The sequence below is a fragment of the Pseudomonas sp. BGI-2 genome (genome assembly GCF_004310295.1).
GTDB lineage: Bacteria > Pseudomonadota > Gammaproteobacteria > Pseudomonadales > Pseudomonadaceae > Aquipseudomonas.
The window spans coordinates 57,672-115,342 of record NZ_SISB01000017.1 but is presented as its reverse complement, the minus strand read 5'-3'; the positions used below and the strand labels follow the sequence as shown (position 1 = coordinate 115,342).

Here is a 57,671-nt window from a genome sequence, read left to right as displayed (position 1 = left end):
ACATACCAACAACTGGTACAAACCGTTGGCAAAGGCGTGCTGACCTCGCTACGATCCGGCCACCTGATTCCTTGAAGATCATCAGTCGGCGAACAGCATCTCCCGGCTTTCACCCATCAACAAACCCTGATTCTGCTCAGTGACGGCGCGGATGTAATCCCACAACAGGGTAATCCGCTTGAGCTTGCGCAGGTCCTCCCGGCAGTACATCCAGAATTGCCGGGTGATGTTGATCTCATCCGGCAACACCGGCAGCAAGCGCGGGTCTTGAGCCGCCAGGAAGCACGGTAGAATCGCCAATGACCGTCCTTGCTGCGCCGCCACGAATTGCGCGATCACACTGGTGCTGCGCAGGTTGGCGCTGGCGCCGGGCAATACGTTCGCCAGGTACAACAGCTCCGAGCTGAACGCCAGATCGTCTACATAACTGATGAACGAATGCTTGCCCAAGTCGGCCGGGCGGCGGATCGGTGGGTGCTTGTCGAGATAATCCTGAGTCGCGTACAGCTGGAGTTTGTAGTCGCAGAGTTTGCAGCAGACGTACGGGCCATGCTCCGGGCGCTCCAGGGCGATGACGATGTCCGCCTCGCGCTTGGACAGGCTGATGAAGTGCGGCAGCGGCAGGATGTCCACCGAGATCGCCGGGTAGGCGTCGACGAAATGGCTCAGCTGCGGGGTGATGAAAAAGCTACCGAAGCCTTCGGTGCAACCCATGCGCACATGCCCGGACAGCGCCACGCCAGAACCTGAAACCTGCTCGCAAGCCATGTGCAGCGTGCTTTCAATCGATTCGGCGTAACCGAGCAACCGCTGGCCTTCGGCGGTCAGGACAAAACCGCTGGTCCGGGATTTCTCGAACAGCAGAGTGCCCAATGCCGCTTCCAGCGAGCTGATGCGCCGCGACACGGTGGTGTAGTCCACCGCCAGGCGCTTGGCCGCAGTGCTGGCCTTGCGGGTGCGGGCGACTTCGAGGAAAAACTTGAGGTCATCCCAGTTCAACGAGCCTAACGACGTGATGTTTTTTTGCATGATGGACCGGCTTTTATGTGCGTTCTTATTAGAAGTTTGCACATCTATACTCCAAAAACAGTCCGACAACCAATTCGCGACACACGCCTCATCTCAAGGCGACTTATCCGCCTTGGCTCCCTGCATAACAACAAGTCCAGGAGACCAGCATGAACGCATCTCTCACGCCCAACGAAACCACCGTCCAGAAGGTCAAGCTGTTGATCGACGGCGAGTGGGTCGAGTCCCAGACCACCGAGTGGCACGACATCGTCAACCCGGCGACCCAGCAAGTGCTGGCCAAGGTCCCGTTCGCAACCGCGCAGGAAGTCGATGCCGCAATCAGCGCCGCCCATCGCGCCTTCCAGACCTGGAAGCTGACGCCGATCGGCGCGCGGATGCGCATCATGCTCAAGCTCCAGGCGTTGATTCGCGAACACTCCAAGCGCATCGCCGTGGTGCTCAGCAACGAGCAAGGCAAAACTATCGCCGACGCTGAAGGCGATATTTTCCGCGGCCTGGAAGTGGTCGAACACGCCTGTTCCATCGGCAGCCTGCAAATGGGCGAGTTCGCCGAGAACGTCGCTGGCGGAGTCGATACCTACACCCTGCGTCAACCCATCGGCGTCTGCGCCGGCATCACCCCGTTCAACTTCCCGGCGATGATTCCGCTGTGGATGTTCCCGATGGCCATCGCCTGCGGCAACACCTTCGTGCTCAAGCCGTCCGAACAGGACCCGATGTCGACCATGCTGCTGGTGGAACTGGCGATCGAGGCCGGCGTTCCGGCGGGCGTGCTCAACGTCGTTCACGGTGGTAAAGACGTGGTGGATGCACTCTGCACCCACAAGGACATCAAGGCTGTTTCCTTCGTCGGCTCGACCGCGGTCGGCACTCACGTCTACGACCTGGCCGGCAAGCACGGCAAGCGCGTGCAATCGATGATGGGCGCGAAGAACCACGCTGTGGTGCTGCCGGATGCCAATCGCGTACAAGCACTCAATGCGCTGGTCGGTGCCGGTTTCGGTGCCGCCGGGCAACGCTGCATGGCCACTTCCGTGGTGGTGCTGGTGGGCGCGGCCAAACAATGGCTGCCAGACCTGAAAGCACTGGCGCAGAAACTCAAAGTGAACGCCGGCAGCGAGCCGGGCACTGATGTGGGGCCGGTGATTTCCAAACGCGCCAAGGCTCGGATTCTCGATCTGATCGAGAGCGGCATCAAGGAAGGCGCCAAGCTTGAGCTGGATGGTCGCGACGTGACCGTTCCAGGTTTCGAGAAAGGCAACTTTGTCGGCCCGACCCTGTTCTCCGGCGTGACGCCCGAGATGCAGATCTACACCCAGGAAATCTTCGGTCCAGTGCTGGTCGTGCTGGAAGTCGACACCCTCGACGAGGCCATCGCACTGGTCAACGCCAACCCGTTTGGCAACGGCACGGGCCTGTTCACCCAAAGTGGTGCGGCGGCGCGTAAGTTCCAGACGGAAATCGACGTTGGCCAGGTCGGCATCAACATTCCGATTCCAGTGCCGGTCCCGTTCTTCAGCTTCACCGGTTCGCGCGGCTCCAAACTCGGCGACCTCGGTCCGTATGGCAAGCAAGTGGTGCAGTTCTACACTCAGACCAAGACGGTCACCAGTCGCTGGTTCGATGACGACAGCATCAACGACGGTGTGAACACCACCATCAACTTGCGTTAAGGAGCCAGGCATGAAAATCGCTTTTATCGGTCTCGGCAACATGGGCGCGCCGATGGCGCGCAACCTGATCAAGGCTGGCCACTCACTGCGGCTGGTTGACCTGAACAAAACCGTTCTGGCAGAGCTGGAACAACTCGGCGGCAGCATCAGTGCTTCGGCCCGTGAAGCCGCGCAAGGTGCAGAGCTGGTGATCACCATGCTGCCAGCCGCTGTGCATGTGCGCAGCGTATGGTTGGGTGAAGACGGCGTGCTGGCGGGTATCGCCAAGGGTGTACCGGCAGTGGATTGCAGCACCATCGATCCGCAGACGGCGCGTGACGTTGCGGCGGCGGCAGCCAAGCAAGGCGTGGCCATGGCGGATGCGCCGGTCTCTGGCGGTACTGGTGGTGCAACTGCCGGGACCCTGACCTTTATGGTCGGCGCCACCCCTGAACTGTTCGCCACCCTGCAACCGGTGCTGGCGCAGATGGGCCGCAACATCGTGCATTGCGGCGAAGTCGGTACCGGGCAAATCGCCAAGATCTGCAACAACCTGCTGCTGGCGATCTCCATGGTCGGTGTCAGTGAAGCCATGGCGCTGGGTGATGCGCTCGGCATCGACACAACGGTGCTGGCGGAAATCATCAACAGTTCGACCGGCCGTTGCTGGAGTTCGGAGATGTACAACCCGTGGCCGGGCATCGTCGAAACGGCGCCGGCCTCGCGCGGTTATACCGGTGGTTTCGGTGCCGAACTGATGCTCAAGGATCTGGGACTCGCCACTGAAGCGGCGCGTCAGGCGCACCAACCGGTGGTACTCGGCGCGGTGGCCCAGCAGTTGTATCAGGCAATGAGCCAGCGTGGGGAAGGTGGCAAGGACTTCTCGGCGATCATCAACAGCTATCGCAAACCCCAGTAAACCCTGTGGGAGCGAGCCTGCTCGCGATAGCGTTTGATCAGTCACCGCCAATGGTGACTGTGCTGACCCAATCGCGAGCAGGCTCGCTCCCACAGGTACTGCGTTTGCGCATCGACATTTACCGGGAAATCATGTCGGGTGATCTCCCGGTTTTTTTGCATCAGGCAAACACGAAGTACTTGCGCACGGTTTCAACCACTTCCCACGTGCCTTTCATCCCCGGCTCAATCACGAAAATATCACCGGCACGCAGATGGATCGGTTCTTTGCCTTCCGGGGTGATGATGCAGTACCCCTCGCGGAAATCGCAGTATTCCCACTTCACGTATTCCACATACCACTTGCCCGGCGTGCAGATCCAGGTGCCCATGATCTTGCTGCCGTCTTCGCTGGTGTAGGCGTTGAGGTTGACGGTGTGCGGGTCGCCTTCGAGTTTTTCCCATTTGCAGGCGTCGAGCACCGGCAGCGGGTGGGTGTCGCGAAGGACGGTAATGGGTGCGGTCATGTGGACTCCGGGGCAGTGGATAAGAGAACTGAAGCCGCACCCTATAGCGCCCCGCATCCGGTCAGTTGTCTGTGCTCGACATTGAGCTGTCCATAAACGCGCATTGCCCTCATAGACTGTTCAGTGGGCAATCGACCCTGGCCTGTTCGAGGCTGGCTTCGAACTCGACCAATTGCGAGTGTTGCAGCGATAGAGCCGCGATTCGCTCGCCGATTTCCTGTTTCTTGACAGCGATGACCTGACGGGCCAAATCCCACGGCATTTGCGGCCCTTTATGTCCGGCGAAGATCGCCTGCAACTCCTTGAGTCTGAAACCCAGTTGCTGAGCGCACTTGATGAAGATCAGCAGCTCGACGCTATGCTGGTCATAGACACGGTATTTGCCTAACCGCTGAGCGGCAGGAAGCAGACCGATCGACTCGTAATGGCGGATGCTTTTGATCGTCGTTCCGGAGCGCTGCGCGGCTTGGCCGATGTACATGAAAAGTCCTTTTTTGCCGTGGTGAAGCCCGGGCACATTATCGGCAGACTCAGCGGCTGGCGATAGCCTGGGCTTGCAGCAACCAAGCCTCACGCTGCCCGGCGCTGGCGCCGAGAATCGGGCCAAAGGTGAGCGTTCGATGAGGTTCTATTCCGCAAAAAGCCAGGGTTGTTTTGCGGACCTGATGCAGTCCGGGCATGCGATAGATCCAGCGGTAATACCAGGGCGGCGTGTCCATGGTCACCAACAAGTGCGCACTGCGACCGTGCAGGAGTTTGTCGGGAAAGGCTTTGCCTTCGCGGTACTTGAAAGCGAAACCGGGCAGGAACACCCGATCGAAAAAGCCCTTGAGCAACGCCGGAACTCCACCCCACCAGATCGGATACACCAGTGTCAGATGCTCGGCCCACAGGATATCGGCCTGCGCCTGACGCAAGTCGGCCTCCAGCGGCTGAACCTGCTGATAACCTTCGCGCAGCACTGGATCAAAATCCATGTTGCCGAGAAATAACTGGCGCACCTCATGCCCGGCGCGCAACGCTGACTGTGCGTAACGCTCCGCGAGTGCGGCGCAGAAACTGCTGCTGGAAGGATGACCGAGGATGATCAGAATTCGTTTGCCCATCGTTTCAGTCCTTGAAGATCAAACCCCAAGGATAAAGTCTGCCCCTCAGGGGAGAGTCAAGGCATGCAGCAACGCTTTCGCATAACCGGGAAGCGTCGCAAAGTCCCGCGCACAGAGCAGGAGTTTGCGTTGGGCTCAGGGTTCTTGCAGTGCGAGGCTTCTGAAGGGCAGCGCACCTGGCCAGCGGTCGACGGCGGCCAAGGGCACGATCGCCAGACCGGCACCGCGAGCGACCATGCGCATCACGCCCTCGAAACCGTCGGCGCGGATGCGGATTTGCAGGCGTGAACCGATGTGTAGTGCTTGTTCTTCGAGGTATACGGCCAGGGCGCTGTTAGCGTTAAGTCCTACGTAGTCGTGGTGCAAGGTATCGCTGAAACTCAGCGATTCGGTATCGGCCAGCGGGTGATTGTGGGGCAGGATCAACACCAGCGGGTCATCGCGAAACGGCCGGGTTTGCAAGTCATCGGTGTCCACCGCGTCGGACACGATCCCGAGGTCTGCCGCCCCCTGACGCAACGCATGGGTGATGCGGGCGCTGGGCAGCTCTTGAAGGTCGATGTCGAGGTTCGGATGTTCGCGCAGAAAGTCGGCGAGCAACTCCGGCAGGTATTCGGTGATCGCGGTGGTGTTGCACAGCAACCGCACCTGACCTTTGACGCCCTTGGCGTATTCGGCCAAGTCCTGTTGCATGCGTTCGGCTTGTTGCAGCAGGGCTCGGGCGTGTTTCGCCAGGGCTTTGCCTGCCGGTGTCGGCGTGACACCGCGACGACCGCGGTCCAGGAAGTCGATGCCTAGCGAGGCTTCCATGGCGCGGATTCGTGCGCTCGCGGCTGCCAGGGATAAATGGCTGCGGGCGGCGCCGGCGGTGATGTTGCCCGTGTCGAGGATGTTGAGGTAGAGGCGCAGGTCGGTCAGGTCGAAGTGCATCGGTACAGCCTCAGGAGGTGTGTTGTCTGGACGGACGCCTTCGCGGGCAAGCCTCGCTCCTACAAGGATTGTGGCGTCCGGATCAGCACCGCAAACCCTGTAGGAGCGAGGCTTGCCCGCGAAGGCGTCAGTTGCATCGATACATTCTTAAGCCTCTGCCAAAACAAGAGGCAGTCTCCAGTATATGGCAGATTTTCAATCGGCCAATCCAGGCTCACGATAGCCCCATGAATACTCTCGCCGCGTTCTATCAAAACCTCGGTCTGGCCCTTTCCTTGCTGGTGATCGCCACTTTTCTACTGGCCGGCATGATCAAAGGCGTGATCGGCCTCGGATTACCCAGCATCGCCATGGGCCTGCTCGGTCTGGCTATGGCGCCGTCGCAGGCTGCGGCGCTGTTGATCATTCCCGCAACCCTCACCAATGTCTGGCAACTGGCATTCGGTGGGCATTTGCTCGGCTTGATCAAACGGTTGTGGCCAATGCTCCTGGCGATCTTCATCGGCACCGGGGCGGGCACGGTATGGATCGGCATGGCTGGAGGTCATTGGGGGGTGCGGGCGTTGGGAGGGGCGCTGTTGCTTTACGCGCTGAGCGGTTTATTCCTGCCGACCTTGCGCGTCGAAGGTCGAACCGAGTGCTGGCTCGGTCCGCTGTGCGGCGTGCTGACGGGCGTCATCACTTCCGCCACCGGTGTCTTCGTGATTCCGGCTGTGCCTTATCTGCAAGCCTTGGGTTTGAGCAAGGATGAACTGGTGCAGGCGCAGGGCCTGTCGTTCACCGTCTCGACCCTCGCCCTGGCCGCCGGCCTGTTGTGGCGCGGCGCCCTCGGCGGTGGCGAGTTAAGTGCGTCGTTACTGGTGTTGATCCCGGCAGTGCTCGGGATGTTGCTTGGCCAATGGTTGCGCCAGCGGATCAGCGCTGTGCTGTTCAAGCGGGTGTTCTTCATCGGCCTCGGCGTGCTCGGCGGTCACTTGCTGATCAGCGGGTAGAGGAAGACGGACTCAGCTTCTCGATGGCGCGGATATCAAAGTCCTGCTCCAGGTATTCCATGCTCATGTCACGGAACTGCTGCATGTGCGGCAGGTTCGAGTGCACGTCGAGGTGGGCCTGGGACTGCCAGATCTCGTGGAAGATAAACAATGTCGGGTCCTGTTTGTCGCGCAGCATGTGGTACTCGATGCAGTCGGGCTCGGCGCGACTGGCTTCTACATAGCCGCTGAAAAACGCTTCGAAGGCGTCGGATTTTTCCGGGCGGGTCTTGGCGTGCAAGATGAAGCCTTGCATTTCACTCATCAGAAATCTCCTCAAGTTCAGAATCGGCGCAAGTGTATGGCAACAATCGCCTATCGATTCGTGCGTATTGGTCAAATGAATTGTGCGAATTCAACGCTTATTCCGCGCGAGGCAGGTCGTTACTCTGCCGCCATCGAATTCGAACCTTCCGAGATTTCTCATGAAAAAAGTCCTGTTGCTCAATGGCGGCAAAAAGTTCGCCCACTCCGATGGCCGCTATAACACCACCCTGCATGAGGCCGCGTTGAGCGTGCTGGACCGTGGCGGTGTCGACGTGAAAGCCACTTTCATCGACGAGGGGTACGATGTCGCCGAAGAAGTCGCCAAATTCCTCTGGGCCGACGTGATCATTTATCAAATGCCCGGCTGGTGGATGGGCGCGCCGTGGACCGTGAAGAAGTACATCGACGAAGTCTTCACCGAAGGCCACGGCAGCCTCTATGCCAGTGATGGTCGCACCCGTTCCGACGCCTCGCAAAAGTACGGCAGCGGTGGATTGGTGCACGGCAAGCAATACATGTTGTCGTTGACCTGGAACGCGCCGCAGCAAGCCTTCGACGACCCGACCGACTTCTTCGAAGGCAAGGGCGTGGACGCGGTGTACTTCCCGTTTCACAAGGCCAACGAATTCCTCGGCATGACCGGCTTGCCGACCTTCCTGGCCGTCGATGTGATGAAGCGTCCGAATATCGAGGGTGATGTGGCGCGTTATGAACAGCACCTGACCGAGGTGTTCGGCCTCAAGGCGTGAGCTCGGTTACTATCGATACCTGAAGCCAGAACCTGTAGGAGCCAGGCTTGCCGGCGAAGGCTTTTTAGCGGACGCCTTCGCCGGCAAGCCTGGCTCCTACAAGGCCGGCGCTGAATTGATCGATGAGGGGCATCCGTGAAAGCCAGATCCGATGAGTTGCAGATTTTCGTCTGCGTGATTGAGTGCGGGTCGATCTCCGCAGCGGCCGAACAGGTCGGGCAGACGCCTTCGGCGGTCAGCCGTACGTTGTCGCGGCTGGAGGCGAAACTCGATACCACGCTAATCAACCGCACCACGCGGCGCATGGACCTGACGGAGGAGGGCAAGTATTTCTTCGAACACGCCAAGTTGATTCTCGATCAGTTGGACGAACTCGAAGAACGCCTGACCTCACGCCAGCAAACCCCGTCCGGGCGTCTGCGGATCAACGCCGCTTCGCCGTTCATGCTGCACGCCATCGTGCCGTACATCGATGAGTTCCGCGGCCTCTACCCGGACATCCAGCTCGAACTCAACAGCAACGACCTGATCATCGACCTGCTCGAACAAAGCACCGACATCGCCATCCGCATCGGCACACTGGCGGACTCGACGTTGCACGCGCGCTCGCTGGGTTGCAGCCCGCTGCACATCGTCGCCAGCCCGGCGTACCTTGAGCAACACGGCACGCCGGCGGCTGTTGCGGACCTGACCGGGCATGCGTTGTTGGGCTTTACCCAGAACGAAGGCCTCAACCAGTGGCCGCTGCGGCATGTGCACGGTGATCGTTGGCCGATTCAGGCGTCGATCAGCGCTTCCAGCGGCGAGACGATCCGGCACCTGGCGCTGGAAGGCCAAGGCATCGCCTGTCTGTCGCACTTCATGACGATCGACGACATTCGTGCGGGGCGATTGCAGGTGCTGCTGGCGGATTTCAACAGCGGCTATCGCCAGCCGATCAACGCGGTGTACTACCGAAACTCGCAACTTGCCCTACGGATTCAGTGCTTCCTGGACTTCATCCAGGGCAAATTGGCGGCTTATGCGAATGCGGACTTCAAAGGCTGATTCGTGATCCTTGCGCAAGAGTGATTTGGGTAAGTGGGTCTGTTTCGTCACGGGACGGTCCTCGATACTCAATGCATCACTTATTCACGCAGGGAGTTTCTCCATGAACGTATTCGTTACTGGCGCCGCTGGTTTCATCGGCGGCTCCATCGCCACCGGTCTCGTCCGGGCGGGCCACAAGGTCACCGGTCTGGTGCGCAACGCCGACCAAGCCACTTAACTGAGCGCCCTGGGCATCACCCCGGTAATCGGCACTCTTGACGACAGCGCACTATTGGCCGAACAGGCCCGCGCTGCCGATGCCGTGATCAACGCCGCCAGCAGCGACCATCGTGGCGCGGTGGAAGCCTTGCTCAATGCCTTGCGCGGCGCCAACAAAGTCTTCCTGCACACCAGCGGTTCGAGCATCGTCGGCGATGCGTCGGGCGGCAAATCCAGCGACGTCATCTATTTCGAAGATAACCTGCCGGAGCCGACCGTCGACAAGGCTGCTCGCGTGGCCATCGACAACCTGATCCTCGCAGCGGCGAAAGACGGCGTGAATTCGGGCGTCATCTGCAACACCCTGATTTACGGCCACAGCCTGGGCGTCAATCGCGACAGCGTGCAGCTGCCGCGTTTGCTGAAACAGGCGCGTAAAAGCGGCGTGGTGCGGCATGTTGGTACGGGTCAGAACATCTGGTCCAACGTCCACATCGAAGACGTGGTTTCCCTCTATTTGTTGGCGCTGAGCAAAAACGTACCGGGCACGTTCTACTTCGTCGAAAGCGGTGAAGCGTCGTTCATCGACATGACCACTGCCATGGCTGAAGCCCTGAAACTCGGTAATGCGCAAGACTGGCCGTTGAAAGAGGCCGAAGCCGAATGGGGTTATGAAATGGCCAACTATGGTTTGGGGTCCAACAGCCGGGTGCGCGGCAAGCATGCGCGTGAGTTGCTGGGCTGGGTGCCGAAGCGGACGTCGGTGGTCGAATGGATTCGTGACGAGATGGTTTGAGTCCACCTTAAACCGCGTCATCGTTCTTCGCGGGCAAGCCTCGCTCCTACGGGGTTTTGTGTCGTTCACGGAATTAGCGAGCGACGCAAAACCTGTAGGAGCGAGGCTTGCCCGCGAATGCGTTTCCTAAGTGCCAACAACTGGCCGGGCTGCCCTCAATTCCGTAACATCCGCTCCCTCTTTCCCTGCTGTGTCCGGTCCCCCATGAAACCAAAACGTCTGCGCGCCGATGTCCTGGCCGGACTCACCACGTCTTTCGCCCTGCTACCCGAATGCATTGCCTTCGCGCTGGTGGCTCACCTCAATCCGCTGATGGGGCTTTACGGCGCTTTCATCATTTGCACCCTGACCGCGCTGTACGGCGGCCGGCCGGGGATGGTGTCAGGTGCGGCCGGTTCGATGGCGGTGGTGATCGTCGCGCTGGTGGTGCAGCACGGTGTTCAGTATCTGCTCGCGACCGTGTTGCTCGGTGGCCTGATCATGCTGGCGTTTGGGCTGCTGAAGCTGGGCAAACTGGTGCGCATGGTGCCGCATCCGGTGATGCTCGGCTTCGTCAACGGCCTGGCGATCATCATTGCGCTGGCGCAACTTGAACACTTCAAGAATGGTGAAACCTGGCTCAGCGGCATGCCGTTGTACCTGATGACCGGGTTGGTGGTGCTGACGATGGCGATCGTTTACCTGCTGCCGCGCCTGACGCGTGCCGTGCCGCCGGCGCTAGTGGCGATCCTGAGTGTCGGGCTGGCGGTTTACCTGCTCGGTCTGCCAACGCGCACCTTGGGCGACATGGCTCACATCGCTGGCGGCTTGCCGACGTTTGCGCTGCCAGACATTCCGTGGAGTCTGGACACCCTGCGCATCATCGCGCCCTACGCGATATTGATGGCGCTGGTCGGGCTGCTGGAAACTTTGCTGACCCTGAACCTCACCGACGAGATCACCGAGAGTCGTGGCTTCCCGGATCGGGAGTGCGTAGCGTTGGGCGCGGCCAACATGGTCTCGGGTGTGTTTGGCGGGATGGGTGGCTGCGCGATGATCGGCCAGACCGTCATCAACCTCAGTTCCGGTGGTCGTGGACGGTTGTCCGGTGTGGTGGCCGGGGGGCTGATTCTGCTATTCATTCTGTTTTTGTCGCCGCTGATCGAGCGCATTCCGTTGGCCGCACTGGTCGGGGTGATGTTTGTGGTGTCGCAACAGACGTTCGCTTGGGCTTCGTTACGGGTGGTGAACAAGGTGCCGCTGAACGATGTATTGGTGATCGTTGCGGTCACGGTCATCACGGTGTTCACCGATCTGGCCACCGCCGTGCTGTGCGGGATCATCATTGCGGCGCTCAACTTCGCCTGGCAGCAGGCCCGCGAGCTGTACGCCGACGCTCATATCGAAGCCGATGGCAGCAAGCTCTATCACCTGCATGGCACGCTGTTCTTCGCCTCGACTACGCCTTTTCTCAATCAATTTGATCCTGCCAACGATCCGCCTGTCGTGACCATCGACTGCCGCCACCTGAGCTTCGTCGACTATTCGGCCATCGCCGCGCTCAAGACGCTGCGTGAGCGCTACGCCAAGGCCGGCAAGCATTTGCGCGTGCTGCACTTGTCCGAGCGCTGCAAGAAACTGCTCAAGCGTGCACGTGTGAATCACGACTGAGATCAACGCAGGCGCGATGTAAATCCGCCTGCCTGATTTTCATATCTACCGACCTCGCATACCCCTGTGCGACATCCCTTATCCCTCTACGAAAATAACTTTCACCTCGTTTGAGTTTCACCTCTCGAAATGTTTTAAGAGTTTCACAAAACTTTCGACGTGACCCTTTCGAGGAGTACCGCATGACCCTGTCCTTCGGCTATTGGCTGCTGGTGTATGCCGCCATCGCCATTATTGCGCTGATCGTTCTGATCGCCCGCTACCGACTCAATCCCTTCATCGTGATCACCCTGGTGTCCATCGGCCTCGCGCTGCTGGCGGGTATGCCGCCGTCTGGGGTGGTCGGCGCGTATGAGGCCGGGGTCGGCAAAACCCTGGGGCACATTGCGCTGGTCGTGGCGCTGGGCACGATGCTCGGCAAGATGATGGCCGAGTCCGGCGGCGCCGAGCAGGTGGCGCGGACCTTGATCGACCGTTTCGGCGAGAAGAACGCGCACTGGGCCATGGTGTGCATCGCCTTCCTGGTCGGGCTGCCGCTGTTCTTCGAGGTCGGTTTTGTATTGTTGGTGCCGATTGCCTTCACCGTGGCGCGCCGCGTTGGCGTGTCGATTCTGATGGTCGGCTTGCCGATGGTCGCCGGTCTGTCGGTGGTGCACGCGCTGGTGCCGCCGCACCCGGCGGCGATGCTGGCGGTGCAGGTGTATCAGGCGTCGGTGGGGCAGACCTTGCTCTACGCGATTCTGATCGGCATTCCGACCGCGATCATCGCCGGCCCGCTGTACGCCAAATTCATCGTGCCGCGCATTCAACTGCCGGCGGAAAACCCGCTGGAGCGGCAGTTCCTCGACCGCGAACCGCGCGACAGCCTGCCGGGGTTCGGTATCACCATGGCGACCATTTTGTTGCCGGTGGTGCTGATGCTGATCGGCGGCTGGGCCAACCTGATCTCCACGCCGGGCAGCGGTTTCAACCAGTTCCTGCTGTTCATCGGCAACTCGGTGATTGCCTTGCTGCTGGCGACCCTGCTGAGTTTCTGGACCCTCGGCATTGCCCAGGGTTTCAACCGCGAATCGATCCTAAAATTCACCAACGAATGCCTGGCACCGACCGCCAGCATCACCTTGCTGGTCGGCGCCGGCGGCGGGTTGAACCGGATTCTGGTCGATGCGGGCGTGACCAACCAGATCGTCAGCCTGGCCGACGAGTTTCACCTGTCGCCGCTGATCATGGGCTGGCTGTTTGCGGCGTTGATGAGGATCGCCACCGGTTCTGCCACCGTGGCGATGACCACGGCGTCAGGGATTGTGGCGCCGGTGGCCATTGGTCTGGGTTATCCACACCCCGAGTTGCTGGTGCTGGCGACCGGTGCCGGGTCGGTTATCTTTTCCCACGTCAACGACGGCGGCTTCTGGTTGATCAAGGAATACTTCAACATGACCGTTGCCCAGACCTTCAAGACTTGGACCGTGCTCGAGACCATCATTTCGGTGGTCGCTTTCGCGCTGACCGTGGGTCTTTCTTACCTGATCTAACCGGAGCCGCCTGCCATGGACATCCTCTATCAGATCCGCGCCCGCCAGGATTCCTTCAGCGCCGGTGAAGGACGCATCGCGCGGCTGATGCTCGACGACGTAGGTTTTGCTTCCGCCGCCAGCCTCGATGAGCTGACGCAGCGAGCTGAAGTCAGCACCGCCACGCTGTCGCGGTTTGCCCGCACGGTGGGCTGTCGCGACCTGCGCGATCTGCGCCTGCAACTGGCCCAGGCCAGCGGCGTCGGCAGCCGTTTCCTCGACCCGGCGGGCACGCCTGACCAGTCGGCGTTTTACGGACAAATCGTCGGTGATATCGAGTCGACCTTGCGCCAGCACTTGTCGGCGTTCGACGAGTCGCGTTTCGCCGATGCGGTGAAACTGCTGGGCAAGGCGCGGATGATTCATGCGTTCGGCATGGGCGGCTGCTCGACCTTGTGCAGCGATGAATTGCAAGTGCGGCTGGTGCGATTCGGCTACCCGATTGCGGCGTGCCACGACCCGGTGATGATGCGCGTCACCGCCGCCAGCCTCGATGCCGAACGCGCCGTGATTGCCTGCTCGCTGACCGGCATCACCCCCGAACTCATCGAAGCCGTCGAGCTGGCGCGCAACTACGGCGCACGGATTATCGCCATCACCCGCGCCGATTCGCCGCTGGCGCAATTGGCGGATGTGCTGCTGCCGCTGCAAGGCGTCGAGACCTCGTTCATCTACAAACCCACCGCGGCGCGCTACGGCATGCTGCTGGCCATCGACGTGCTTGCCACCGAGCTGGCGCTGGCCAATCCTGAAGACAATCAAGAACGTCTGCGGCGGATCAAACTCACCCTCGACGATTACCGCGGCGGCGACGATCACTTGCCGTTGGGAGACTGACATGATGTACGACACGCTGATTCGCAACGCCCTGATCATCGACGGCAGCAACAGCCCGGGTTATCCCGCCGATGTGGCGATTCTGAATGGCCGCATCGAGCGTATCGGCGACCTGCACGATGCCACTGCCAGCGAAGAAATCGACGCCGCCGGCCGCGTGTTGGCGCCTGGTTTTATCGACGTGCACACCCACGACGACACGGTGGTGATCCGCCAGCCGCAGATGTTGCCCAAGCTCAGCCAGGGCGTGACTACGGTGATTGTCGGCAACTGCGGGATCAGCGCGTCACCGGTGAGTTTGCGCGGCGATCCGCCGGACCCGATGAACCTGCTCGGCACCTCGGCAGCCTTTGTTTATCCGACATTCAGCGATTACCGCGCAGCGGTCGAAGCGGCGAACACCACGCTGAACGTTGCCGCACTGGTGGGCCACACCGCGTTGCGCAGCAATCACCTCGACGACCTGTTTCGCACCGCCACGGCGGATGAAATCAGCGCGATGCGCGAGCAATTGCGCGAAAGTCTCGAGGCCGGCGCCCTGGGCTTATCCACCGGTCTGGCCTACGCCAGCGCGTTCTCGGCGTCCACCGATGAAGTGATGCAACTGACTGAAGAACTGGCGGCATTCGGCGCGGTGTACACCACCCATTTGCGCAGCGAATTCGAACCGGTGCTGGAGGCCATGGACGAGGCCTTCCAGATCGGCCGGCATGCGAAATCGCCGGTGATCATTTCCCACCTCAAATGCGCGGGGGCCGGCAACTGGGGGCGTAGTCCGCAATTGCTGGCCTCGCTTGAGGAGGCTGCGAAAACTCATCCGGTGGGCTGCGATTGTTATCCCTACGCGGCGAGTTCTTCGACTCTGGACCTCAAGCAAGTCACCGACGCCCATCGCATCACCATCACCTGGTCGACACCGCACCCGGAGCTGGGCGGTCGCGACCTGATGGACATCGCTGCCGAATGGAATGTGCCACTGCTCGAAGCGGCCCGTCGACTTCAACCGGCCGGTGCGGTGTATTACGGAATGGACGAGGACGATGTACGAAGAATCCTCGCCCATCCGTTGTCGATGGTGGGGTCTGACGGCTTGCCGGAAGACCCGTTCCCGCATCCGCGCTTGTGGGGTGCTTTCCCACGGGTGCTTGGGCATTTCAGTCGTGACGTCGGGCTGTTTGCGCTGCACACCGCCGTACACAAAATGACCGGGCTGTCGGCGGCGCGTTTCGGCTTGAAGCAACGGGGTGAAATTCGTGAAGGACATTGGGCGGATCTGGTGTTGTTCGATCCGCTGACCATTCGCGACGTGGCGGACTTCAATGACCCGCAACGAGCGGCGGAGGGGATTGAGGGGGTGTGGGTCAACGGGGTGTTGAGTTACAGCGAAGGCCAGGCGAACGGCAAACGGGAAGGGCGGTTTCTGGCGCGGGAAGGGGATCTGCGCGCGGGTTTTCAGAGCCTCCACAATCCCCTGTAGGAGCCAGGCTTGCCGGCGAAAGTGATCAGCCAGTCGACAAATCTTTTTGAACTGCTTCGCGTAGTAGCACATTGCAATTAAAGAAAGCCATCGCCAAGCCGAAGCGCTGACATCCAGCCCAACTACAATGGGTGTCTTTTCAGTCAGGGAGCAACCCAATGAGCTTCGGCAAAACCACCCCGATCCTGCGGATTTTCGACGAGACCAAGGCATTGGAGTTCTACGTCGACTTCCTGGGGTTCACCGTCGACTGGCAGCATCGCTTCGAAGCGAATTTCCCGTTGTACCTGCAAGTCTCCCGTGGCGAATGCGTGCTGCACCTGTCCGAACACCATGGTGACAGCACGCCGGGTTCGGCCTTGCGGATCGAGACCGACGAACTTGAGGCGTTTCAGCAGCAACTGCTGGCGAAGGAATATCCGTTTTTCCACCCACAGATTCAGGCCATGCCCTGGGGAAGCCAGGACATGACCATCAGTGATCCGTTCGGGAACCGGTTGGTGTTTACCAACGCGATCTGCATGTAAAGCAACACTGACTTACGGATTGGCGGCGCGCAGGTATTGGGTTCTGGATGACCGCATCGATTGCACATGCGCGGCGTAGTCGGTGGGCTCCAGTCGGCCGGTGGGGATGTTGATGTCCCTCGGGATCAAGGCATTGCAGTTCATGCAGGTGGGGAAATCGGTGGCTTGCCGGGAATTGGAAACGCCCTTGAGTCGTTGAGTCATCACAAAGATGTTTTCCGGCGGGACGCTTGCACTCAACGAGTGATTGAGCAACGCGTTCCTGCTCCGCACTTCCGCATGACGCCCAGGGGTGCCGGACTGAATAGGGAATAAAAGTCCGGAGTGACCTGAATGGTCGCGGATGTCCCTGGCCAGCGCCGGGTGGAGGGTGATGTCATTCTGATTGGCGTAATCGCGTTCAACTTGAGCCATGTAGGTCTCAGGACGGGTGACTTCAAAGATCCCCAGGTCCCCTGGCCCGTTTGTTGAGGGGAAAGGATTGCGAAAGAGGGCGATCCCTGGATAGGGCCTGTCCCCCAGCAGTTCCGGGAAGTTGAAATGCCCCCAGGACGAAAAGCTTCCGTCCGCCGTCGTGACCGCTGCGTGTGCGGTGTACTCATTCAGTTTCTTTTTCGTATAGGCCTTGAACGCTGGGTGAGTGGCTTCGACCCCGTCGATTTCCTTGGGTGTCAGAGGATTCGTCCGATTGGGAAATTGAGCTTTCAGCGCGGTGAGTTTCTCGTCCTTTGCCTCTGCCAGTTGCCTTGGGGCGTCTGTCATCGAAACGGTTTTTTCTGAAAACCGATCGTAGTAGTCCTGCACGATGGGAACGTTGACCAGATCATCGCGCGCCAGCCCCCGCGAATCCGCAAATCGCACCGGGTTGTTCCCCACCATGCAATACAGGTTCAAGCCGTCAGCCGTGCCCGTGGGGTCCGGGCTGATCCATCGTTGCAACCATGGCGCGTAATACCGCTGGCCGTAGTAATACAGCCCGCTGGCATCACGCTCCTTGCCCGAGTAGCGAAGGGTTCTGTATTTTGCTTCCAGCACGTTACGCGCCGCTCTCCACGCCGTGCCGCCAAAGGGGTAATAACCTTCCTCGCTGATCAGGTGGCCTTCGCCATCCAGTTCCATTGTGTTGGAACCCAAGTGATCGTCGAAACTGAAGCGCAACGCGTCATTGGTGATGGCTGACGGTGTTCCCAGGCTCCAGTGCAGGCACCGAACGTTGCAGGTTCCCGCTTGAACTGTGATGACCTCGAGTTTTTCCGACGTGCTTTCCCGGATTTCCAGGCCAGGCAAATACAGGACGTCGCGGCAGTGGGCGAGGGCGTGGGCCTTTTGGGTTTGCCGTTTACGAACTCGCTGGCCGCTGCCGTCGTAGAGGTAACTTTCTGTATCCGCTTGCTGCTCGGCGCGCTCTACCAAGGTCACGCTTTGCAATTGGTTGCGCGCGTTCCACACCAGCGGTTGCCCGGATTGCAGTTTCTGCAGATTGCCGTTGGCATCGAAGCCGGTTGCAAAGTCGGGGGGCGGATCACCTGTTTTCCATGACAACCCACGATTGCTGTCGGGGGCGATGCGCATTTCGCGGGTGTAATTATTACCTTCGCGCTGATGCTGCAGCGTGGTCAGGTTGGCGCGTTCGTCGTAGGTGTAACGCTGAGTGAAATTGAGCAGTCGGTTGCGGTCTGCCGGGCTGGGTAGCCAGGCAGGAAGCGCCGCGCGGATGTTTGCTGCCTGCTCTTCCCGGCCCGTCGCCTTGACCAGTTGATACAGGCTGTCGTAGGCATAAGTGCTTACCGGCCTTACGCGTTGATTGGCGTTGTGCTGCTCGGGTTTGCTGTGGTCTTCGACATTCAATACGTTGCCGACCGCGTCGTAGGCGTAATGCAGTTTCTGAAGCACGTGGGTGTTTGTGCGCGAAATGCACCGCTGGATCATGCGGCCGTTTTCAGGCGCATACATCGCCGTGCTGGTGATCTTGCCGCCCAGGATCTGTGATTCGATCTGACCTTGCGCGCTATAGCTGACTTGATCGAGCAGCAGCTTCTGTTGCGTCGTGCCGCTGAGTTGCAGGGTGACTTTGTGCAACTGGCCGGCAACATCAAACCAGAAGCGTTGTGTATGCCCTTTGGCGTCTATTTGCTCGAGGACTTCGCCGGTCGGAGCGTAGCGCCAGGTAGTGGTATGGCCGGTACCGCTTTCGAGCAAAACCGTGCGCTCATCAAGATCTTCCGGCCAGTGCGGGGCGTGTTGATCTTTCAGTAGATGGCGCGTTTGGCTGAGCAGTTTTCCCGTCAGGTCATACCCGGAAAAAAGCACGCTGCCAGCCGGATCATCGTGGCGAATCAACCGTCCACACCGGTTGGTTTTCGCATCGTCGGTTGAGTTGGCTGCGTAGGTAAAGCGCTCGATGGCCTGACGGGATTGCTGTGTGGATTCTTTGTGGATGGCCAGTGGACGCAGCTGGTTGTCATAGTCGGTCTGCCAATGGCTACCGCGCGAGTCCCAGTTGTCCAGCGCCTGGCCGGCTTCGCCAAGAAGCGTCAGACGCCAGCCGGCATCGATGCTGTCGATCAGAAACGTGGCCCCCGACAGGCTGCTGACTTGCCTTGAGTCTGCGGTGGTCAAGCCAACCGGGGTTGCGGGCGAGTAGTGCTCAATGATCTGTCCGCTGATGTCATGCCGGTAACGCGTGATACGGGCTTCTGGCGTCTTGATCGATTCGTTGCACAAGTAACGGACTTCGCGTAGCGCAAGACCACGGCCGTCGATGACGTTCAGGGTCGGAGTGTGGCGATGAACATTGACGCTCATTGCGCACCTCCTTGCGCTGGCAGCTCGGGCTGGGTGTCGTTTTCGTCTTCGGTGATGGAGTACCAGGGATGCCAGGTATGACGACGTTCATCACCCTTGGCATTGATGACGCGAATGAGTCGGCCCATGGGGTCATGGAAATATCGATCGCAAAGGCCTGATGTGCGCAGGGACTCATCATTGATGTAGCGGTGTCGGTCACTGAAGTACGGCCGATATTTACGAGTCACCAGGCCCTTGTTGTCGTATTCAATGCGCTCGCTGACACGCCAGCGAACGCTGACTTCGTGTTCTTGCGGGTTACCGTTTTTCCACGTCAATGTGCCGTCATCGTTGACCGCTAACGCTGTTCCTCGGCCGGCGTTGTGTTTGCTTTGCAACGGTCGGCCAAAGCCATCCCAGCACTCGACTCCGATGCGAATTTCTTTGCTTTGGGAATCGTTGAGGTATCGATCTGCCTGCAACGTAGCGCAGTGAACCGGTTCGCGCTGCACGCTTTGGATCTTCGTCTGGAGTGCTTGTTCGTAAGGGGTTTTATTGATGTCCCTGCGGGCCAGACGCGTACGGGCGCCTGCGCGGATGTACCCACCGGGCAGCAGATCGCCTTTGGCAATTGCCCCTTTGCACCATTCTTGGTCCTGCGGTGTTGCGGCCTCAATGCGCCCCATCCAGCTGAACGCATCGTAGAAGTAAGCGCTCGCGACTTGCTGTAACGCCTGTTGCGGGTTTTCGACAGCGAGGTCAGGCCGACCGTGATAGCGACGAATATAGGTGGAAAGTGGCGCGAACCCGATTTTTCCATCGGTGCTGCTTTTGAAATGGGTGATGGCGTGAACATGTCCGAATGCATCGTACGACGATTCCTGGACAACGCTATTGGAGTCGGTGAGCCGAGTGGGTTGGAGTATTCGGTAGTCGATGTTGGACGCTGTGGTCGTGCAGTTGTCCGGCAGCTTGATGTCGGTGGTCAGGCAGAAATAAGGGGTATGGGTGAAGGTGGTTTGCCCCTGTTGCGGGCTCTGTTTAAAACTCGACGGTTTGAAAAAACCATCCAGTTTGTTATACGTGACGAAGTGTCGGCGTACCGACCAAAGTTTGTCCCGCTTATCCCACTCAGCATCGCCCGGTAAGGCGATGGGCATTTTTTTGTAGCCAGCGTGTTCGAGGCGTCGGATCAAATCAAAAGACGGAGCCTGCGATTTGAGTACGTCGTAAACCTTCAACGCCAACTCATTAAGCTCGGCTGTTTCCGTGTGATCGACCAACGCCTCGACACTGGCCTGCCCATCCGCAAAGGGTCCACTGGCATCAGGTTTTCCATAACGCTGTAAAGACAGACCGGTCATGACCTGTCGCGCTCTCCATGCAGCTGAAGCGCCCAGGATCAGCAGCGCCTCATGGTTGATGCCTGAAGGCGCCAGGCCTTCGGCCAGCGGTGCTTTTGGCAGTTTCAGAGCATTCGTACGTCGCAGATAAGGCAGGCCAAGCCGCCTGTTCTGCACGGTGCTGATGTGAATGAATTGGGCTTTATGTTCGGTCACGTAATAGAACTGCTGGGCTTCGTCATGGGCGTCGGCCCACCATTTTTTCTCCCAGGAATCGGTAAAGGGACAGGCATCGTCCGCTGTTGTGCGCCGGGCATAGCTGATCTCCAGATGGTGGATCAGGTAACCGTAGGCGTCCCAGTTCAGATTGATCGTGTGGGTGCAGCGCGGATCTTGCGGGAAGCGTTCGTACTGATAGTGAATTGACTCCGCCAGCACCGGGTGCAGGATCGAATAAGGGCTGTGCTTGCCCATGCCCTTGAGTTCGTTGACCTTGTAGCGATGTTGTTGCACCGAATACGGACGCTTTGACTGGTTGCCCTGATTCTGGCCGTAAACCTCTACCCGCAAGAGACGCCCGTTCAGCGCCCGGGCGATTTCACGCCGGCGCGCTCTGGACCAAGTGTTGGCCGGAACATGCCGGTCGCTGCGCGGCGTCCAGCTTTCACCCAGGTTCTGGATGGTTTGTTTGAGAAGCACGGCTTTTTCGTCGCTGTAATCTCGATCATGGATGATCAGATCAACTTCATCGCCGACATGGAACCAGGTTTTGGTCAATGTCGGTACGGTGTGCAGATTGCTTGCTTTATCACCACCCATGTCGGTTTGCACGAGCAGGCCGAAGCCCCGAAATTCGCGTTCGGTGCCGTCGTAAAAACCGCGCCGATACTTGAATTTTTGGATTAGAACATTCCCGGTAGTTTCGTCGAGTCGAGTTTGCTGCTTGACCAGAAACAGCGGAATCGGCAAGCGCGAAATCGCCGTTTTTTTGTTTTTGCGTACCTGTCTTTTTTCGTCCAGCCACTCTTGTGCCGAACTGCGGTAATTGATGCTGCCGCCGGCGCCCATGTTGTTGTTTGTCGAATGCAACAAATAGGGTTTGGTGCTGACGAAATCGCATCGCCAATGCCGCGGCGTTGCCCCCGGTACGCTGAAAACCAGGTTGGAGCAGCCGAGTCCTTGCAGGTCGGTGGCGCTGACCTGGCAGAACCGGTCATAGCTGACACCTGCGGGCCATGGCATGTCGATCGCCGGGCTCAGGCCATTGCCGCATAGATTCATGAAAATCCGTGCGCAGTGGGGTTCCAGATAAATAAGGTCTGCGCTTCCAGAGCCATCCAGGTCGGCCAGCAAAAGACGCGATGAATCGAACTCTTCCAATGAAAGCTCCGGTGTGGCGATCATCCGACCTCTACCGAAGCGTCCCCGACCGAGGTTGGGCCAGCATTTCACTTCGTTGCGGCGGATACGGACCAGATGCTGTTGTCCACTGCCGAGAATGTCGCTGAAGGCCACCAGTTCGCTGGATGAGTTGCCGGGCAGAGGCAGGTCATCCTCATCAGCCCCGCGATCGACTTCGGTTGCGGCGACGAAGCCTGCGCCTTTCTGGTTGGCATACAGGCGAACACTGCGCGGGCCAAGCATGACCAGATCATTGAGCCCGGCGCCCATCAGATTGGCCAGTTGCCCTTGAGGATGGAAGAACTCTGTCGGAACGGCGTCCATCGGGGTGAAGTTCGACCAGGTGCCGTTGGGTTTCAGCGTGAAGAAACCACTGAGCCCCGGTTGCGCCACGATCCAGTCCGGGCGTCCGTTTGCATTGAGGTTACCGAGAAACTGTCGGGTGGGTTTGCGGCTGTCGGCTGACGGGATATGTGGCAGATCGCTCAACGCTTTGTACGTGACATGATCCCCTCCCAAGTCATCGCGCACCGGTTGGCTATACCGCCAACTTTTGTCCGTTCGGTGCAGTACGCCGGGTAGTCCTTCCCCCTGTAGATCGACGAATTGAAAGCGCTGTTGATGATTGAACCCGGACAGCGCCTCGAACGGTTTGAAGCGCTGCACGTCAGGTTCAAGCGAGAAGTCGGTGTAGGTGAATTCGAGGGGGGGATGGAGTTGAGCGGTGTTCTTGTCGTAAGCCTGGTCCAGTGCTGCGCTCAGGCAGCTATAGGAATGGGGGCTGGTTTGATACTCGATCACGCTGCGGCGAACCAGTACCGGCTCAGGGCCCATTGATGTTTCATCGGGGAAGTGATGAAACATCAGAATCTGCCGGCATAAACGCCGGGTTCTCAGCTCGAATCCATAGGAAAAATCCGAGAAGGGATCGCTCCGTAGCGGTGACTCTTTTGTTGCTCGATAAGCAGGTTTTTCATCCAGTGCAGTGCTGCGCTCACCGCAGTCGAAGCACACTTCGAAATGCCAACGTACGTCCTTGAGCCCCCCGACTTTGCCTGAGTACAACTGAGCGTCAGCTTCAAAATTGCCATAGCGTACCCGCCCGAGGTAACGCTGGGCACGGCTGTCGGCAGGGTCCTGCGCCGAGACCGGGTCCGCGTTGTATTCATACACAATATGCTCGCCATGAGGGTTCATGCTCTCTTCAAGCAACCACTCGCCCACGTGCGATAGCGCATCGGGATCCGCACGGCGTGCCGATGGCGTTTTTCCAAACAGATGCTGACTGCCGTCGGCGTTGTGTATCAGCCAGAAGCCCGGTTCGTCTGTTGAACTGGACCAATGCTCGATCAGGTTGAAGGCGGTTTCGATGCGCGGTCGATAGCGCACGACTGTGTGTTCCATCTGCCGTGTGCCGTCGCTGTAAAGCTTTTGGCTGGATTCGATCACGCCGGTGGTCCGGTTCCGCTCAGGCATCAACACCTCGCCGTCGGGGCCGATGAACAAATCATCACGGGTGTAGGACGGAACGCCCAGGTGGGTGCGTCGTGTGACGGTCGGCAGCGACAGTTTCCAACCGAGGCCGAACACCCCGTTGCCTTGAGCACTGCTGTAGCGCAAGGCAAGGGCCGGGGCATATCCGCGACCGGGTGAAATGGGCAGCGGAATCTCGCAGGAAGCGCTCCCGCTGGAGCCGATTGCACCGAGGCCGTTACCGATGCTTTGAATCGCCCCCCCGCCCTTGGGCAAGGCAGGAGGAATGACAGGGAGGGCGGCGTGTTCGCTCATTGCGCACCACCATTTGCCCTGGCGGTGTACTGCACGTGCACGATGATATCGGTCAGGGATTCGAGCACGCTTTTCTGAGCCGCATGATTGGGGAATGACAACTGCCATTTCGATACCGCTCCGGTGTATTCGAAGGGCAGGTAGCGTTCGTCCTGAAAGCTCAAGGTGAACAGACCGCTGTCGTCGATGCCTGTGGACAGGGCAATTTGCTGATTGGCGCGCAGACTTTTCATGACGATCTTGTCGGCGCCGGGCAGGGCGACCTCGCTGCCGGTCTGGGTCAGCGTGGCACGGATATCTTCATAGGGACCGAGGATGGCCGGCAGTGAAATACTGATGCTCTTGATCCGGCGCAGGCAATGCCCCGGGTAGTCGTTATCAAACAGGGCCTGCGTCAATTCAAACTCGTAAGAGCCCGTATCCAGCAGGATGGCCCTCATTCCTTTGATGAGCGTGTTGTCAGCTGCTAGCGCACCGTTCCAGGGTTTGTTGATGGATGGCGTGATATTTTCCTTTAGGTGGAGTTTGCTCAACGACACGGTCTTGCGGATTTCCAGTTCGCGCTCGTTGCCCAGCAGCCAGGCATTCTTCATCTTCATCAAGCCCAGCTTCATGCGCTCGCCAGGGCCGAGTCCGCGGTAGGTGCTGTTCCAGGTCTGGTTCTGGAAGAACGGTTGAGTGGTGGTGTCGGCCGTCTCGTATCGCCAGCTCCGTTCGGTGAACTGGCACAGGGAGAGCGTCGAGTCATACACCTGGTAGTAGAAGCTGGAGAGCTGATGGGTGAACCACTGGTAAAGCTGTGAGTTGGTGAAGCGCTGGCTGAGAAAGTCGTAAGAGGCCCGGGCTTGAGCCAGCGACGTTTGAGTCTGTTGTAACAACAGTCGTGAAGCGATCTCTCGTTCAGCCTCCAGTGCAAGCTGTGCATCAATCTGGGCGATTTCGAGCTTTGCCTGATCGCGAGCGAGGGTCCAATCCTGATGGCGGCGTCGATACTGCGCGGCACGCTCGAGGGCTTCGCCCGCGCCATAGGCGGCGGTTGCCACCCCTTGCGCCATGGCCATCATGGCAAGGGGGCCGCCCTCCAGACGAGCCCCGCCGTCCGCCAGGCCAAAAATGTTGGGAACCACTTTCAGGCTTTGACCGCCGGCATGAGCCGCATGGGCGCCTGCTTCAGCGATACGCCCCTCCAGATGGAACGCGGCGGCCGTCACTTCTTCCAGATTGACGACCTCGTTGACCCGCTGACTGTAGTAATCACGGCGGCTTTCGACGATGGCTTTACTGGCCAGTAACGCTTCGCGGTTTTTATGATCGATCTTCAGGGCCTGGGTCTGCAGGTCCACCGCAACGGTGGCGATATCCCATATGTGCTGTTGCTGAAGTTCCTGATAGCTGGCCTGCTCGCTGCGCTCGATAAACGACATGAGCGTTTCGCCGAACTGAATCACCGTGTCTATCGCACTCATGGCATGGGCATGCAGGGCACTGAAACGGTAAGGCGGGATCTCTGTGCCCAGTCGCTGGGCCAGACCGGGCTCCGCAGCGCGAGAAGGGTTGGCGCCGTGCTGTTTGTTTGAAGCGGCTGGAGTCGCGAACAACGCAAGCCTCAAGGGGCGACCCACAATGTCGAGGTTATGTCGCAGGTTATGCAGGCGGCTTTCGAGCTTTTCCCAGCGGGGGAACAACACGGGGTTGAAGGGCAAGCGCGAATGCGGCGCGTCAATCGCATGGGCAGAATGTGAATGGACGTAAGGGCGAACACACACTTGAGGGGTCTGCTCTGGGGCGACGGTTGTCGATAGGTGTTTGCCTGCTTCTCCCAAGGCTTTTTCAAACTCACGCAGTTTTGTATTGGGCTCCTCGCTGAACGCTCTCAATTTGATCGTTGTCCATAGATCGGTTTGCCTGACATCCGGTCGCGGGCCCAACAGGTCCTGTGCGCGCAGGTACCAGAGCTTCGCGTCGGTCAGGCTGTCGGGAGACAACTGGCGGTAAGCGGTGTCGCCACGGTTGAGCAGAATATCGAGGTAGAGCATGTACAGGGCTTTGCGAAAGTGCACGGGATGGCTCAGTGCAATCTGGTGCGGATCCTGTGGTCCCTGGAGGGCGTAGCTGGGTTGGCCGGGCTTGGGCGTGCCGGTCATCAGAGGCACTGCGTTCCAGTAGTCAGGGTTGCTGCCACTGACTGCTTTTCGGGCGGGATTGAACAGGTACTGCAACCAGCGTTCGGCTTCGCCGTATTGACGCTCCTGGTTAAAGCGGTGTGCCACCAGCCAGGGCAGGTAGAGAAACAACTCGACGAAGTAGCGACCGTAGGCGTCGTAAAAGTCCAGTTGCTCGGGCGGTTTTCCGCTTTCGAAAGGAGGCTCTTGCAGGTGCTGAGAGGACCAGCTCAGCAAGGTGTCCATGCTGTCTTCTGCGCGCTCGATCAGGTGTCGGGCGAAGGTGATGTTCATTCGGATGGGATGGCGAGGCAGGGAAGTCTGAACTTCGCTGTTTTTGATTCCAGACTTTGAGAAATCGATGAATTCTGTTGTACCTAATGCGTTGTCCAGATGGAATTCAATACTGGGAGCTGTCGGCGAACCTGATAGATAACTGAATTGAAGCATTTTCGCCTTGGAGTAAGGCCAGCACCCAAGAAGCCTGAGAAGGGTGTTGTCTTTCTCGCTGTCCAATTCACTGCGTGGAATTACTTTTGACTCAATCAAGGCATCTTTATCGATCATGGCCCACATGCAGAAATCAACAAAGGGAAGACTCACATCTTCACGTTCAAACTCACCAAGATGTAAAGCAATGCAGAGAGACGAAGACGATTGATCGCAGGTGGTTATGGTTCGTGTGTATTCCCTGAGTTTCTTCAGGTTCATACCTCCAATTGTTCCGTCCGAACAATAACCTTGAACACAGGTCTGCGGCGTACTCCAGCTCCCGTCGTATTTCTTGAAACACAGGTTCAGACGAAACAACGGATAGGTTTTGCCCTTGTTTTCTTCTCTGCTCGCCTGATCCTGAAACACGCATTCCGCCCAGATCACATACAAGCGATTGTTGAACATGACCGGGCGAATGGTGTGTTCAAGGGTGCTGTCGGAAACCGGTAGATTGATGCGGTGCCAGTCGGACCATGCTTGCGGTTCCGGCGCATCATATTTGGCAGTCCGGGAGCCGGCCACGAAGGGGCGACAGGCCATGTCCAGCGAGCGCCAATACCACGTATTGGCCGCACGGGATTTGGCAATGAAGTAGTAAGTGCTGTTGGCGAAATCGCTGCCGTCGATGTAACCGTTGACGATTTGCAGGTTGGCTACTTCCTCCAGTCTGTTCAGATAGGCCAGCACAGCAGTTTGCGCGGATTCGGCCGTGAGCTGGTTGCGGTTGAGGTCGTTTTCCAGTTGCTCGAAGCTTGCGGTGCGGGTCTTGCGCAGAGTCGGATCAAGGTAAGCCGCCGGGAAATAGTACAGGCGCTGATTGGTGGCCCAGGCCTGATAGTGATGCAGGACAGTGCGCCAGGTGTCGACCTGGTCGGTTGGAATCTGCGCGGTGTGATAACCCGGCTCCATGTTGGCCAGAATGCTATTGATGTATTGCTGAAGACTGGCAATCGCGCAGGCTACCGGGCTGGTCGGCACGTCTTGGCTGACCAGCACGTCAAGCAGCCAATAGTGGTAAAGATCATCAGCCGTCTTGAGGTGCTCTGCGATCTTCAAGGCTTGCGGCGTCTTGTCTTGCGGCGCTATCGCAGACAGATAGAGCCCGAGCTGCGCATCACGCAGGCTTTCGTTAAGTTGTTTTTCAATAGCAACAGACATGTTCATTCCTTGAGCATGTATCGACATTTATTGACTGGCCGCCATGATGGCTTCACCGACCGTTTTCCATTGCGCGGCCGAACTGTTGTTGTCGAGCGCCGCGGCACCGAGCAGCGCGGTCGTGCCAAGGCCGGTGGCTTTACAGACGCTGTGACAGCGCATGACCCAATCGATGTCCTTTATGGTTTGGGCCTTCCTGAACGGCAGATACGAGGTGAGCACGGTAACTTCTGCCGCTGCCCAGTTCAGGAGTTGGGCCAGACGCTCGTTGACAGCGCTTGTCTCGCGACCATAGAAATTGGCGAACTCCAAGTAGCTCAGCAGGTTTTCCTCTGGCTGCTGGTAAGTGCTCATGAAGTGGTTAAAGCGATCGAACAAGTACAAGGTTTTGAACGATAGCCTCAGTTGTCCATCCGGAGTGTCCAGCCAGCGGGCGGTGCTCAGAAGTGCGCGTAAAGCCTTGTTGCTCAACTGCAACCTAACAGCGGCTTCGGTGTGGCGCAGCAGCGTATGTAATGTGCGCGCAAGCTCGTGTGAGTCTTTTGAGTCCAGGGCCGCGTTAAGAATCTGATGAACTGAGGTTTTCGCCCATATCACTACGTCCTTTGCACAGTTCATGGGCAGGAGGAAAACTTCCTGCAAAAACGCTTCGATCAGATGCTGCTGACGATCATGGGCCAGTAAGAGAAGGTTCTTGAGTTTTTGCTTGCTGTCGTCTTTGAGTTTCAGATTCTTTCCGGGATACTCGTCCAGTTTGACTGTTTCGTCATCGACGACTTTGTTCAATGCGTCGGTCAGCGTCTGCGGCACATTATGTTTGATCGTGGGGGCGAAATCTTTTACCAGCCCTCTGTCATCCAGCAGGGTGCTGGCCAACTTTGCTCGCCAATCAACTTTTTCCGACAATGCCAACGTCGCCAGCTCTTGTACGGTGACCACACGCTCGCGGGTATCTGCCATGAATTTGGTGAGGTATTGCTGCAAATCCCCCAATGGATAATCGGCGCTGGTCTGCAATTCAAGAACACGTTGCAGCATGGGGATGTCGTAGGCGGACTCTTTGATCCAGCGGGTTACCCAGTCCAGTTGCATCAGGACGTCGAGGAGGTTGTCGCCGGTTGCCAGACTTCTGGAAATGCTTTCCCCACCCAGTACATTTGCCAGCGTCGAACTTTCGCTGATCGAGACACCGAACATTCGCGCAATGCGTGCCTGGCGATAAATGGACGACAGCGTGAGCAAATCACACTTGAGCGAACCCAGGTGTTTCTGTGTATTTCTGACGACCCGCAATAGCGAGTCCTCTGTCAAAGGCAAGCCAAGGCTGATGCTCAAGTGTTGGAGAATGGTGTGAGAGGCGGGGTCTGAATTATCCGCCCGGAAGGCGCGACCATCGAGCTTCAACGGTGTGTCGAACACTCGGGTTTTATTGAACACCTTATCAAGCAGGGCGATGTTGTCGCCGGTCGCGCAGGGCGATACCTGGTGTAGCAGCGCGGCGAACTCTTGCGCCGTGATCGAGTACTTGCGATTCAGGTAACGATAAACACCGAGGGCCTGGATGGCATAACCGTCGAGTTGCATCTGGGCATTGCGTGGGCGCTTCGATTCAAATGCGCTGCACAGCAGGCTGTCCAGCTCGGAGAAAGTGAGGTTGAGCCAGCGCTGGAGGCGAATCATTCGATGCAGGCGTTCGAGTTGGTCCTCGGTCGCATTCGCGATTTCCCCGGGGCCTTTCTCTCTGTCCAGCGTCATGCTTTTTTCAGCGGCCACGAGCGGACCGTTTACATAACGGGCGCCATAGGGCTGGGGGTAAGGCGCCGATAATAAATAGTGCACAGATGTGTATGGCGTATGTTTGCCTTGCGCCAGCAATGCCTCCAGCTGCTCGGCTTTAAGTTCGGTTCGCTCAAGGAAGGTGTGTATTTTTTTCAGATCGGAAATGGATGCTGTGCCGTAGATCTTTTTCCAGTAATTGTCTTTTTGCTTGCTCTGTTCTTCGGGGGGGACCTCGGCGAACGCCGTATCTGTCAGGATTTTTTCCGCCCATGGAAGTTCTGTCAGCAGCGCCTGTTGTTGCGGGCTCAGCCCGGACATCAGCCGCTGAACTTGATTGGAGGAAGCGTTCTGCACCGTGCCAAACCGGGAGCCGTAGTAGTGCGTGACAGGAAGGTATTCGCTGGCGAGGTAATTCAGCTCTCCGAGCGTCGGTTTGTCCGCGCCCAGTCCCAGCAGGCACTGATGATGGAAAAACTCGTACGGAAGGGCAAAGGGGTAACACCGTTGCGCCAAAACGTCATAGGTCGATTTTCCCTGGTCCTCGGTGGTCTTCAGCGCGTCCTGAATATTTTGGTTGAGGATCGCATTGACGATCCCGAGCATCGGTTGCGCGGTCAAGGTGCTTTGCTGATCAATCGACAGATCAGCGAGATCCGGGCGGCGTTGTCCCAGCGTGATCCGGTTGGTTTTTTCTTCCGCCGTTGACGAGGCACTGGATTCCAGTTGCTGGGCAAACCGGTACAGCGCTCTGAGGTAGGCGACCGGTGAATCGATGGCGGCGATCGAATCGTTCTTGCATGCGTCGTCCCAGTTCTCTTTGAACAGATGGGTGTAGGTGGGGCCCTGTTTCTCGAGGGCGCGAATGCCCAACGGGTGCCACTGATCCTGCGCCGTTCCGTCCGACGTCCGCTGCTCCCGGTAAAGGTGGTTGATCTGCGCGGCGTAACATCTGGCGTCTTTGTAGAGTGTCCCGGTGTCGATGCTGGCGGCCTGCGTTTTGAGGCTCTCGTCATTGTTGATCGCGGTATCCAGACGATCCTTGAACTCGGCCGCGGTCATCCCGGCGATGTCGAATACCGAAGTGATGTTCAGCTTTTCTTTGAAGAGTGTTTCAAATGCTGACGATTCGCCCTCGGGAGCGAAGGCCTCGATCATTGTGTCGAGTATGGATTTATGGCTGTGCTCGGTGGTGGGATTGTTTTCCGAGGGGGTGTTGTCCATGGCGACGAGACTCCAGTCAGTGGAGACATCGACAATACGGAGTGACATGCGGAGGCGCTGTCAGCGCTTTCGTTTGACGAGGATCGGAAGTTTCGCCACATGGCAGGGGACTGGAGCTGTACGTATGTAGGACTACACCGTGGGGCAGCCAAGACAGGGACGTGACCCGTTATTTCGAAGTCGCCTTGGTTGTAAACCAAGGCGATGAAAGAAGACCGTTTGGCATCTGCATGACGTTTAGAGTCATTGAGTGTGTTAGCCTCAATCAATGATTTCATTGATTGCAGGAGGCCACATGGCCAGTATTACGATTAGAAACCTGGACGATCAGATAAAGGAGCAACTGCGGATCGCTGCCGCTCACAACGGGCACTCGATGGAGGAAGAGGCACGCCTGATTCTAGGTAGAGCCTTGGTCACGGTTAATCGTGCTGGAGGGCTTGGTAGTCGAATCCGCAACAGGTTCAGCGATAGCGGTGGAGTTGAGCTCGCTCTTCCTCCACGTGACGAGAAAGCGACAGCGGTGGATTTCTCCGAATGATAGTGCTCGATACCAACGTTCTTTCGGAATTCATGCGCGTCGAGCCCGATTCACAGGTCCTGGCCTGGGTCGATGCGCAACCGGCAATGGACCTGGCGATCAGCGCTATCACCGTGGCAGAAATTCTCCATGGGATTGCCCGGCTTCCGTTTGGCAAACGTAAACAAAAGCTTGAAGCACATGCGATGGCGATGTTTGAAGAGGACTTTGCCGGGCGGATTTTGCCTTTTGATGCCCATGCTGCCGTTGAATACGCGACGCTAGTCGCTGGCGGTGAAGCAGAGGGTAGAACGGCGTCGATGGCAGATGCGCAAATTGCCGCCATTTGTCGAAGTCATGGCGCCCCGATTGCCACCTGTAATGTTCGCGACTTCGCGTTTCCCGGGATTGAGGTGATCAATCCTTGGGAGGCCTGATGCCGTCGGTGGGCGCAAATTGATCATTCCCACGCGCCAGCGTGGGAATGAACAGACGGGATTAAACCCTGAAGTGGCTCACCATCATCTGCAACTGATTCCCCAACCGCGCCAGTTCAACACTGGACGCAGCGGTTTCGTCGCTGGCGGCGGCGGTCTGTTCTGACACGTCGCGCACGTTGATGATGCTGCGGCTGATTTCTTCGGCCACGGCGCTTTGTTGCTCGGCAGCGGCAGCGATCTGCTGGTTCATCGACTGGATGTTGGACACCGTGCGGGTGATGTTTTCCAGCGACACGCCAGCCTTGCGGGTCAGGGCGACGCTGCTGTCGGTCAGGGCGCGGCTGTTGTTCATCACGGTCGACACTTGTTGGGTGCCATTCTGCAGACCGGCCACCAGACCTTCGATTTCTTCGGTGGACTTCTGTGTGCGCTGGGCCAGGCCCCGGACTTCGTCGGCAACCACGGCAAAACCACGACCGGCTTCACCGGCACGCGCGGCTTCAATCGCAGCGTTGAGGGCCAGCAGGTTGGTCTGTTCGGCCACGGCCTTGATCACGTCCATGACGCTGCCGATCTTGTCGCTTTCCTGTTGCAGCACGCTCATGGCTTCGGTGGAGCGTGCTACTTCGGTGGCCAGACGTTCGATCTGGGCGATGGCTTCGTTGACCACTTTGTCGCCTTCGCGAGCTTCGCCGTCAGCGGCGGCTGCGGCCTGGGAGGCTTCTTCAGCGTTGCGTGCGACTTCCTGAACGGTGGCAGTCATCTCGTGCATGGCGGTGGCCACTTGATCGGTCTCGATCTTCTGGCTGTTGACGCCGGCGCTGGTTTGCTCGGTGACGGCAGACAATTCTTCAGCGGCGCTGGCGATCTGCGTGACACCGTCGCGGATGCCGCTGATCAAGTCACGCAGGGTCACGCCCATGCGCGCAATGCCTTGCTGCAACACGCCGAGTTCATCGCGGCGCGTCACTTTGACGTCCTGGGACAGGTCGCCGCTGGCGATGCGTTCGACCACGGCCAGAGTGTCGCGCAACGGGCCGGTGATCTGACGGGTGATGATCACTGCAGCAATGATGCCCACCAGCAACGCCAGCAACGTGCTGATCAGCTGTAGCGTACGTGCCTGGGCGCTTTCGACGTCACGACGATCGAGCTGGATCTGATACATCTCATCGCTCAGGGTTACGATGGCAGCGCCCTGGTCGGTCATTTCCTTGCGGGCCTGCACGGCATCGGTGTTGGCCGCTTTATAGGCGTGCAACGCACTGCGGTAGTTGCCTAGCGCGGTTTCCAGTTGACGCAGGGCGTCTTGCTGGGTCTCGGCAAAATGCACGTTGAGCGGTTTCAGGCTGGCAATCGCCGTATCCAGTTGGACAACAGCCTTTTGCTCGGTTTCGGCATTGGTGGTGGCGGTGTAGCCGCGCACTTCGTAGCGGGCCAGGATGAACGCTTCCTTGGCGGCGGTGACGGCCTGGAATTGTTCAAAACGCTGATCGCTCAGGGGCATTTGTTGCACGCGGGTGCTGATGGCGTCGATCAGCGTGCTGGCCGCTTCAGCATTGGCGGCCATGGCGTCGCGGGCGCTGTTGCCAGTGCGGTAAGCGCTGCGCATTTTGTTCAGCGACGTCTTATAGGCGTCGATGTAGGTGCCTTGCTCTTTGAGCAGCTTGAGGTTTTCCGGGCTCTTGAACTTCGACAACAACGATTGTTGCTGAGCGGAAAAGGCGTCAAGGGTGGTCTGTACGTTCTGAGCGGCGGTTTCATCGCCGTTGGTCAGCATGTATTGCAGGCGAACCACACGAAGCTTGGTCAAGCCGGAGTTGAGCTGGGTGATGTCGCTCATCCAGTTACTGCGGTCAATCAACCCGCCCAGGCTCGTCCAGCCGGTCAGGGCCAGTACGCAGGTGAGTGCCAGGACCAAGCCGAACCCCAGGCCCAGTTTCATGTTCACGCTGATGTTGCCGAACCAGCTATTCATCAAATTCCTCCAGGAACGTTGCGCTTTCGATCGTCGGTTGGCTGGAAGATTGTTGTTTTTAGGTGCCAGCAAGGGTGTGTAGCAGGTCTTTATCGGCAGCAATCGCGAGAGCTGAAAGGATTTTGTCGGACAGATCTGTAACAAGGTTGTTGTGGGCGGCTTAAGCTTTTTTTCACATGGGTTTCACCGGCCGCCGACGCGCGCCTCTCTACCCTCGTGGCATCGAATGACAGTGATGCATGCGGGTGAGGCCGTTTGATGTGGAATTGAGACTGAATCTGTTCGGAATAAAACGCTCGATCAATCTGAGCGTTTTGGCCCGATATCGAAACACCGCGGTGGTGCTGGCCTCGGCGCTGCTGGTCATTCCATTGACCGTATGGCTGTTGCAGCCGGCCGCAGTGCCGGACCTGGCGCATGGCAATGTGGCGGGCGCACGAGCATTGGCCAAGGGTTGGGCCAAAGGCGACGTGATCGTGCTGGTACGCCACGTCGAGCGTTGCGATCACTCGAAAGCCGCTTGCCTGAGCGGCAGCGATGGCATTACCGACCGTTCGCGCAGCGTCGCAGTGAGTGTCGGTGCGCAGTTCGAGCAATTGGGGCTGGAAAAGGCCGATATCTACAACAGCCCCATGATTCGTACGTCACAGACGGCCAGCTACATGTTCAACAAGGTCGGTGTGGGCGAGGACTGGCTGATCAGCTGCAGGGGCACGATGCTGCGTGATGCCCTGGCGCACAAAGTGGCTGGTCGCAATCTGATTCTGGTGACCCATAGCGAATGCATGGCGCAACTCGAAAAAGACCTCAAGGTGTCGACCTCCACGCTCGGTTACGGCGCTTCTCTGTTTATCTCTGCCAAAACCGCTCAAGCACCGCGCATGCTGGGTTTCATCGAAGCCTCTGACTGGCGCTCGGTGACCTCCGAATGAGTATTTCCTCTGGATCAGGACACACCATGCTGACGTCTTCCCGCCACCGGTTTTATTGGGTGAATTTCGGCATCCCGCTGGCCTGCGCGGCCGTGGTTTTCCTGATGTTCGACATGACCAATATCGACATCGCCTTCAGTAATCTGCTGTTTGATCCCGTCGCCCAGATCTTTCCACTCGACAAGGTTCACTTCTTCGAGAAGCTCACCCACAAGTGGGCGCGCATCATTCCGAACTGGACCGCTGAAATCGCGTTGATCGGCGCGATGCTGTCGTTTGTCTGGCCGCTGACCAACACACAAAAGCATCCGCGTCTCGGCAGCTTTCTGGAACGCAGCAAAGCGGCGGCGGTGCTGCGATTTGCCTATGAGCATCGTCGGGATTTTCTGTTTGTGGTCTTCGCATTTGCCATTTGCACCGGCGTGATCCATTTCCTCAAGGCGCACACCAGCGTGTACTGCCCGATTGAAACGACCCTCTACGGTGGGAAAATGGCCCATGTGGAGTGGTACAGCAACTTCCAGCTGTTCAAGGAAGCCGGTGATGGCCGTTGCTGGCCGGGCGGCCATGCTTCCGGCGGCTTCACCATGCTCGCGCTGTACTTCGTGGCTCGCCGCTACCGCTGGCGTTATTCCAAAGCGCTGATGTACGGCGCGTTGCTGCTCGGTTTCGTCTACGGCACGACGCGGGTTCTGCAAGGCTGGCACTACATGTCCCACACCTTCTGGGCCGGAATCTTCGTGTGGCTGGCGTGTTTGCTGACGGCGTTGGCGTTTTACGGCAGGGCGCGGCTGGAGGTGCCGGTGCTGCAAAAGGCTGACGCGCCGACCGCTGAGCCGCTTACTGATTTACAAAGTAGTAAGCCTGACGCCCCACCTTCATGGTCTTGAGGATTTTCAATGGCGCGGCCGGTTCGGTTTCACCGGACATGACCGCTACGTTGGAAGGTGACGCCGTCAGAAACTCATGCAGTTGCGCCTCGGTGTCCAGGCCCTTGAGCACGCGCTGGGTGTAGAACACGCTGGCGCCGCCCACCCGCTCGTTGGCCTGGAACAGGGCGACGTGTTGCCCGTTGGCCTGCATCGTCCGAATCTGCGCGGTCAATGGCAGGAACGACAGTTTGCGATCGGCATGGGGCAGTGCCCACTGAGCGGCGGCCAGGTAACTGCAGATCACCAACGCGAGGGCGCCAATCGCCACGCCGCGTCGATGCCGTGCGATGCGCCCCCAAAAGTTGGAAGCCCCTTCGCTTACCTTCAACCGGTGGAACAGGACGTTCGCATATTCCGCGGCTATCACCGCCGCCGCTGGGGTCATCGACATGAGATACACCGTGCGCTTGCTCGACGCCAACGTCAGCATCACAAACTGCGCCACGATCCACAGCGTGAAAAACAGCAAGTAACGATTGGCCATCAGGCTTTTTCGGAAATGCCACAACCCCAAGTACACCAGAATATTCCATGGCAGAAACGCTTGGGGCAGCTTGGCCAGGTAGTAGTAGAACGGTTCGTAATGCCCGGCCTCGACGAAGGATCCGCTGAAGCGCCCGACGCTGTTGGTCAGCAGCACTTCCCCCACGGCCTGCGCGCCACCGCGCTGATACAGCACGGCGAGCCAGATACAATCCGGTGAACGCCGATGCCAGTCGCACCGCCCACGGCGTACCGCCGAATGCGCGGATGGCGCCGGCATCCAGCCACAAGCTCAAGGGTGGTTTTTCCAGAAAAGGTTCGCCGAACAAACGTGGCGTCACCCAGTCGTTATCCAGGTGCATTTGCAAGGCGATCCCGGCAACCCTGGCTTCAGTGGAACCTTGCAGTTGATGATTGCCCAAGGCAAAGAAAAACAGCACAGCGGCAAGCAGAAACAGTGAAGTGGCGGGACGCGACATAGACTTCTGGCAACCGAGGAGGTGGACCGGGAAGCTCGAGCATACGGGGCGAATGCTTAACGAATTGTGAACGGCCTGCGAGTATTACGAGAGACGTCTGGACCAGCGCTGCTCCGGGGCTTCAAAGCGGTCATTGATCAACGCCGTCAACACATGATCCTGCCAGCGCCCGGCGATACTCAGGTAGGCCTTGGCATAGCCCTCACGTTCAAATCCCAGGCGCTCCAGCAAACGTGCACTGCGCTCATTGCCGGGGATGTAATTGGCCATGATCCGGTGCAGTTTCTGCTCATCGAACATGTAGCCGATGCCCGCTTCCAGTGCTTCCTGCATCAGGCCCTGGCCCTGATGGGATTCGTCGATGTGGTAACCGAGATAGCAGGCCTGAAACGCCCCGCGAGTGATACCGCTGAAGTTGCAGGCGCCGATCATCTGGCCGTTGTCCGGGTCCAGCAGCGCGAAATGCACTGCCAGGCCCGCCAGCAAAGCGCTGGCTTGCACCTCAAGGCGCGGACGGATGTTTTCAGGGCTGTGGTAATCGGTAGGGCGAATCGGCGACCACCGGGCGAGGTGCCTTTGGTTGCGTCGGTAGAAGTCGCTTTCCAGTGCCGCCTGTTCAGGTTCGAGCACCGCCAGCGTCAAGCGTTTACAGGGCAGGGACAACAACGGCATAGGGCGCTCCGGTTCGTGGGGATCGTAGCGCAAGCATTACGTGGCCAACGGGAAAACTCAAACCGCCAACGGCAACGTCACGATAAAGGTGCTGCCTTTGCCGTCGCCGTCGCTCCTGCCGATCACCCTGCCGCCATGGGCTTCCACCAGTTCGCGAACGACCGTCAGGCCAATGCCAAGGCCTGCACCGTTGAAACCGACGGCGTGAACGTCTTGCACAAACGGTTCGAAGATAAACGGCAGGGCTTGAGCCGAAATGCCGATGCCGTCATCGCAAATGCTCATCTCCAGCACGTTGTCCCTGGTCGTGACCGACAGCGTGACATGGCCTTGCGCGGGTGTGTACTTGGCCGCATTGCCCAGCAGGTTGCCGAGGATCTGCGTGAGCCGCACCGGGTCGCCGTTCACCGACAGCGCGCACATGGGCAGTTCGGCGGTGAAGTGCAGGTGTCGGGTGTTCATCACCGGGCGGCACACATCGATGGCCTCGTGGATGATCTGCACCATGTCGACGATCCGGCAATCGAGGCGCAGCTTGCCGGTGCTGGCGCGGGACACGTCGAGCAGGTCATCCACCAGTCGCGTCATGTGCTGCACCTGGCTCTCGATTAACGCCTGCATGCGCGGCAGCTCTTCACTGGGCACTCGCACCAGCCGGCCGGCGATCATGCTGATGGGCGTCAGCGGGTTGCGCAGTTCATGGGCGACCAGCGTGAGGAGGTTGCGTTGCTGCGCCAGCATATGTTCTGCCGAGGCTTGCAGGTTTTGCGCGCTGAGGGCCGCAATCACCAATTGCGCGTTGGCCTCGCGCATTTCCAGAAACAGCCGCTGCTCTTCTTGCGAGCGTTGGGGTTTTTCCGCATCCGATTGCGCCAGCAGAATGGCCAGCACCAATTGCTGATTGGCCTCGACCAATTGCTCGATTTGCTGGGCATCCACCAGCCGGTTGTTGGTATCGCTCAATTCTTTTTTCAGCGCCGCCAGCACCGCGCGCGCTTCGACGGTTTTCTGGCCGAGCAGGAACAACTCGCGAGCGGCCGAGGCCATCGTTTGCGCGTTCGTGCCATTGGCCTCAGTCATAGTCTTGGTTTACACCTCGTCCTTGCTGACCTGCCGGGTTGGCCGGCCTCCCAGTAATCCTTCCTGATCCGGTAACATTTCGCCGATCTGCAGGCCGTTATTGTCGATGCGGTACAGGCGCAACTCATCGGAGTGGGCGCTGGCCCGAACCTTGACCACCGCCATGATGCGCAACAAACGGCTCTGCACTTCAATATAGCGCTGGACGATAATTGCGTCGGTGAGAAACGCCGTGCCGTAGGGGCTGAAGCGCAGGTCGGTGTAGCGGTCTTCCAGTTCCGAGGTCAGCAACACACTGACTCCGATGCTGGTCAGTGCAGTGACCATGCGCGACAGCGATTCGCGAAAGTCTTCGCGGAAGGTGGGTGCCAGCGCCAGTTCGAAACCCGACAATGAATCGATCACCACACGGGTGGCTTTCAGTCGGCTGATCTCGCTGAGCAGTAAATGCACGATTTCGTCGATGGACAGGTCCGGCGCACGGCTGTCCACCAGGCCGACTTGTCCGCTCTCAATCAGTCCCGCCAGGGTTGTGTTCTGGGTGTGATTCGGCCGCTGTTCAAACACCGCGATCACGCCGGTTTCGCCATTGCGCGCGCCTTCGGCCAGGAAGGTTGACGCCAGAATGCTTTTGCCCGAGCCCGACGGTCCGGCCACCAACAAGGAATAACCCCGGGGCAGGCCGCCGCCGAGCATTTCATCGAGTTGCGGCACGCCCATTTTCAGGCGTTTTCTCGGGAATTCCAGCGGTGCTTCAACCGGGTTGGCGGAGGCAGGTGCAAAGACCTTGATCCCGGACGTAGCAATACGGAAGGTATGCAGCCCCGGCAACGTCGGCTGGCCGCGCATCTTCATGATTTCCATCTTGCGCACCATGGAATTGCGCTGAACGCTCTGGCGCAGCCAGATCAGGCCATCGGCCACGGTGAATATCGGGTTGGTGTCGGTTTCGGTGAAGTATTCGCCGATCAGAAAGGTCGTCGCCTGCCAGGTGGTCATCAACATGCCCAGTTGCTGAACGAACTGCGGCAGGTTGTTGTTGGGGTTGTCCTGGGTCTGACTGGCCAGTACCACGGAGCGGAACGAATCGACGAACACCAGCCCCGGAGAGTGAGCCTCCACCTCGCTGACGATGCGCCGCAACACCTCGTCCAGATTCCCCGCCAGGGTGTCGTCGGCCAGGTTGATGTAGCGAATCGAATGGTTGATCGCTTCGCTGTCGAAAAAATCGAATTGCTGCTGATAGCGCAGCATCTTCAGCGGCGGCTCTCCCAGCACGGTAAAAAACAGCGCCGGGCGCTCAGGTGTCGCCAGGGCGAACATCATCTGATGCGCAAGGGTGGTTTTGCCACAGCCAGGCGGGCCGGCGATCAGGTTGAACGAAAACTCCGGTAATCCCCCGCCCAGCACCTCGTCCAGTCCTGGCACGCCGGTGGCCAGGCGGTTGATAGTCACTTTGGTGCTCATGGCGAATTTTCCTGCGAAGGGGTGTCGCTCAAAGAAGGTTCCCACATGCCACGAAGCAAGCGTTCGGTAAGCGAGGGCCCGATGAGCGTGGTCAGCAGCTCGTAAAACGTAGTCAGCAACACTTCACCGAAAAACAGCGCATCGGCGTCGTTTTGCTCAACGATTACGGACTTGAGGGCAGTCAGCTCCATGCCGGCTGGCACTTTGTCGTAGGTGCCGGCTAAACGCGGATGAGTAGAGGCGCACAGGTGGAGGCTGCGGCGATAAAGCGCGGCAACTCCCTGCGGGCCGATGATGGGCGTGAGGGCTACATCCATATCCTGCAAGGTTGAAATGATCGCCTGCGCGATCCTTGCGATGTCAGCATTGGGGCCAACACGGTGCGCCAGAGAAGCTACGATCTGGCGGCTCTCTTCGCTTAGCGTGGACATGGCTAACTGATATCTGATGGACAGACATCCATGCTACACCCAATAAAGCGGCCGGGTGTGATTTGCATCAGGGCGCAGGTTTTTGGATGACAACCTGCAGGTAATCAATCAAAAGGCAAAAAAACGCCCGCGGGAGGGCGGGCAAACCGTCGTTTTTTGAATGAGCGAGCGCACTTTAACGGTTGGAGAGGGGCGATGGGTGAAGAAAAATTTATGTGGAGGGGGACCTCCGGGTTAGCGCCTACGGCAAATGGTCAGCCGCGAAATCAGCCTCCGAACGTGCCCGCAACCGGCCCTTGCGGCAGGCCTGCTGGAAGCGTTCGAAGTCGCGCTCATTCTGTTTGGCGTAGCTATTCGCATACTTGAACAGCGCGTCGGCCAGAGCATCGCTTTTACCGATGTATCCGCTGATCTGCGCGGCCTGCCCGGATGATTTGGCATGTGCGCGGGCGAGGGCGCGACCACAGACGCGTCCATACTCCGCGAAGGTGTCCGCATCGAAGGTCTCGAGTTCGGCCGAGATTTTCATGTCGCGCAACTGCCTCACATAGAAGTGTCGACCGCTGGGGCCGGTGGTCCAACCGAGGAACAGATCACTGGCCGCCTGCATCAGCCGTTGACCATCGACCACCCGCTGACCGTTGTGCCGCTCTTTTGATTTTGTCTTCACGTAATTGGCCAGCACCGAGCGCCGTGCTTCCTTGAATTGGAGAAACAGCGGGAATTCCTGATCGTCAGTCAGCAGAGCCACCAGGCAACGAGTGCCGACGCTGCCCACACCCACCACTTTGAAGGCCATGTCCTGAATATGAAAACGTGAAAACAACGCTCGTCGGTCAGCCTGCAGCGTGCCTGGATACTCGCGCATGAAGGCGTCGTAGATCGGCCGCCAATCCGAGAGGCGCAGCCAGTCATCGTCGGCGTCCAGCAGCGTAGTGCTTTTGTGCAGGTGGAAAATTTCCGGCAGATCATCACGAATAGTCAGACGACCATGCGCGTCACGCTCGCTGATTTTCGGCAGCAGTTCAGCATGGGAGCGACCTTCGGCTTTTTCGATGGCGCGTTCGATATGCTCGAGCGTTTTTTTGTTCGCCTGCTTGCGCAGGTCGTCGTAACGGATGGACTCGTACCAGGTTTCCAGAGCGCTTTGTTCGGCGCACTCAAGCATCGTTTCCTGATAGGCGCCGACCGCTTCGCGGCAGACCGTTTCTACGACTGTTTCGCTATGACGCAAGTCGCGGGCGGCCACCACGATACTTGCCACCAGCCGTTTAACGTCCCACTCCCATGGGCCGGGATGGGCCTCGTCGAAGTCGTGGACGCTGAACAGCAGATTGCGTTCGGGCGTGGCGAAACCGCCGAAGTTCATCAGGTGGGAGTCGCCGCAGATTGGCGATGTCAGCCCCATGTTCGGTGTGGTGGCCAGATCGTGGGCCTGCAAAAGCGCGTTGCCGCGATAGAAAGTGAAGGGGGAATCGAGCATTCGACCGTAGCGTAATTCGACCAGGGATTTGATCCGGCCTTCGCTCGACGCTTTGATCAGCGGGAGCGGGTCGCGGGTTGTCTTTCCCGTTGACGCTTGAGCATTGCGGGGGCAGTTCTTGCGAGCATCCTTGCCTTGCTTCAAGCGGTCTTTGAGGGTGGTCATGGGGGCTCTTTGGGTGGTGGGGCGTATGCGGGTTTAGTGTAGAAGGCCTTCGCGGGTTCACCCGAAGTTTGGTCTGTGGCTAATCTATTCTTCACCAACCTGTTCGATGTCTGGGTCCGGAAACAAGGAGGCCTGTGCTTTCACTGCTGATTTCGCTGCTGCTGGCCTTCCTGATCGGTTGGGTGTCCCAGCGCATGGGCATGTGCCTGGTCAATGCCACCGGGTTGTTGCTCAGGCGCCGGCCGACGCTGTTTGTGTCGCTCATCTCTTGCGGTCTGTTCGGCCTGTTACTGGCACCGTTTTACCGGCTGTTTGGCGTCAGTCAGCCGTTGTTCGTTCCTGACGTCGGCTACGGGTCGCTGGTCGGGGGCGGGTTGCTGTTCGGCATCGCCTCGGTGCTCAACGACGGTTGCAGCGTCGGCACCCTCACCAAGCTCGCCAGCGGCAACCTCAGCAAAGCCTTCACGATTGTTGGCTGGGTGGTGGGGATCGTCCTCTGGTATCACCTGAACATGCTGACCGAACACAAAACCCTGCAAATGCCGACGATCTCCAGCCACCAATACTGGCTGACCATCGTCATCGTGCTGATGGCCCTACTCTTCCTGATCCGCGTTCACGGCGACAAACACCTGGTGCTGTCCAGCATGCTCCTGGGCGCCTTGACCAGCGCCCTCTACACCTTCGAACCGCTGTGGACCCCGAGCGTGTTCTTTTACAACCTCTCGCAGATGTTCTGGGCCTCGGGCGACAGCTCGTTGACCAGCCAGCGCGTGGCGGTGTTCGTCATGCTCTTGGTGGGAATGCTCAGTTACACGCTGCATCGACGGACGTTCAACTATCAGCGGTTTGAATGGAGGGTCGCGGGGAAGCATTTACTGGCCGGGGTGCTAATGGGGATTGGTGCGTCGATGATGCTGGGTGGAAATGATTCGCAGATTTTGCTGGTATTTCCGACGATGACTTGGGTGGGCGCGGTGCCGTTGGGGGCGATTGTATTGGGGATGTTGGTGGGGATTGGTGTGAAGCAGGTGAGGGGGCGGATCCGTGAAACTAGAAGTTGAGTTGGCATTAATGTGCCGTATACATTACATTTGGCTTTCAATGTTGCGGTAACTACACATGGATTACGCTCTGCTAATTTCCCGCCTCGGCAACCAAATACGCGAAAAGCGTATGAATCGTGGCCTGACGCAAGCTCAGCTTGCCGAGCTTGCAGGACTGACACGACACAAAATCATTGCCGTAGAGAAGGGGACCCTTTCTGTAGGAATGATCGCCTATGCGCGAATTCTGGCAGCGCTGGATTGCGAATTAGCGGTCATTCCGGCGGCTATGCCGACGCTTGAAGAGCTTGGGGGGCTGTTCGAATGAAAATGACTTCTCTTAAAGTCAGCACGCCAGAGGGGAGCAGCGGCAGCATCCTCACCAGCGCTGAGGATTTCCTGTTTCGCTATGACGAAGATGCATTGCCCCCCATGGCAATCAGTTTGTCGATGCCTGTACGCCCCGACGAGTTTCGCCGCCGAGACCTGCACCCGATTTTCCAGATGAACCTGCCGGAAGGTTATGTCCTGGAGCAATTACGCAATCGCTTGGCTAAAACCGTGAACGTCGATCCGATGCTGTTGTTGGCATTGTCTGGTAGCAGTTCGCCAATCGGTCGGGTTCAGGTGCATTCAGAAACGGTCGATTCTTTGCTTGCCGGACAGCAGTTTCCCGGGGAAAGGCTCGATGAGATTCTGACGTGGGACGGTACCGAAGATATCTTCTCTGACCTGCTCGATCGTTACATCCTGCGGGCGGGCATTTCGGGTGTTCAACCTAAAGTGTTAGTGCCTGAGCAGCAGGAAACTGCCTTCGCGCGAGTCACCTCAAAAACCCCGGACTTGATCATCAAAAGTGGTCGAGATGAGTTTCCGGGTCTGGCGGTCAACGAGTTCCTTTGCATGTCCATTGCCAAGGAAGCAGGTATTCCCGTTCCAGAGTTTTTCCTGTCCGATAATGCACAGCTGTTTGTCATGCGGCGCTTTGACCGAGATGATCAGCAAAACCCGATCGGTTTCGAAGACATGGCCGCGTTGATGGGGCTTTCGGCCGATCAGAAATACAGCAAGAGCTACGCGGCAATCGCCAAGGCGGTACGACTCTTCTGCCCCGCTAAACATCTGCGATCTTCCCTTGATCAACTGTTCGATAGCGTTGCCTTGAGCTGCATCGTCGGAAACGGTGACGCTCACCTGAAGAATTTTGGCTTGCTCTACTCGGAACCTACGCAACGCGATGCACGCTTGGCACCGGCTTACGACATCGTCAACACTACGGCCTATATCCCCGAGGATGTATTGGCGCTGGATCTTGCGGGTAACAAGTCTTTGTTTGCGTCTCGCCAAGGGTTGCTGGAGTTTGCAGGTACGTGTGAGATCGAACAGCCCAATGAACGTATTCAGAACTTGCTTACTGCGCTTGAAGTGGTGCTTGAACGTTACCCGCAGCATCGGGAGCGAGCACCTCATGTTGTGAGTGCCATTCAACAAGCGGCGGCGCCGTTTGCGCTGACGTTTGGGTAATGCTTGTTTCGGGTTACGGCCGAAAAAAGAATAATGGCTTTTTCAACGACTCAACAGTAAGTTACACAAAGTGAAACCTTCTGTAGAGTCATGGGTATGCATCCACACTCAAAATCCACCCAGCCAATGGGGCGGCTTCTCCAAAAACTGACCCGTCTGGCCAGCGAAGAACGCTACCTGTTCACTCCCAACGATCTCCGGGGAGTGGTGCCCGATATTTCCGAAGGTGCCTACAAAACCTTGTTGAGTCGCGCAGCCTCGGATGGTCATCTGACGCGAGTGTGTAGAGGGCTTTACCTGTTTGAGGCGGCCAAACCGTCCAGCGGATTGGTGCTGTTTCACGCCGCTGCCAGGCTACGTGCCAAGGAGTTCAACTACATCAGCCTTGAAACGGCATTGAGCGATAGCGGCGTCATCTCTCAAATCCCCATCAACTGGATCACGCTGATGTCTTCTGGTCGCAGCAGCACCCTTTCATGCGGGCGCTGGGGCACCATCGAATTCGTGCACACCCGCCAGAAACCTCAGCACCTGGTTGGCCAGGTTCACTATGACGCGCGTTGCCGCCTATGGCGGGCAACACCGCTACAAGCATTGCGGGACATGAAGGTCGCGAAACGAAACATGGATTTGATCGATTGGAGCGTCGCCAATGAGTTTGTTTGATGAAATGGTAGATGAGGCACTTAAAAACAAACAGGATCTGGCGCCATTGCGCGTCGTGGTGGAAAAGGAATTGCTGCACCACGACATCATGCTCGCACTGAGTTCTGCCGGCATGCTCGCCAAACTGACCTTCATCGGCGGAACCTGCTTGCGTGCCTGCTACGGCTCAAACCGCTTGAGCGAGGATCTGTATTTCACCGGTGGCGCTGACTTCAATCGCGAGAGTCTGACTGCGCTCGCTCACGTTCTTGTCTCAACGCTGAAAACCAAATATGGCCTTGAGGTTGAAGTCGGTGAGCCTGTCCGTGAGGAGGGGAATGTCGATACCTGGAAGCTGAAGGTTCAGACCCGGCCCGGGCGCAAAGACCTTCCGGCGCAGCGCATCAACATCGATGTGTGTTCCATTCCGAGTTATCAGCCACAACCCATGTTGCTGCTCAATCCATATGGCGTCGACATGGGAACAAGTGGTCTGATCTTGCAGGCAGAAACACGCGAAGAAATCTATGCCGACAAAATAGTGGCTTTCGCTCTGCGTCCTAACCGAATCAAGAACCGGGATCTCTGGGACTTGGTCTGGCTGCGTCAGCAGGGTGTAACGCCGCAACTGAATTTGATTGGGAAGAAACTGACCGATCATCACTGTGAACAGGATGAGTTCTTGAAGCTGTTCAAGGAGCGTTCGGAACTGCTCGATGCTGATCCGAAAGTTGTGCTCGAGTTTCGCAAGGAGATGAGTCGGTTCCTGCCAGGAGAACTGGTCGCGCAAACCGTTAATGAACCGGCGTTCTGGACGTTTTTGGTTGGGCATATACGTGAGTTGTATGTGACAACGGAGAACGCGTTGGCCGGAGCTGAGAGCGTTCCGGGTTTTGGTTTCAAGATGTAAAGTCCAGCAGTCATAAAAAATGGGCGATCTCAGTGAGGTCGCCCATTTTTTTTCTATGCCGAAACCTGCGCCTGCAATCGTCGGCCGACGACATCCATCAAATCGCAACCATCGCGCAGTGATGTCACCAACACTCGCGCCAATTCACTGTGAACCCCCTCGCTCACAGCAAAGCTCTCCAGTAATTGAGTCGCGGTGCGGATGCGGTAAGCCGCAGTTTCGTGCAGTACGTCCAGCGGTGCTTCAGTGTCGATCAACAGCGACGCGATGGTGCAGTCGATGCCGGTGACAGGCATGTATCGATCCATGACAAAACCTCCATTGGGTAAAAGAGCGCAACCACTCAGTGGTGGCTGGCGGACGGAACTTCGGACACGCCATCGGGCGGGTCGAGGTTGTCCAGCGCTCGGTTTACCAACAGTTCGGCCAGCACCGCCAACTGCTGAATCGCCAGTGCCACGTTGCGGCGCGAGCCTTCGAGATCGCAGGCGAGGTCGGTGGTCATGACGTTGAGTGAGGCCAGGGTTTCGCAGGCGTGAGCGAGCAGGGTTGGCGTGTCGACGTCGGGGAGGATGGTGAAGATGTGGCTGATGGGATCGGGGTGGTTTGGGTTACGGAGGCGGGCGCTGATGATGCGTTCGATGGTTTTGGCGAGATCCGATAAATCAGGAGACTCTGTTGCCGAGTCTGGCGGATTTGGGCTGTGTTTTTTCATGGTGTATCTCCGGTTTGCAAAGGGAGCTGCCATGCCCCTGCTGTCAAACAGGGAAGGGTGGCAGCCATACGCGGGTTGACAGACCGGCAAACCAGAAACCGGTGCATCCGAAGATGCCCCACGCACAGCCGCCATGAAAAAACTGCACACGCGCAAGGATGCCGTTTTATCAGGAAGAGTGAAAGTTTCTGGTTGTCAGCCTGTCAAAGCCGATCGCTGATTTGCAGCGACACCGGAAGGCTATCGACGCAGAACCGCTTCCGCCAGTGAATGAAAGTCGATACGAGTTGCGGGAAGTTTCCTAGGACAGGGACTACGGTCCTACAAAAATAAGTAGCTGCTCAGGGGGCATATCGATTTTGGTGTTATGCCTGATCTGATTTCCTCAATACTCCGTAACCCCATCCCCCCGCAAAACCCACCCAGCCTCCCCAGCCACCAACCGATACCGAACCTGCCGCATCTTCCCCGTCCTTCCCGCCCCAGCATCCGCACTCTCATAAACCGGAAACCGCCGCACCAACGTATTCTCCACCACAGCAAACTCATCCTCACCCTGATAACCCTCCGCTGCTTTCGCATTCTCGCTAACAACCGGAAGATAAATCTCGCTCAGCGATTTCTTGCGATTGGCCGCATACGCAACCAGCTCCCCCGGCAACCCACGCCCAGGGGATCTGACGAAGACGTAAATCTCCGGCGAACCATCCTGATCAAGGTCCGCGACTTCCGCCCGGACGATGTTGCCGGTCAGCGACCGGGTGATATCCGAATTATCGACCTCAAGCCCATGAGGCGAGATGCGCACGGCAGGGTTTCCGTCGACCCATTCCCCTGTCACATGAAAACGAATGCCCTGCAATTCAAGCGTCTGGTCAAACGGCTGAGTGCTGTCCGAGGTATCAGAGGGGCTGAGGTTCAACGAAAGGCTGTAGTTCGCCACCTCATTTCGCCGTGCGGCATTGCGCATGAGGTACACCTGAACCGTGTATTCGCCGTCGACGGGCAACGGCCCCATGAAATGGTTGCCCATGATTGAGCCGTTAAACAGCGCATAGTCCGCGCCTTTGGCGATGATATTGAAGTAGGCAGACGTGTTGGAAGGCTTGAGGTCGACGGTCAGCATCTGGCCTGCCCTCGCACTCACACGGTATTGCGCAGTGAGCCGGCCCTGGATGGACTGTTTGATCTCGACGGCATCGGTGCCCTTGTCGAACGGGACCTGCTCGACACGAGGGGAGACCTCGGCGGCGGCCTGTACAGACATAGAAAGCATGGCAGCCAAGACGGCTATGAGCCCGATATTCATTTCATCTTCCCGAAAGAAAGGAGCGAGTTACTTTGGCGTAATACCTGACCCGATGAAAAGCTAATCAGCCGTGATCGTAAAGCGTAAATGCCCGATCTACCCAAAGAACATGGAAGATTCTACCGAACCGAAACCCCACCATCGGCGCCTTTCCAATTGCCCGAAAGGCGATGAGATGCACATCCTCTGTAACGACGAGTGGAACTGCAGACTTGAGGGAGGATCGATCGATTATTTCGTAGCCCAGGCCGTGTCTTGGTGCTTGTCTGAGCTGCTGCCAAGTGAGCTGGCTTAGCACGCGAATTTTGCCAAGCACACCGCCGCGCTCTTCAGATGAGCAGTCACTGACGCAATAGCCTTGTTGCAAATACTCAAACGAGAAAACCGGAGGCTTCAAGTCCGGATTGTCGGCAGGCTCCGAGCGACCCTTCAAAACCTGACTTTGCTTTAGTGCTCTATCCTTGAGATGCCCCATCAGCCCACTTCCTTATTTGACTAATCCCTTGAAGAACGTGCGCATCTCTTCCACTGGAATCTCGAGGCTCACAGCACCAGGCTTGAAGTTGTTCTTCCATGGCGTTTCTTCATGGGTCAACTCTCGCAGGCGCCAAGCAGAGTACTGACCATAAATCTTCTGGACTTCGTTTAGCAGATCCATTTGTTCCGCAGAGAAAACGCTTGCATCGAAGTCGGCCGGGAAAGGAATGCTGCCACTGCCATGCTGCTTGTAGTGATGATAAACAGATGGCACAACCGGGCCATGAGTCCATGCCTCGATTTGATCGTCAAAAAGAGGTCTGTCGAAGACTGCGAGATGAAATCCTTGTGCGTAATACACAAGTTTTTGAAGCTTCAGGTTCGACACAAGATCGCCTGCATCTTCATTCGCTTGGGCGAGGAAAAATTTCGCTGCGTCGATAGAGCTGGCCATATGACCTCCTGGTCAATCCTGTAAATGAACGTGTATAGCATAGCGATTGCTAAGCGGTCGCCGATTATCCGCTTGACTTGGGTGAAGTCAATTGAGCGGTCAATTGAGTCACCTTAGCTCTCGATGTGCTGTATGTAAATACAGTATTTTGTATCTGTGCAGCGCAGGACCAGGCGCCACCAAATCTAAAGGCGCGACACCTCATTTAATCTCACCGTGTGCTTAAAATGCTCCTAAAGCCTCACCCCCAACGCCCCCGTCCGATCCAGCGATGACCCCACCGTCAAATCCGTAATCAACGTCGGCTGCGACCCCGCATTAAACAATGCAAACCCTGTCGCAAGGCCCCAGGTCTCGGTCTGAAGCCCGCACACCAACACGCGATCGACCTTCAATCTTTTCAAATACTCAATGGACTCAAGGGAAGGCGCATAAGCGTGCTTGATAAAGAAGCGATCCGCCTCGATCAGGCTGTCATCGTCCGAAGCAGGGTGCCATCCAAGTTGTTTCTCAAAGGGTGTTTTTGATTCGTCGTGACGTTCAACAGTGGCGACGCTAGGCAGGCTGCCGATGATTTTCCGGATGCCGTCGATGAGCCATTGCGGTGGGGAAAAGCTGGGTTGGACGTCGATGATGAGGAGGGCTTGAGACATGGCGAGAGTTCCGGTCTAGACGCAGTTTGACGGTCTGGAATGGCAATTGTATGACAGCCTGTAGTTAATAAATGTCGTCAAATAAGTGACGGTTTATAGGGCGAAATACCGCTCGGCGATAAATTAGACAAAGTATTGACAGTGCCCATTTGATCTCCCATTATCGGCCGCGTTTTGGTGGCCTTGCGCCATAAAATCGGCGGACTTTAACCACTCGTATCCGCTCTACTGTTCAGGGAGAGATTTCATGTTTGTTGAGCGAATACTGGTGACTGGCGGTGCAGGGTTCATTGGGTCGCACCTCGTGGAAGCGTTGCTGGGTAAAGGCTACAAAGTCCGCGTGCTGGATAATTTGTCGACCGGCAAGGTCAGCAATCTGCCGATGGATAATGCCAATCTGAGCCTGGTCATCGGTGATGTCGCCGACGGCGCCGTGGTAGCACAGGCCATGCGCGATTGCGGTGCTGTCGTTCACCTGGCGGCGGTGGCCTCGGTGCAAGCGTCGGTGGATGATCCGGTCAGTACCCACCAAAGCAACTTCGTCGGCACCCTCAACGTGTGCGAAAGCATGGTGAAGGCCGGGATCAAGCGCGTGGTATTCGCTTCCAGCGCGGCCATCTACGGCAACAATGGCGAAGGCACGGCGATTCACGAAGACACGCCAAAATCCCCGCTCACGCCGTATGCCAGTGACAAACTGGCGAGTGAGCAATACCTGGATTTCTATCGCCGCGAACATGGTCTGGAACCGATGATCTTTCGGTTCTTCAACATCTTCGGCCCACGCCAGGATCCTTCATCGCCGTACTCCGGCGTGATCAGCATCTTTACCAAGCTGGCCATGGCCGAGCAGTCGGTGGCGATTTTCGGTGACGGTGCGCAGACCCGCGACTTCGTCTATGTCCAGGACCTGGTTAGCATCCTCGTTCAGTCCCTGGAAGTCAGCGAACCGAGCCCCGGCGCGGTGAATGTTGGCCTGAGTCGTTCCACCAGCCTCAACGACCTGATCACTGAATTGTGCGCCGTCACCGGCAGCCCGCTGAAGGTGATTCATCACGCGCCACGTCAAGGCGACATTCGCCATTCGCGCGCCAATAACAGCCGCCTGCTCGAGCGTTTCACGCTCCCGGAACCGACCGCCATCGGCAAAGGCCTGGCGCAGCTTATCCGCAGCCTCTAACCCGGCCGGTTCTACTGTCCGACGTCCAAGCAGTATCGGTTCAGTCAATTCAAGAGTGAGTTATGGAAATCGTTTTTCGCAGGACGCGTGTCCGCGCGGCCGCTAAACGGCTGCTCGCCGCTTTAGCGTTGTTCGTGAGCGGGCCTGCCGTCCAGGCCGCAGCATTGCCGCAACCCGCCAGCGTGGTTTTTTGGTACGCCGATCAACCGCCCATTTCCGAACTGGCTCAGTTCGACTGGTCGGTGGTCGAACCAGGACATTTGACAGCGGGCGATGTTAAAACCCTGCGCAAATTGGGCAGCCAGCCGTTCGCCTATCTGTCGGTGGGCGAGTTCCATGGTGGCAAGGCCGAACTCGACAAGGCATCCCTCACGGGGGCGGTCAGCCCGGTGCGTAATGGCGCGTGGGACAGTCAGGTCATGGACCTCGCGGCGCCTGCCTGGCGTGAACACCTGTTCGGCCGAGCCAAGGCGTTGCAGACAGAAGGCTACGCCGGGTTGTTTCTCGACACCCTCGACAGCTTCCAGTTGTTGCCGGAGTCGGCGCGAGAAACACAGCGTCTGGCACTCGCCGGTTTCCTGCGGGAATTGCACCAGCGTCAGCCGAACCTGAAGCTGTTTTTCAACCGTGGATTTGAAGTGTTGCCCGAGCTCGATGGCGTAGCGGCCGCGGTGGCGATCGAATCCATTCACGCCGGCTGGGACGCTTCCGCCAAGCGCTATCGCCCGGTGCCTGAAGCCGACCGCGAATGGCTGGAAACCCAGATCCAACCGTTGCGCGCCAAAGGCATCCCGCTGGTAGCCATCGACTACTTGCCGCCAGAACGCCGCGAAGAAGCGCGCAAACTGGCCAAGCGTCTGCGCGATGAGGGCTTCATTCCTTACATCGGCACGCCCGAGCTGGACTCGATGGGCATCAGCAGCATTGAAGTTCAGCCGCGCCGAGTCGCGCTGCTTTACGATCCGCGCGAAGGCGACCTGGTGCGCAACGCCGGGCACACATCGCTCGGTGGTTTGCTCGAATACCTCGGCTACCGCGTGGATTACCTGCCCGCCGACGCCTCCTTACCGGAGCACCGTTTCAGCGGCTTGTACGCCGGGATCATTACCTGGATGACCAGCGGCCCGCCGCAGGACGCAGCGGCGTTCAATAGCTGGATCGGCAAGCGTCTGGACGAACAGGTTCCGGTGGTGTTCTTTTCCGGTCTGCCGATTCAAGACCCGCTGCTGCTAAAGCGCCTGGGCCTGAATCGTTCGGCGCCGATCGGCACTCAAGCGCTGACCATCAGCTATCAGGACAAGGCGCTGATCGGCGCCTTCGAAGCCCCGGTGCAGCCCCGATCCCGTGACCTGACCGCGATTTCCTTGCTGCCCAACGGTCCGAAAGCCGCTTTGCTGCTGACGGCTGCCGACGGCCAGACATTCGCTCCGGTGGCGACGGCCGATTGGGGCGGTGTAGCCCTCGCGCCGTACGTTCTCGAAACGAATAACGAACGCAGCCGCTGGATTCTCGATCCGTTCGCCTTCCTCCAGGCCAGCCTGCGCCTGCCGGTTCAGCCGCGCCCGGACACCACTACCGAAAACGGCCGCCGCATCGCCACCGTGCACATCGATGGCGATGGTTTTCCGTCGCGTGCGGAAGTGCGCGGCACGCCATATGCCGGCAAGCAGGTGCTCGATGATTTCATTCGGCCCAACCCGTTTCTGACCTCGGTGTCGATCGTCGAAGGCGAGATTTCACCGCGCGGCATGTTCCCGTTCCTGGCGCGCGAACTGGAGCCGATTGCCCGTGAGTTGTTCGCCAACCCGAAAGTCGAAGTCGCCAGCCACACCTTCAGCCATCCGTTTTTCATGCAGCCGGAAGTGGCGCAGAAGCGTGAAAATTTCAAACCGGAATACGGCTTGAAAATGGCCATTCCGGGCTACGACAAAATCGACTTCCGCCGTGAGATTTTTGGCTCGCGCGACTACATCAACCAGCAGCTCACCACCCCGGAAAAACCGGTGAAGCTGATCTTCTGGCCGGGCGATGCCTTGCCCTCGGCAGCCACGCTGAAGCTGGCTTACGACGCGGGTCTGAAAAACGTCAACGGCGCCGAGACCATGCTGACCAAGGCCAATCCGTCGCTGACCGGCCTCAATCCATTACTGCGCCCCACCGAAGGCGGCTTGCAGTACTACGCGCCGATCATCAACGAAAACCTCTACACCAACCTGTGGAAGGGGCCGTATTACGGCTTTCGCGATGTGATCGACACCTTCGATCTCACCGACAGCCCACGGCGTTTGCGCGGTCTGCACCTGTATTACCACTTCTATTCGAGCACCAAGCAGGCCTCGATCAAGGCGATGAACGAGATCTACGGCTACATGAAGGACCAGCAACCGATGTCGCTGTGGATGAGCGACTACCTCGATCGTGTGCACGGTTTGTATCAGGCCAGTCTGGCGCGCACCGCCGAGGGTGACTGGCAGGTTCGCGGGATGGACGCGCTGCGCACCCTTCGACTCGACCCGCAAATGGGCTGGCCGGACCTGCTGCGCTCGCAAGGCGTCGCCGGTGTTCGCGACCTGCCGCAAGGCCGCTATGTGGCGTTGAGCAGTGACCAGGCGTTGCTGGTGTTGCGCCCCGACCGGGATCAACGGCCGGCGCTGGAGGAGGCCAATCTGCCGTTGCTGGACTGGAAGTATGTGGATGAAAAACACGTGAGCTTTTCGTTTGCCGGGCAGGTCGACCTGACCTTCTCCGTGCGTTCGGCGAGCAGCTGCCGGGTTGAAGTGGACGGGCAACATTTTGCAGGCAAGGCATCCGCCGGCCTGTGGACTTTTCAAATACCAATGAAGCAGGTGAGTCATGGTCAGCTCTACTGCATCTAACTCATCAGCAACTAAAAACAGCCGCCTCCTCAATCCCTGGGCATTGGCGGTGGTGGCGGTGGCCGTGGGTGGCCTGCTGTGGGTGACGTTCCAGCGCGAAGAAGTGTTCCAGCCCGATGGCCGCGAGCCAGATGCGGTGTCGGCCAATTACGCCGAATTGCTGTTGGCGGCGCACCCGGATGACGATCACCTGCGCTTGCAGCTGGTCGATCTGTTGATCCGTCTTGGCGACTACCCGAAGGCGCGCCAGTACCTTGAGAGCTGGCCGAAACCGGAACGCGAGTTGCAGGCCTATTACCGCTTGGAACTGGATGCGCTGGAAGCGAAGGCCGATGATCCGGTCGCGCAGAAAGCCTTGATCGAGCGCCTGAAAAGCTTCGATCACCGCATGCTGCCGCTGCCGCAACTGCAGAGCCTGGCCAAGTTGGCATTGACGTTACAGGCGCCGGCGTTCGCTGCCAGCGTTTACGAAGAAATCGCCGATCGCGATCCGGCTCAGCGCATTGCTTCGCTCAAGTCCGCCGCGCAGTGGTACTTGGCCGGTGAACAACCTGGCCGCGCCGCCGACATCTATCTGCTGCTCAAACAGGACAGCCAACAAGCGTCCGGGCGTCGTGAATACGCGCAACTGGCGTTCAACAGTCTGTTGGCCGCCGGCCGTGGTGATCAGGCCGCACGCGTACTGGCCGATGAACTGGATCAGCTCAAGGATCCGCAAACCGATTCGCCGTGGCTGGAGCAAGGCGTCGACGTCGCCGTCGGCAGCAAACGCTTCGATCTGGCCCAGCGTTTTCTGGATCAATGGCGAGTGTTGCAGCCGGACAACCCGCAAATCCTCCGCAAAGAATTCAGCATGCGCCTGGCCCTCGGTGACCTGTCCGGTGCGTGGGACAGTGGTCAGCAGCTCGTGGCTGAACACCCGGATGACTTGGTGTTGCTCGAGCAAATGGGGCATCTGGGCGAGTGGCGTGGCGACAGTCAGGCCGCCTTGGGCTACTGGATTCGTCTACTGGAACTGCACGAAGACCCGAAAACCCGTGAACACGCCTGGCGTCTGGCAAGTCAGCAGTACGATTTTGACCGTTCGATTCCCCTGCTCGCCGAGATCATGGAGCAGCGTGCGCTGACTGATGTCGAACTCGATGCGCTGATCTACGGTCACGAATCCCGCGGCACACCGACGCAAGCCGAAGGCTGGTTGCACGCCTATTTGCGCAAGTACCCAGCGCATCGTCTGGCCTGGACACGCCTGCTGCAAAACCTCGAAAACACCGGGCAATTCCCGCAGAAAACCGAGGTCTACAAGCGCTACTCGAAACGCTTCGCACTGACCACGACCGAGCGCATCGACTGGGCCAGTACCAACCTGAAGCTGTTTGATAATCAGGCGGCGTGGGACGTGTTGCACGTCGATAACCGCAAGATCACCGACGAGGGTTACTGGCGATTGCGGGCTGCTTTGGCGTGGGATCTGGAGCTCGACAACGAGCTGCAGATTTCCCTGGAAAGACTCCTCGCGCTCAAGGGTTCGCTCAACAGTGGCGACGAAAGTCAGCTGATCACGATGTATCGCAGCAGCGATCCGAAGCGCGCCCTGACCATGATGGTCGGCAGCTGGAAGCGCACCCGTGATCCGCAGCGTTTGGTTGAATCCTTGCAGCAAGCCCAGGAGTTGCAGGACTGGCCGCAAGTGGTCGCGCTGCTCAAAGACGCCGAGCAATACCCGGACGCCAACGAGCAAGCACAAGTGCTGGCGATACGCGGTGCCTTGGCGGTGCAGCAGGGCAATATCGACGAAGCGCAGCGCTTGTACCTCTTGGGTTTGTCGCGTTTCCCGGATGACAACCTGTTCCGCGAGCGCCTGATGTGGCTGTACGTCGATCAAGGCAACACCGCCGCGCTCAAGCCGTTGCTGACGGAATGGAAACCCCAGGCGCGTCAGGATCGAATCCTGTGGCTGCCGTTCGCCAGTGCCAGTCAGATGCTCGGTCGCGATGCCGAAGCGTTGGCCTGGTATCGCCTGTACCTCAAGACCAGTCCGCAGGATTGGCTGGTGCGCGCGGCGTATGCCGATGCCCTCGAAAGCGCCGGTTATCAGGATGCGGCCCAACGGTTGCGCTTGAAGCTGTTGCGCAGCCCCGAAGGCGAAAACACTCAGCCACCGTCCCAGCGTTACGCGATCTGGTTGCGCCTGATGGCCAGCAGTTATTCGCCGGCCAAGGCGCAGCAGGAAGTGGCGAAGTGGAAGGACGGCTCGCCAGCAATGCTGCAATTGTGGTTTGAACGCTTGCTGGCACGTCTCGACGCGACCAACCAGGAATCGCAGAAAGACCAATGGCTTGATTGGGCGCGCAGCCAAGGCTTGAAGGTCCAGCGTTACGAAGAAATTCAGCAAGCCTTGCGCAGCCGTAACAAGGCGCAAGTCGAAACGCTATTGGCCAGTAGCGATCTGAACCCGGCGCAACGTGCTCAGGCGCTCAGCCGTCTGGGCCGATTCGACGAAGCCCTCGAACTAAGCGAGTCCGCGCTGGGTGACGATCAACCCGCTGCCGTGCGCGAGCAACTGCGTCGCCAGGCTGTTGAGCTACAGGAACTGACGCCACAAGGTGCGCAGCTGTCCTGGCATCAGCAGGATTTCGGCGGTCTGGAATTCAACGGACCGCGCCTGCAAATCGCGCACAACCTCGGCAGTCAGTGGTACGCCAACCTTGAGCTGGAGAACGGCACTTACAACAGCGATCAACTGATCGAATCGCGCATGGGCGATGAGCGCAACGCCGCGCTGACCCTGCAACGTTCGGTGGAGGACGGTGGCTACAAACTGTTCGCCGACACCAGTCAGCGCGATGACGATGACCGCACCGGCCTGGGCCTGTCCCGGACCTGGCAGTTGAGCGCCAGTGACCAGATCGAGACCGGCCTGGACTGGCATCGCAAAAGCGAAGACAGCGGCCTGATGCGCGCTTTCGGCCAGCACGACAGTGTGTGGGTCGGCGGTCGTCACGGGCTCTCGGCGCGGGATCAGATCAGCTGGGAAGTCGCACAGAAATCGTTCTCCACCCGTGCGGGCGATGCCCTGGGCAACGGCCAGGCGCTGAAGATGGAATACAACCACACGCTGGAATTTGCGGGGCCTAACTGGACCGTGCGCAGCGGCGTCGATTATCAGCACAACAACGTCAAGGACCGCACGCTGGACTACCTGTCCAGCGCCAACGACGGCCCGGTGAAAAGCGTTGATGACTCGGACGATCCCGCGATCGTGACGGCCAACGATCTGCTGCAAAGTCGTTATGGCCAACTGTATGTCGGCAGCTCATGGCGTCGCGGTTTGCCGGGCGCCCTGGTGCGCACTCGCCCGCAATACACCTGGCTGGTGGACGTGACGGCGGGCTGGCAATGGCTGGATCAAACCTTCAACTACGGCATCAACACCGGGATTGGCGTCGAAGTGCTGGGCGGTGACGAATTGGCCCTTACCGTCGGCTACCAATCCGCGCCACAAGGCGGGGACGGTCAGGCGGGCGGAACACTGGGTGTGAGCTACGGCGTGCGATTCGGACGCTGATCATGAAATGTTTACAGGAGAAAAACTGATGCAAGCAATTCGTAATCTGAGCCTGGCTCTGGCAGTCCTGTTTGTCGCCGGTTGCACCAGTTTCACTGGCGACACCAGCCCGAATCTTCCGCGTACTGCGAAGTGGGGCACCGTGCCGATGATCAACTATTCGCAAACCCCGCAGGCCGGTGAACGCGCCGAGCAGATCCTGCTCAGCGTGCTCAGCAGCCATGGCCTGCAACCACGGGTTTACCCGGTCAGCACTCAGGGCGAGCAAGCACTGATGGATGACAACGAACGCCTGGCCGGCGCCCTCGACTGGGCACGGGATCAGAAGCTCGATTACGTGGTCGCCGGCAGCGTTGAAGAGTGGCAGTACAAGAACGGTCTGGACGGCGAGCCGGCGGTGGGCATCAGCCTGCGCGTGCTCGAAGCCAGCAGCGGTCGTGTGCTCTGGAGCAAAAGCGGCGCGCGTGCGGGCTGGTCCCGTGAAAGCCTCGCCGGCACTGCGCAAACGGTGCTCGACACACTTGTTGGCGCCCTTCGGTTCGAGTGAATGCAATGAACTCTCCTCACATGGATTACAGCCTCGCGCCGCGTGCCAGCGGTCCGGTGTCTTGGCTGGAAACGCTGTTGGTCACCGGCGCGGCCATCGGCCTGGGCTTGTGGCTGACCCCGCAAGACCCGTTGCAAATGCACGCCGGTTTTCCCTGGCCGGTGCTGGCACCGCTGCTGCTGGGTGTGCGTTATGGTTTTGTGCGTGGCCTGCTCAGCGCCAGCCTCTTGGTGGCGGCACTGTTTGTACTGCGCTATAGCGGGCATGAAGCCTA

Annotated in this window: 44 protein-coding genes and 5 pseudogenes (1 of these 49 only partly in view); 25 read left to right on the top strand and 24 right to left on the bottom strand. The window is 58.5% G+C overall.

Translation table 11 applies throughout. The features are described from left to right. Positions 1 to 81 precede the first annotated feature (81 nt). Positions 82 to 1,029 carry a LysR family transcriptional regulator gene (locus EYC95_RS13845; protein ID WP_131060851.1) on the bottom strand — a complete coding sequence of 316 codons (948 nt, stop codon included), beginning with the start codon at positions 1,027 to 1,029 and terminating at the stop codon, positions 82 to 84. Positions 1,030 to 1,178: 149 nt separating this feature from the next. Here EYC95_RS13845 and EYC95_RS13840 point away from each other — a divergent pair, with 149 nt between their 5' ends. Further along, positions 1,179 to 2,705, top strand: a complete 1,527-nt coding sequence (locus EYC95_RS13840; RefSeq protein ID WP_131060850.1) for a CoA-acylating methylmalonate-semialdehyde dehydrogenase — start codon at positions 1,179 to 1,181, stop codon at positions 2,703 to 2,705. Between the two features lie 10 nt (positions 2,706 to 2,715). Then, positions 2,716 to 3,603: a 3-hydroxyisobutyrate dehydrogenase gene (mmsB, locus tag EYC95_RS13835; RefSeq protein ID WP_131060849.1), complete on the top strand. Its 888-nt coding sequence runs from the start codon at positions 2,716 to 2,718 to the stop codon at positions 3,601 to 3,603. A gap of 160 nt (positions 3,604 to 3,763) precedes the next feature. Here the strand turns inward: mmsB and EYC95_RS13825 are convergent, their stop codons facing one another. The 4 genes and pseudogenes from EYC95_RS13825 to EYC95_RS13810 all read right to left on the bottom strand — a co-directional run bounded on the left by EYC95_RS13825 (position 3,764) and on the right by EYC95_RS13810 (position 6,144). Further along, the gene (locus tag EYC95_RS13825) at positions 3,764 to 4,108 is read right to left on the bottom strand and encodes a cupin domain-containing protein (protein WP_007946320.1); all 345 of its coding nucleotides are present in this window, start codon (positions 4,106 to 4,108) and stop codon (positions 3,764 to 3,766) included. 109 nt (positions 4,109 to 4,217) lie between these two features. Next, positions 4,218 to 4,589, bottom strand: a complete 372-nt coding sequence (locus EYC95_RS13820; RefSeq protein ID WP_131060848.1) for a MerR family transcriptional regulator — start codon at positions 4,587 to 4,589, stop codon at positions 4,218 to 4,220. Between the two features lie 49 nt (positions 4,590 to 4,638). After that, positions 4,639 to 5,214 (bottom strand): NAD(P)H-dependent oxidoreductase, encoded by a 576-nt coding sequence (locus EYC95_RS13815; protein WP_131060847.1) that lies wholly within the window; start codon positions 5,212 to 5,214, stop codon positions 4,639 to 4,641. A 45-nt stretch (positions 5,215 to 5,259) separates the two neighbouring features. Further along, positions 5,260 to 6,144, bottom strand: a pseudogene (locus EYC95_RS13810) (LysR substrate-binding domain-containing protein). Between the two features lie 227 nt (positions 6,145 to 6,371). Here EYC95_RS13810 and EYC95_RS13805 point away from each other — a divergent pair. Then, positions 6,372 to 7,136, top strand: coding sequence for a sulfite exporter TauE/SafE family protein (locus tag EYC95_RS13805; protein ID WP_131060846.1), 765 nt, complete (start codon positions 6,372 to 6,374; stop codon positions 7,134 to 7,136). On the opposite strand, the gene EYC95_RS13800 is transcribed toward EYC95_RS13805, so the two are convergent. Then, positions 7,126 to 7,440 (bottom strand): putative quinol monooxygenase, encoded by a 315-nt coding sequence (locus EYC95_RS13800; protein WP_131060845.1) that lies wholly within the window; start codon positions 7,438 to 7,440, stop codon positions 7,126 to 7,128. The genes EYC95_RS13805 and EYC95_RS13800 overlap by 11 nt on opposite strands. Before the next feature lie 160 nt (positions 7,441 to 7,600). Here EYC95_RS13800 and EYC95_RS13795 point away from each other — a divergent pair, with 160 nt between their 5' ends. The 8 genes and pseudogenes from EYC95_RS13795 to EYC95_RS13760 all read left to right on the top strand — a co-directional run bounded on the left by EYC95_RS13795 (position 7,601) and on the right by EYC95_RS13760 (position 16,297). After that, a complete protein-coding gene (locus EYC95_RS13795) occupies positions 7,601 to 8,191 on the top strand; it encodes an NAD(P)H-dependent oxidoreductase (RefSeq protein WP_131060844.1) in 591 nt (196 codons plus the stop codon). A gap of 135 nt (positions 8,192 to 8,326) precedes the next feature. Next, on the top strand, positions 8,327 to 9,238 hold the full coding sequence (locus tag EYC95_RS13790) for a LysR family transcriptional regulator (protein ID WP_131060843.1): 912 nt from the start codon (positions 8,327 to 8,329) through the stop codon (positions 9,236 to 9,238). A 103-nt stretch (positions 9,239 to 9,341) separates the two neighbouring features. Continuing rightward, positions 9,342 to 10,235, top strand: a pseudogene (locus EYC95_RS13785) (NAD-dependent epimerase/dehydratase family protein). 204 nt (positions 10,236 to 10,439) lie between these two features. Continuing rightward, positions 10,440 to 11,885 (top strand): SulP family inorganic anion transporter, encoded by a 1,446-nt coding sequence (locus EYC95_RS13780; protein ID WP_131060842.1) that lies wholly within the window; start codon positions 10,440 to 10,442, stop codon positions 11,883 to 11,885. Positions 11,886 to 12,067: 182 nt separating this feature from the next. Then, positions 12,068 to 13,417, top strand: coding sequence for a gluconate:H+ symporter (locus EYC95_RS13775; RefSeq protein WP_131060841.1), 1,350 nt, complete (start codon positions 12,068 to 12,070; stop codon positions 13,415 to 13,417). A 15-nt stretch (positions 13,418 to 13,432) separates the two neighbouring features. Next, positions 13,433 to 14,293 (top strand): MurR/RpiR family transcriptional regulator, encoded by an 861-nt coding sequence (locus EYC95_RS13770; RefSeq protein ID WP_131060840.1) that lies wholly within the window; start codon positions 13,433 to 13,435, stop codon positions 14,291 to 14,293. A 1-nt stretch (position 14,294) separates the two neighbouring features. Then, the gene (locus EYC95_RS13765) at positions 14,295 to 15,770 is read left to right on the top strand and encodes an amidohydrolase family protein (RefSeq protein WP_131060839.1); all 1,476 of its coding nucleotides are present in this window, start codon (positions 14,295 to 14,297) and stop codon (positions 15,768 to 15,770) included. A 158-nt stretch (positions 15,771 to 15,928) separates the two neighbouring features. After that, the gene (locus EYC95_RS13760; protein WP_131060838.1) at positions 15,929 to 16,297 is read left to right on the top strand and encodes a glyoxalase superfamily protein; all 369 of its coding nucleotides are present in this window, start codon (positions 15,929 to 15,931) and stop codon (positions 16,295 to 16,297) included. Between the two features lie 12 nt (positions 16,298 to 16,309). Here EYC95_RS13760 and EYC95_RS13755 read toward each other — a convergent pair whose 3' ends face one another. The 4 genes from EYC95_RS13755 to EYC95_RS13740 are packed head-to-tail and all read right to left on the bottom strand — an operon-like array spanning position 16,310 to position 30,431. Continuing rightward, a complete protein-coding gene (locus tag EYC95_RS13755; RefSeq protein ID WP_131060837.1) occupies positions 16,310 to 19,102 on the bottom strand; it encodes an RHS repeat-associated core domain-containing protein in 2,793 nt (930 codons plus the stop codon). Beyond that, entirely contained in the window at positions 19,099 to 23,616 is a 4,518-nt protein-coding gene (locus EYC95_RS13750) for a SpvB/TcaC N-terminal domain-containing protein (RefSeq protein WP_131060836.1), read from the bottom strand. The genes EYC95_RS13755 and EYC95_RS13750 overlap by 4 nt, the downstream gene beginning before the upstream one ends. Next, positions 23,613 to 27,431: a neuraminidase-like domain-containing protein gene (locus tag EYC95_RS13745; RefSeq protein WP_131060854.1), complete on the bottom strand. Its 3,819-nt coding sequence runs from the start codon at positions 27,429 to 27,431 to the stop codon at positions 23,613 to 23,615. The genes EYC95_RS13750 and EYC95_RS13745 overlap by 4 nt, the downstream gene beginning before the upstream one ends. 27 nt (positions 27,432 to 27,458) lie before the next feature. Then, positions 27,459 to 30,431, bottom strand: coding sequence for a Tc toxin subunit A (locus tag EYC95_RS13740; protein WP_165557457.1), 2,973 nt, complete (start codon positions 30,429 to 30,431; stop codon positions 27,459 to 27,461). Between the two features lie 295 nt (positions 30,432 to 30,726). Between EYC95_RS13740 and EYC95_RS13735 the strand changes: the two genes are divergently transcribed. Both EYC95_RS13735 and EYC95_RS13730 read left to right on the top strand, forming a co-directional pair. Further along, complete coding sequence (locus EYC95_RS13735) at positions 30,727 to 30,972, top strand: plasmid stabilization protein (RefSeq protein ID WP_131060834.1); 246 nt, start codon at positions 30,727 to 30,729, stop codon at positions 30,970 to 30,972. Further along, a complete protein-coding gene (locus tag EYC95_RS13730) occupies positions 30,969 to 31,388 on the top strand; it encodes a type II toxin-antitoxin system VapC family toxin (protein ID WP_131060833.1) in 420 nt (139 codons plus the stop codon). Before EYC95_RS13735 ends, EYC95_RS13730 begins: the two co-directional genes overlap by 4 nt. Positions 31,389 to 31,449: 61 nt before the next feature. Here the strand turns inward: EYC95_RS13730 and EYC95_RS31055 are convergent. Together EYC95_RS31055 and EYC95_RS31050 are read right to left on the bottom strand one after the other, a co-directional pair. Next, positions 31,450 to 32,046: pseudogene (locus EYC95_RS31055) on the bottom strand (methyl-accepting chemotaxis protein); the annotation flags it as partial. A 309-nt stretch (positions 32,047 to 32,355) separates the two neighbouring features. Next, a pseudogene (locus EYC95_RS31050) lies at positions 32,356 to 33,336 on the bottom strand (methyl-accepting chemotaxis protein); the annotation flags it as partial. 293 nt (positions 33,337 to 33,629) lie between these two features. On the opposite strand from EYC95_RS31050, the gene EYC95_RS13720 reads away from it, so the two are divergent. Together EYC95_RS13720 and EYC95_RS13715 are read left to right on the top strand one after the other, a co-directional pair. Continuing rightward, positions 33,630 to 34,301, top strand: a complete 672-nt coding sequence (locus tag EYC95_RS13720; protein ID WP_131060831.1) for a histidine phosphatase family protein — start codon at positions 33,630 to 33,632, stop codon at positions 34,299 to 34,301. A 26-nt stretch (positions 34,302 to 34,327) separates the two neighbouring features. Next, positions 34,328 to 35,191 (top strand): phosphatase PAP2 family protein, encoded by an 864-nt coding sequence (locus tag EYC95_RS13715; protein WP_131060830.1) that lies wholly within the window; start codon positions 34,328 to 34,330, stop codon positions 35,189 to 35,191. Here the strand turns inward: EYC95_RS13715 and EYC95_RS13710 are convergent. The 6 genes and pseudogenes from EYC95_RS13710 to EYC95_RS13685 form a co-directional block, all read right to left on the bottom strand. Further along, a pseudogene (locus tag EYC95_RS13710) lies at positions 35,142 to 36,195 on the bottom strand (dolichyl-phosphate-mannose--protein mannosyltransferase). The gene EYC95_RS13715 and the pseudogene EYC95_RS13710 sit on opposite strands and share 50 nt — an antisense overlap. 84 nt (positions 36,196 to 36,279) lie before the next feature. Further along, positions 36,280 to 36,867: a ribosomal protein S5-alanine N-acetyltransferase gene (rimJ, locus tag EYC95_RS13705; protein WP_131060829.1), complete on the bottom strand. Its 588-nt coding sequence runs from the start codon at positions 36,865 to 36,867 to the stop codon at positions 36,280 to 36,282. 57 nt (positions 36,868 to 36,924) lie between these two features. Continuing rightward, positions 36,925 to 37,947: a sensor histidine kinase KdpD gene (locus EYC95_RS13700; RefSeq protein WP_131060828.1), complete on the bottom strand. Its 1,023-nt coding sequence runs from the start codon at positions 37,945 to 37,947 to the stop codon at positions 36,925 to 36,927. A gap of 9 nt (positions 37,948 to 37,956) precedes the next feature. Then, positions 37,957 to 39,414, bottom strand: coding sequence for an ATPase domain-containing protein (locus tag EYC95_RS13695; protein WP_131060827.1), 1,458 nt, complete (start codon positions 39,412 to 39,414; stop codon positions 37,957 to 37,959). Then, positions 39,411 to 39,845 carry a hypothetical protein gene (locus tag EYC95_RS13690; protein ID WP_256656955.1) on the bottom strand — a complete coding sequence of 145 codons (435 nt, stop codon included), beginning with the start codon at positions 39,843 to 39,845 and terminating at the stop codon, positions 39,411 to 39,413. Before EYC95_RS13690 ends, EYC95_RS13695 begins: the two co-directional genes overlap by 4 nt. 241 nt (positions 39,846 to 40,086) lie before the next feature. Next, on the bottom strand, positions 40,087 to 41,493 hold the full coding sequence (locus EYC95_RS13685) for a DUF2252 domain-containing protein (protein ID WP_131060826.1): 1,407 nt from the start codon (positions 41,491 to 41,493) through the stop codon (positions 40,087 to 40,089). 134 nt (positions 41,494 to 41,627) lie between these two features. On the opposite strand from EYC95_RS13685, the gene EYC95_RS13680 reads away from it, so the two are divergent. From EYC95_RS13680 to EYC95_RS13660, 5 genes are all read left to right on the top strand, one after another. Next, positions 41,628 to 42,557, top strand: coding sequence for a YeeE/YedE thiosulfate transporter family protein (locus EYC95_RS13680; RefSeq protein WP_131060825.1), 930 nt, complete (start codon positions 41,628 to 41,630; stop codon positions 42,555 to 42,557). A 58-nt stretch (positions 42,558 to 42,615) separates the two neighbouring features. Beyond that, positions 42,616 to 42,867, top strand: coding sequence for a helix-turn-helix transcriptional regulator (locus EYC95_RS13675; protein ID WP_131060824.1), 252 nt, complete (start codon positions 42,616 to 42,618; stop codon positions 42,865 to 42,867). Then, complete coding sequence (locus tag EYC95_RS13670) at positions 42,864 to 44,063, top strand: type II toxin-antitoxin system HipA family toxin (protein ID WP_131060823.1); 1,200 nt, start codon at positions 42,864 to 42,866, stop codon at positions 44,061 to 44,063. Before EYC95_RS13675 ends, EYC95_RS13670 begins: the two co-directional genes overlap by 4 nt. Before the next feature lie 96 nt (positions 44,064 to 44,159). Continuing rightward, positions 44,160 to 44,729: a type IV toxin-antitoxin system AbiEi family antitoxin gene (gene abiEi / locus EYC95_RS13665; protein ID WP_131060822.1), complete on the top strand. Its 570-nt coding sequence runs from the start codon at positions 44,160 to 44,162 to the stop codon at positions 44,727 to 44,729. Beyond that, entirely contained in the window at positions 44,716 to 45,618 is a 903-nt protein-coding gene (locus EYC95_RS13660) for a nucleotidyl transferase AbiEii/AbiGii toxin family protein (RefSeq protein WP_131060821.1), read from the top strand. Before abiEi ends, EYC95_RS13660 begins: the two co-directional genes overlap by 14 nt. A gap of 53 nt (positions 45,619 to 45,671) precedes the next feature. On the opposite strand, the gene EYC95_RS13655 is transcribed toward EYC95_RS13660, so the two are convergent. The 6 genes from EYC95_RS13655 to EYC95_RS13630 form a co-directional block, all read right to left on the bottom strand. Continuing rightward, positions 45,672 to 45,926 carry a hypothetical protein gene (locus tag EYC95_RS13655; protein WP_090175784.1) on the bottom strand — a complete coding sequence of 85 codons (255 nt, stop codon included), beginning with the start codon at positions 45,924 to 45,926 and terminating at the stop codon, positions 45,672 to 45,674. A gap of 35 nt (positions 45,927 to 45,961) precedes the next feature. Next, positions 45,962 to 46,333 (bottom strand): DUF6124 family protein, encoded by a 372-nt coding sequence (locus EYC95_RS13650; protein ID WP_131060820.1) that lies wholly within the window; start codon positions 46,331 to 46,333, stop codon positions 45,962 to 45,964. Between the two features lie 385 nt (positions 46,334 to 46,718). Further along, a complete protein-coding gene (locus EYC95_RS13645) occupies positions 46,719 to 47,642 on the bottom strand; it encodes a hypothetical protein (protein ID WP_131060819.1) in 924 nt (307 codons plus the stop codon). A gap of 64 nt (positions 47,643 to 47,706) precedes the next feature. Continuing rightward, positions 47,707 to 48,117, bottom strand: a complete 411-nt coding sequence (locus EYC95_RS13640; protein ID WP_131060818.1) for a hypothetical protein — start codon at positions 48,115 to 48,117, stop codon at positions 47,707 to 47,709. Between the two features lie 12 nt (positions 48,118 to 48,129). Continuing rightward, positions 48,130 to 48,573 (bottom strand): Panacea domain-containing protein, encoded by a 444-nt coding sequence (locus EYC95_RS13635; protein WP_131060817.1) that lies wholly within the window; start codon positions 48,571 to 48,573, stop codon positions 48,130 to 48,132. 233 nt (positions 48,574 to 48,806) lie between these two features. Further along, entirely contained in the window at positions 48,807 to 49,226 is a 420-nt protein-coding gene (locus EYC95_RS13630) for a cysteine hydrolase family protein (protein ID WP_131060816.1), read from the bottom strand. 247 nt (positions 49,227 to 49,473) lie between these two features. Between EYC95_RS13630 and EYC95_RS13625 the strand changes: the two genes are divergently transcribed. From EYC95_RS13625 to EYC95_RS13605, 5 genes are all read left to right on the top strand, one after another. Continuing rightward, positions 49,474 to 50,406, top strand: coding sequence for an NAD-dependent epimerase/dehydratase family protein (locus EYC95_RS13625; protein WP_131060815.1), 933 nt, complete (start codon positions 49,474 to 49,476; stop codon positions 50,404 to 50,406). Between the two features lie 62 nt (positions 50,407 to 50,468). After that, the gene (locus EYC95_RS13620; protein ID WP_131060814.1) at positions 50,469 to 53,282 is read left to right on the top strand and encodes a bifunctional glycoside hydrolase 114/ polysaccharide deacetylase family protein; all 2,814 of its coding nucleotides are present in this window, start codon (positions 50,469 to 50,471) and stop codon (positions 53,280 to 53,282) included. Then, the gene (locus EYC95_RS13615; protein ID WP_131060813.1) at positions 53,260 to 56,850 is read left to right on the top strand and encodes a tetratricopeptide repeat protein; all 3,591 of its coding nucleotides are present in this window, start codon (positions 53,260 to 53,262) and stop codon (positions 56,848 to 56,850) included. Before EYC95_RS13620 ends, EYC95_RS13615 begins: the two co-directional genes overlap by 23 nt. 28 nt (positions 56,851 to 56,878) lie before the next feature. Beyond that, positions 56,879 to 57,397 (top strand): penicillin-binding protein activator LpoB, encoded by a 519-nt coding sequence (locus tag EYC95_RS13610; protein WP_131060812.1) that lies wholly within the window; start codon positions 56,879 to 56,881, stop codon positions 57,395 to 57,397. A gap of 5 nt (positions 57,398 to 57,402) precedes the next feature. Then, a protein-coding gene (locus tag EYC95_RS13605) for a PelD GGDEF domain-containing protein (RefSeq protein WP_131060811.1) crosses the window boundary here: on the top strand, positions 57,403 to 57,671 show its 5' end (the start). The gene runs 1,099 nt beyond the window's last position; only the first 269 of its 1,368 coding nucleotides appear in the window; the start codon lies at positions 57,403 to 57,405; the stop codon falls past the right edge of the window.

What these genes read in the sequence shown, in the direction of transcription:
- EYC95_RS13845 (WP_131060851.1), bottom strand. Translation starts at nt 1,029, where the DNA reads ATGCAAAAAAACATCACGTCGTTAGGCTCGTTGAACTGGGATGACCTC.
- EYC95_RS13840 (WP_131060850.1), top strand. Translation starts at nt 1,179, where the DNA reads ATGAACGCATCTCTCACGCCCAACGAAACCACCGTCCAGAAGGTCAAG.
- mmsB (WP_131060849.1), top strand. Translation starts at nt 2,716, where the DNA reads ATGAAAATCGCTTTTATCGGTCTCGGCAACATGGGCGCGCCGATGGCG.
- EYC95_RS13825 (WP_007946320.1), bottom strand. Translation starts at nt 4,108, where the DNA reads ATGACCGCACCCATTACCGTCCTTCGCGACACCCACCCGCTGCCGGTG.
- EYC95_RS13820 (WP_131060848.1), bottom strand. Translation starts at nt 4,589, where the DNA reads ATGTACATCGGCCAAGCCGCGCAGCGCTCCGGAACGACGATCAAAAGC.
- EYC95_RS13815 (WP_131060847.1), bottom strand. Translation starts at nt 5,214, where the DNA reads ATGGGCAAACGAATTCTGATCATCCTCGGTCATCCTTCCAGCAGCAGT.
- EYC95_RS13805 (WP_131060846.1), top strand. Translation starts at nt 6,372, where the DNA reads ATGAATACTCTCGCCGCGTTCTATCAAAACCTCGGTCTGGCCCTTTCC.
- EYC95_RS13800 (WP_131060845.1), bottom strand. Translation starts at nt 7,440, where the DNA reads ATGAGTGAAATGCAAGGCTTCATCTTGCACGCCAAGACCCGCCCGGAA.
- EYC95_RS13795 (WP_131060844.1), top strand. Translation starts at nt 7,601, where the DNA reads ATGAAAAAAGTCCTGTTGCTCAATGGCGGCAAAAAGTTCGCCCACTCC.
- EYC95_RS13780 (WP_131060842.1), top strand. Translation starts at nt 10,440, where the DNA reads ATGAAACCAAAACGTCTGCGCGCCGATGTCCTGGCCGGACTCACCACG.
- EYC95_RS13775 (WP_131060841.1), top strand. Translation starts at nt 12,068, where the DNA reads ATGACCCTGTCCTTCGGCTATTGGCTGCTGGTGTATGCCGCCATCGCC.
- EYC95_RS13770 (WP_131060840.1), top strand. Translation starts at nt 13,433, where the DNA reads ATGGACATCCTCTATCAGATCCGCGCCCGCCAGGATTCCTTCAGCGCC.
- EYC95_RS13765 (WP_131060839.1), top strand. Translation starts at nt 14,295, where the DNA reads ATGATGTACGACACGCTGATTCGCAACGCCCTGATCATCGACGGCAGC.
- EYC95_RS13760 (WP_131060838.1), top strand. Translation starts at nt 15,929, where the DNA reads ATGAGCTTCGGCAAAACCACCCCGATCCTGCGGATTTTCGACGAGACC.
- EYC95_RS13755 (WP_131060837.1), bottom strand. Translation starts at nt 19,102, where the DNA reads ATGAGCGTCAATGTTCATCGCCACACTCCGACCCTGAACGTCATCGAC.
- EYC95_RS13750 (WP_131060836.1), bottom strand. Translation starts at nt 23,616, where the DNA reads ATGAGCGAACACGCCGCCCTCCCTGTCATTCCTCCTGCCTTGCCCAAG.
- EYC95_RS13745 (WP_131060854.1), bottom strand. Translation starts at nt 27,431, where the DNA reads ATGTCTGTTGCTATTGAAAAACAACTTAACGAAAGCCTGCGTGATGCG.
- EYC95_RS13740 (WP_165557457.1), bottom strand. Translation starts at nt 30,431, where the DNA reads ATGGACAACACCCCCTCGGAAAACAATCCCACCACCGAGCACAGCCAT.
- EYC95_RS13735 (WP_131060834.1), top strand. Translation starts at nt 30,727, where the DNA reads ATGGCCAGTATTACGATTAGAAACCTGGACGATCAGATAAAGGAGCAA.
- EYC95_RS13730 (WP_131060833.1), top strand. Translation starts at nt 30,969, where the DNA reads ATGATAGTGCTCGATACCAACGTTCTTTCGGAATTCATGCGCGTCGAG.
- EYC95_RS13715 (WP_131060830.1), top strand. Translation starts at nt 34,328, where the DNA reads ATGCTGACGTCTTCCCGCCACCGGTTTTATTGGGTGAATTTCGGCATC.
- rimJ (WP_131060829.1), bottom strand. Translation starts at nt 36,867, where the DNA reads ATGCCGTTGTTGTCCCTGCCCTGTAAACGCTTGACGCTGGCGGTGCTC.
- EYC95_RS13700 (WP_131060828.1), bottom strand. Translation starts at nt 37,947, where the DNA reads ATGACTGAGGCCAATGGCACGAACGCGCAAACGATGGCCTCGGCCGCT.
- EYC95_RS13695 (WP_131060827.1), bottom strand. Translation starts at nt 39,414, where the DNA reads ATGAGCACCAAAGTGACTATCAACCGCCTGGCCACCGGCGTGCCAGGA.
- EYC95_RS13690 (WP_256656955.1), bottom strand. Translation starts at nt 39,845, where the DNA reads ATGTCCACGCTAAGCGAAGAGAGCCGCCAGATCGTAGCTTCTCTGGCG.
- EYC95_RS13685 (WP_131060826.1), bottom strand. Translation starts at nt 41,493, where the DNA reads ATGACCACCCTCAAAGACCGCTTGAAGCAAGGCAAGGATGCTCGCAAG.
- EYC95_RS13675 (WP_131060824.1), top strand. Translation starts at nt 42,616, where the DNA reads ATGGATTACGCTCTGCTAATTTCCCGCCTCGGCAACCAAATACGCGAA.
- EYC95_RS13670 (WP_131060823.1), top strand. Translation starts at nt 42,864, where the DNA reads ATGAAAATGACTTCTCTTAAAGTCAGCACGCCAGAGGGGAGCAGCGGC.
- abiEi (WP_131060822.1), top strand. Translation starts at nt 44,160, where the DNA reads ATGCATCCACACTCAAAATCCACCCAGCCAATGGGGCGGCTTCTCCAA.
- EYC95_RS13660 (WP_131060821.1), top strand. Translation starts at nt 44,716, where the DNA reads ATGAGTTTGTTTGATGAAATGGTAGATGAGGCACTTAAAAACAAACAG.
- EYC95_RS13655 (WP_090175784.1), bottom strand. Translation starts at nt 45,926, where the DNA reads ATGGATCGATACATGCCTGTCACCGGCATCGACTGCACCATCGCGTCG.
- EYC95_RS13650 (WP_131060820.1), bottom strand. Translation starts at nt 46,333, where the DNA reads ATGAAAAAACACAGCCCAAATCCGCCAGACTCGGCAACAGAGTCTCCT.
- EYC95_RS13645 (WP_131060819.1), bottom strand. Translation starts at nt 47,642, where the DNA reads ATGAATATCGGGCTCATAGCCGTCTTGGCTGCCATGCTTTCTATGTCT.
- EYC95_RS13640 (WP_131060818.1), bottom strand. Translation starts at nt 48,117, where the DNA reads ATGGGGCATCTCAAGGATAGAGCACTAAAGCAAAGTCAGGTTTTGAAG.
- EYC95_RS13635 (WP_131060817.1), bottom strand. Translation starts at nt 48,573, where the DNA reads ATGGCCAGCTCTATCGACGCAGCGAAATTTTTCCTCGCCCAAGCGAAT.
- EYC95_RS13630 (WP_131060816.1), bottom strand. Translation starts at nt 49,226, where the DNA reads ATGTCTCAAGCCCTCCTCATCATCGACGTCCAACCCAGCTTTTCCCCA.
- EYC95_RS13625 (WP_131060815.1), top strand. Translation starts at nt 49,474, where the DNA reads ATGTTTGTTGAGCGAATACTGGTGACTGGCGGTGCAGGGTTCATTGGG.
- EYC95_RS13620 (WP_131060814.1), top strand. Translation starts at nt 50,469, where the DNA reads ATGGAAATCGTTTTTCGCAGGACGCGTGTCCGCGCGGCCGCTAAACGG.
- EYC95_RS13615 (WP_131060813.1), top strand. Translation starts at nt 53,260, where the DNA reads ATGGTCAGCTCTACTGCATCTAACTCATCAGCAACTAAAAACAGCCGC.
- EYC95_RS13610 (WP_131060812.1), top strand. Translation starts at nt 56,879, where the DNA reads ATGCAAGCAATTCGTAATCTGAGCCTGGCTCTGGCAGTCCTGTTTGTC.